Source organism: Brevibacillus schisleri, from assembly GCF_055685845.1.
The window spans coordinates 3,862,790-3,919,855 of sequence record NZ_JBVNDM010000001.1 but is presented as its reverse complement, the minus strand read 5'-3'; the positions used below and the strand labels follow the sequence as shown (position 1 = coordinate 3,919,855).

The following is a 57,066-nucleotide window of genomic DNA, read 5'->3' as shown; positions in this document are numbered from 1 at the left end:
GGTTGACGACTTTGAAGATAACAGTGACGAGTTTGATGACTTTGATTCCGCTACGCTACTCGACGAGCTCGACTAAAGAGGAGAAATTATCTCCTCTTTTTTCTTTTTTTCGGAACAGGTCATTCACACTTTTTTCTGGACGCATTCATAAGATAACGGAAGAACAGCGAGGGAGTGTGGAAGGCATGATTCTACGCACAAAAACGAGTCAGCGAGCTAACGGGCAGGAAACGCCAGCAACACAACCGATGACGGCCAACGCGAAAGAAGTCGTAGCCTATTTACATCGTCCTGAAATCGGTCGCTGGTTGCTCCGGCAGGGGCGAATACCTGTAACAGCAGGAAATGCAGCGCGACCAGGCTGGCGAACATATAGATTATGCCTTTACCAAGATTATGTACTGGATATCGCCAGAAGCGAGGAGCAATCACAATGGTTGCTGCACCGTCTACAGGAACCCGAGTGGCATTCCGTCTCCTTGCCTTCCACTGAAACAGAGATTCAGGTAGTCCAAGGGCTGGCTTCACGCAGTTTGTATGCCGCGGGAGCCGATGCGGGTCAGGTGACGATCATGGCGGCTTCTCCCCATCGACTTAAGGTTGTCGAGGTGGAACCAAATTGGCCAGCCCAGCATGCTGACGAATATATGCAGCGTGCCCGAGATTGGTGGGAAGCTCGGATGCGTAAACAGCCGCAAACGCTGCAAAGCTTGGGGGCTGATCCGGAATTTGCTCTGCGCAGGCCCACAGGAGAAATGGCACTTGCTTCTGACTTCCTGAGCATCAATGGGGCGGTTGGATGCGATACGACACGCTACCGGGAGGAATTAGGTCTCCATCAGCACCCGGTTGCAGAGTTGAGGCCTGCGCCATCGGAGGACCCTGATCAATTATTTATGCATATCTACGATAATCTGGCACTCGCATACAAAAAAATAGGGAATTCGTCTATCGAATGGCTCGCTGGCGGAATGCCGTTTCCAGGTTATCCAATCGGCGGGCATATTCATTTTGGCGGGCTCACACCTACTTTTTCTCTTCGGCGAAAGCTGGATGCGTACTTGGCTCTTCCTCTTGTTCTGATTGAGGATGCAGGCTGTATGAGACGCAGAGAGCGCTATGGATTTTTGGGGGATGTAAGGGAGAAGGAATATGGATTCGAATACCGTACACTCCCGAGTTGGCTCGTTGATCCCCTTGTCACTCGAGGGATTCTTCATTTGGCCCATTTGGTTGCAACCAATCACGAGAAGCTACAAGCGATGCCTCATCTCAAGCTACCGCTAATCAAAGCCTACTACCAGGGCGAAAAAGAAAAGCTCCTGCCGTACGTAGTTCAAGTCTGGCAAGAAGTAAAGGATTTGCCAGGCTATACGCTGTCACGCATTCATTTGGATCGATACTTTTCGTTTTTAATCGAGAGTCAATCGTGGAGAACGGATGAAGACCTGCGGAAGATATGGAAGCTACCATAAACGGATACTACCATCGGATGCAGGGTCAACATTACCGTTCAATCATGGTATAATAGCGACGAGAATTAGTAGGCTAGGAGAAGAAAATCATGGCTCAATATACCCCGATGATTCAACAGTATCTGGCTATCAAAAAAGATTATCCGGATACTTTCTTATTTTTTCGCTTAGGCGATTTTTACGAACTGTTTTTTGATGATGCCATTCTTGCGTCCCGTGAGTTGGAAATTACACTGACGGGACGTGATGGTGGTGGTTCTGAGCGCATACCAATGTGTGGAGTTCCACATCATGCGGCAGACGGCTATATCGCAGAGCTACTGAAAAAAGGACATAAAGTAGCCGTTTGCGAGCAAGTCGAAGATCCAAAAGAAGCCAAAGGGGTCGTTCGCCGGGAAGTGACACGCGTCATTACTCCGGGTACGATGATGGAAGGCAAATGGCTGACGGATAAGGAAAACAATTACATGGCAGCGTTGGCCCAAGTAGAAGGGCGAACAGGTGTTTCTGCGTGTGATATGAGTACAGGCGAGATGTATGTTACCTCTTTGGCGGGACAGGCAGAGGGTGCTCTAGATGAAGCCTTGCAATATCGTCCTAAGGAGCTCGTCTTTTTTGGCCTCGCTGATTTGCCGAAGACTGCACTGCCATCTACTGTCGTGGATGCGGACCAACTGGACGCATTTGCAGTGGATAGTCAATACGCGGAGCAGGCAAAAGGGCTGGATATGTCCATGCGGGCGGCGGTCAATGCTCTCTTGTTCTACATAGGGACGACGCAAAAACGTAGCCTTGCCCATATGCGCCTGTTAAAGCAGTACGATGCAAAGCAGTATCTGCAAATGGACGGCTTTTCCAGACGCAATTTAGAATTGACTGAGACCATTCGCGATAAGACGAAAAAAGGCTCCCTGTTGTGGCTGTTGGATCGGACTCAAACGGCAATGGGTGGTCGTCTTTTGCGAAGATGGATTGAGCGTCCATTGCTCAGTCGCGATCAGTTGGAGGCACGCCTGAGCGCTGTGGAAGCCTTGAAGGGGGACATGCTGCTTCGCTCGGATTTGCGGACTTGCTTGGATCGTGTCTATGATTTGGAACGTCTGGCGGGCCGTATTTCCTACGGGAATGCGAACGCACGAGATCTCATTCAGCTACGGATGTCTTTGGAAGCTGTTCCAGAGCTGAAGCAGTATATGATCCAAACGAATACCCCGGTATTGATGGAACTGGCTAACGGGATGGATGAATGTACAGATATGGTCAACTATTTGGCTCATGCCCTTGTGGATGATCCCCCGATATCGGTTCGTGAAGGCGGAATGATTCGGACGGGATATGATGAGTACCTGGACAAGCTCCATACGGCAAGCCGTGAAGGGAAGACGTGGATCGCCCAACTGGAGCAGGGAGAACGGGAAGCGACAGGGATTCGTTCGCTTAAAGTTGGCTTCAATAAGGTGTTCGGCTATTACATCGAAATATCGAAATCCAACATTGCCAACGTTCCAGCTGGTCGGTATGAGCGCAAGCAAACTTTGGCCAATGCAGAGCGGTACATCACGCCAGAGTTGAAGGAACGTGAAGCCCTCATTCTGGAAGCAGAAGAAAAGATGATTGAGCTGGAATACCAGTTGTTCGTGGCTGTAAGAAGTGAAGTCGCGAAGCATATACCAAGACTACAGAACCTCGCGGAGCGTATTGCATCTGTGGATGTTCTCCAGGCGTTTGCTACGGTAAGTGACGAGCGGGGATTTGTACGCCCTGAGCTTGTGGAGAGCGGCGATTACGTCATTACAGAAGGGCGCCATCCAGTAGTAGAAGCCGTTCTGGAGCGCGAAAAATACGTAGCTAATGACGTGGAGATGGATCAGACCAATCGTCAAGTTTTGCTCATTACGGGTCCGAATATGGCGGGTAAGAGTACGTACATGAGACAGATTGCCTTGATCACGGTGATGGCACAGATCGGTTGCTTTGTTCCTGCTAAACAGGCCAAGCTGTCCATTGTCGATCAGATTTTTACTCGAATTGGGGCAGCCGACGATTTGGTAGGCGGGCACAGTACGTTTATGGTGGAAATGCTGGAGACGAGACACGCCCTGCAAAAAGCGACAGCGAAGAGCTTGATCCTGCTCGATGAAATTGGTCGCGGGACTTCGACGTACGATGGAATGGCGCTTGCACAAGCAGTTATTGAGTACATTTGCCAAAAAATAGGTGCCAAAACACTCTTTTCGACGCACTACCACGAATTGACCGGGTTAGCAGAGACGTTGAGTGGTGTCGTGAATGTCAACGCTCGATGCGAAGAACGGGAAGGGAAGCTCTTGTTCCTTCACAAAATTGAAGAAGGACGAGCAGATAAGAGTTATGGAATTCATGTGGCAGAGCTTGCAGAAATGCCGACTTGGGTCATTGAGCGGGCGCGTAGCATCTTAACCGGACTTGAAGCAAATGGGAGTGCAGGGAATGGAAATGCAGCGAGTGACGTCCAAATGTCGCTCGAATCGCTATGGACGGCACCAGTTGCTGCGGTGCGTGAAGAGCCGATGCAGTTTGCGTCAGCGGAGGAAGAAGCGATTATGGCTGAGCTGCGCGAGCTGGATTTGAATTCAACGACGCCAATGGACGCCATGATGAAACTATATGCATGGAAACAGCAATTGAAAAAGCGATAGGGTTCGTCCGGAGGGGAGGCACTCATGGGAACCATTCAAGTTTTAGATGAGCAACTCGCCAATATGATTGCTGCAGGGGAAGTAGTGGAAAGGCCGGCTTCGGTTGTCAAAGAGCTGGTCGAAAATGCAATTGATGCTCGTGCAACGACAATCGAGATCCACGTTGAGGAAGGCGGTCTGGAGATGATTCGGATCGTTGACAATGGGAGAGGGATGGATCGGGAAGATTGTCAGCTGGCTTTTGAGCGCCATGCTACGAGTAAAATTAGCAACGCTCGTGATTTATTCCGTATTCGTACGCTGGGCTTTCGCGGAGAGGCACTGCCGAGTATCGCGGCAGTCTCGCGTATGGAACTGACGAGCAGCACGTCCAGTAGTGAGGTAGGTACTCATCTCTTGATTGAAGGTGGGCAGCTCGGAACGATTTCCGATAAAGCCGCTGTAAAAGGGACAGAAGTATGTGTACGCAGCTTGTTTTTCAACACACCTGCTCGCTTGAAATATATGAAGTCGATCGCCACGGAAGTCGGACATATTTCTGATTATGTGAATCGGCTTGCACTCACGCATCCGTCGATTTCCTTCTTGCTAACTCATAACGGCAAGACACTCTTGCAAACGTCTGGGGACGGAAAGCTACTGCACGTCATGGCGGCGATCTACGGTGTGCAGGTCGCAAAGCTGTTGCTTCCAATTGCAGGGGAGACCCTCGATTATAAGTGGTCTGGTTTTCTTTCGAAGACGGAAGTGACAAGGGCGAATCGCTCTTACCTTTCGACACTGGTAAACGGTCGGTACGTGCGCAGCTATTCGATCAACAATGCGATTATGCGCGGTTATCATACATTGTTACCGATCGGCCGTTATCCGATTGTAGCTTTGCAGATCGAAATGGATCCGTCACTAGTAGATGTGAACGTGCATCCTGCCAAACTAGAGGCGAGATTCAGTAAAGAAGATGAATTGTGCAGTGCAATCGAACAATCGGTAAAAGAGACATTGCGACAAGGCTTGGGGATTGTCAGACCCATGGTTACTCAACCAAAAGCTAAGGTCGTTACCCAGGTTGTTCAACCGCAGTTTGACCTGCAAATTACCAAGCCTGATACTCCGCAATCGCCGTTACTAGCCGCGAGTCCCCGACTCCAGGAATGGATGGCCAAGCAGGAGGTGCCAAGTAAGCAACTGGATCTAGTGACGCCTATCGCTCCATCCTTTGAGAACGGCACGGTGAAGGAGACTTCAGCCAACTATGAAAAGCTAGAGGCTGCAAAAGTAGAGGCTATCCAGAATGAAATCGTGCAGGCGACTTTATTGGATCAAACAGACACGAGGGAAGCTTTCCAGCCTAATGAGACGAAGATTCCGGTACAATTGGACATTGCCCAGGCACCATCTCCTGCGTACCCAATCCATGAAATCAGCAGCGAGGACCATTCAGCCGTAGCGGGTACCGAACAAACACCGCCACTCGTGGAAGGCACCAATGAAAATGAAACGGATTCGCCTGTCCCCGTTATGTATCCAGTTGGTCAAGTCCATGGCACTTACATCGTTGCGCAAAATGACGAAGGCATGTATTTAATTGATCAACATGCCGCGCAGGAGCGGATTTTTTACGAGTATTTCATGGACAAGCTTGCAGAAGAGGACATTTCCAGCCAGATCATGCTGTTTCCTCATACGGTGGAATATACGGCTGCAGAGGCAAGCAAACTGGAGAAGCGACTGTCGCTTTTGCAATCGTTTGGTTTGGAGATCGAGGCATTCGGTGGACGGACCTTTATCGTTCGCGCTCATCCACATTGGTTCCCAGAAGGGGCTGAGCTGGAGGTTATTGAGGAGCTCATTCAGTTTGTACTGGAAACGGGAGAAAACACCCAAGCCAATGTCGTGCTGATGCGCGAAAAAGCTGCCATCATGATGTCCTGCAAAGCATCGATTAAAGCGAACCGCTTCCTGACGCATGCAGAGATGGAAAGCTTGCTGAACCAGCTACGCAAGACGAGCAGTCCGTATACGTGCCCGCACGGCAGGCCGATTGTAATTCATTTTACTGGTTATGACTTAGAAAAAATGTTTAAGCGTGTGATGTAAACGATGCCCTTTGCGGAGAAATCCGGGAAGGGTATTCTACTGTAAAAGAAAGCGGGAAAAAGCAAAAGTCAATAAGAAGCAAATCTCATGCTGGAACAGAGCTTCCTCCATCGAGGCACCTATTAACAGGTCTTGATTGGGGACTACGTTTGGACGGCGGTCCTGGCTGGCACCCGATGGCATTTGCTCCACTAAAAAGTGGGGCTTTTCTTTTTTCGTCACCCCTAAAAAACAAGAACAAACGCTCTTGTTTTTTCAGCAGGGCGGGGTTGAACACCAACAATAGAGGAACTATGTATCAAGACAGGTCGATCTCGCGGCGGCAATTGACAGTGTTGGAGGTCCTGGCACGTGAGGAATGCAGTGAGTGGAAATGTTCTGAACCAGATAACATGACGTTCCTTAAAGCGTGGAAAAGGAAGGAGCTACATAATAGAACACGGCCAAAGAAATAAGCTCCTTTGGCCGTTGAGAAGTAGTTAGTGTTTATTCTGAAGACGACGAGAAATTTCATCTAGTTTATGGATGATAGAAAATAATTGCTCGGAAGTAGTATCCAATTCCTCAGCGGAAACCGTTGATAATGAGACCTGTTGATCAATTTTAAGTAATTGATTGTTAATGTTCTGTAGAGATTGATAAATGTCTTTAGATGAGGCATTCGATTTATCGGCTAATTTACGTACCTCATTAGCAACAACGGTAAAGCCACGTCCGTGCTCTCCAGCTCTAGCAGCTTCAATCGCAGCATTAAGGCCTAGAAGATTGGTTTGTGTAGAAACATCTGCTACGAAGCCGCTGAGTTTCTCAATCTCCTCATTCTGTTCCTTTAACACATTCATGGAATGAGCAATCTCACCATTGTATTCATATAGTTTGGTTGCGGAGTCGGTGAAGACGGAAGAGATTCTAAGCGCTTCCTGGGTTGTAGCTGTCAATTCGGCTGCCATTTGCTCCATATTGTGGCGGTAGCTTACATTTTCACGCATCGTGTCACCGATATACTGTTCAAGAATAATTGCAGAATCAAAAAAAACTCTTTTGAATAGAGCCTGAAAAAATGCAGCTGGGTTTTCTAGCGATTGAATTCTTTCTGAAAAAAGACGTAAATACAGTGAGTACCCACCCAAAAACCAAGAAGCAGACAATCCAATTCTCGCGTGGGTTGTTCCGATTCGTTTTCGGCTGTTTACATATTCTTCATCAATAACAGGAGAAGAAAGTGTTTCGATATACCAAATCTGCATGTTCTTTAATTGGTCCATAGTTACATTTGTACGAATCAATTGATCTAAGTTGGGATATTTTTCCAATTCTTCATAAAAACAATCTACGATTTCTTTTGAGTGAGTGCTGAAGAATTCCTTGTGTGAATACAAAAGGTCTAAGTCTTCTTTTGTTAGGCCGTAGAACAGCCTAAGTGAATTCCATTTGTTATCAAGTGCAATCATGATGCCAACCCCTATTTTCCTTATATGTAATGTAAAACTCTTTCAGATTCTAACAAAAATAAAATGCTAAATAATAATAAAATGTTAAATAAAAATGAAATGTTTATGAACTATATACTGATTCGATAAATATGAGATGTTGAAGAAGGGAGTATCCTTGCAACTAAGAACATGGAAGAAGGTACTAGATGTATGGGAGAGAAAGTAACAAACAAGTCGAATATGATGGCGTGAACGCTCATTTTATAATAGTAATCGATTCGATCTTCTATATAGAGATGCTCGACATAGAGAAGCATTGGGAATCTGGGGACGCAATCAAAAAAGCCTTAATGGAAGAGCCGATCCGATTTACTAAAGGAGTTCCCTGAACTGTGACCTAGGCTTTAATGATTAATTTGCGTATTCATATTCTGTTACAACTGGAATGGGCGTGGTTCAGTATAGTTGCTGGGGGGAGTAAAGTCACGAATCATTGAGTAGATAGGATAGTAACTGCGACAATGGTGATAACAAAATTGACAACGTGCATAAGTAAGACATATAAAAATACGCACTCTACATTCATGAAACACCTCGGAAAGATTCACAAAGTGCAGGTTTTTCATTCCCCGTACCTTGCAATAATGGAGAGTGTGATGTAACAGACACCCCCTGCCTGGGACAATTCTTTCTTTGGAGTTACTATTCAGAAAATTAAAAAATCAAGATTGATTTTAGGCAAACACTGACTTATGATTACTTGCAAAAACGAGGTGAAACAAAATGAGTTCATCACTCCAAACCGGGATGTTTATCTATCCGTGGGATATAGCAGAGAGTGGTATCGAGGCTGTGATGCAAACATTGCAAGAAGCCAGATGCAATACAGCGGTGGTCAATAGCAGCTACCATCAGGGGAGATTTTTTCACCCGCGAAGCAAAACGTTTCGCAGGCTGCCGTTTTCAGGGGTATCGTTTACGCCTGAATGGTCAAAGTACAACCGTTTACGCCCGACTGTACACGAGCCAATCGCACAAGCAGGCATTCTTGGTAAAATGAAAGAAGCTTGTGAGCAGGCAGGGATGAGGTTTCATACTTGGTGGGTTGGCCTTCACAATTCTACACTTGGTTTGGCTCACCCAGATCTTTGTGTGCAAAACATTTGGGGGGATACATACACATACGCGCTATGTCCATCGCAACCTGAGGTACAGCATTACGCCAAGGCCCTTTTTACCGATACGCTAGAGCAGGTCAAGCCAGAGCGGATTTTGATCGAAGCGACAGCCTTTTTGCCGATGAAGCATGGCGAGCATCATGAAGTATGTCTCTTACCGTTAGGAGAATCGCTGCAATGGTTACTCTCGCTCTGTTTTTGCGGGGCATGTACGGAGCGTGCCGAATCGCAGCGAATCGATGTCGGAGCAGTTAAACAGCTTGTAGCAAGGCTAGTCAGTCAGATGGTGGATGCCGATTCTCACTCGCAAGTATCCGCTGAAGCGAGAGAAGTTGCCTTTTTGCTGCTGGAATACCCGGAATTGTATCACTATCAGCAATCTCGTCTGGAAGCGGTAGATCAGTTATGGAGGAGCCTGAGGGAGATCGCACAGAGTCTGGGGACTGCGTTGGATGGCTTTCCGTCCTCGACACCATTTTTTGTGAATCAGTCATATTGGGAAGGGGTTTCTTTGCGAAAAGCAGCGGCTACTCTCGATCGTGTCGTGCCGCTCGCCTATGGAGACAGTGTCTGCGATGTGGCCTATACATTCCATGCAATCAAGCTTGTAGCGCCAGAAGCGACGTTGGGAGCCGCATTTTCCCTGCATCATAACCAAATCCAGTCAGCAGTCGAGTTGGCAGCGAGGGTGAAAACAGCAGTGGATGCAGGCGCTCAATCGATTGTTTATTACAATCTCGGTCTGTTAAATAACCGCAGGCTGAACTGGATCAAACAGGCAAACCTTGCCGTTGAGGAGTGGAGATAACTTTTTCATTTATGCTTGGCGTATACCCCTATGCAACAAGGCCCCCGAAGCTTCGCGGGTCTTTTTTACGTGGGTGAAGCTGTCGGACTGAAAATCATACTACAGTCCGACGCGCTTTCATAAAAAATGGTATGATTGTCATAGCGAACAGGAAAAAAGTTTGGTTCAGATTCTATTTGACCGGCAAATTAATCCTGCTTACAATAATATGATCGTTACCGTTTATGTAAAAACCGTCGAGTCGTTTTTCTGGAACAGCAGTTCTGATCAAAAGGGCGAAGACGTAAGGAAGGGAACAAAGGCGTGATTGTTACGACAGGACTTGAGCCTGGTGAAGAAACCTTGCGTCACGCAGCTGAATTGGCTAGTACATTGGGGCTACAAGTTGTGAATCGACGCGATTTTTCATTGGGTCAAATGCGCAAGCGATATGGGGTAGAAGAAGTGTTGGTGGTTTCCGCTCTCGGAGCACGTCTGGAAGTGCCGGGGAAAAAACCATTCTTTTTTCATCCGAACACATCTGCTTTTCGTATAAAGCGGCTCATGCGCGGCGATACTGATACTATGCTTGTTGCTTGCCAAATTCATCCAGGGGATAAAGTGCTGGACGCCACCTTGGGTTTGGGTGCTGATGCGATTGTATTTTCTCATGCGACTGGGGCAAATGGGAAAGTTGTTGGCATCGAATCTGAGCGATTGCTAGCCATCTTGGTAGAAGATGGACTGCGGCACTGGTCATCCGATGCGGAAGAATTGGAGCAAGCCATGCGTCGTATTGAGGTACGATGTGGCAACCATCTAGAAGTACTGAGAGGACTGCCCGCCCGTTCCTTTGACGTCGTTTATTTCGATCCTATGTTCGAGATAACTGTACAAAGCTCGTCGGGGATCGCTGGAGTCCGTGAGCTCGCCAATCCAGAGGCTCTTTCCGAGGAGGCTGTTTTGGAAGCGCAGCGAGTTGCGAGAAAACGTGTGGTAATGAAAGAAGGAAAAGAAGGTAGGATGTACGAGCGCTTTGGCTTTACGCCGTTTCGCTCCCGCGGCCAGCAGGTCGTGTACAGCTACAAAGAGATAGGTGGAGGGGAGTGACCTTGCAACAGAGAGAAAGGCTAGTCGTGATTATTGGCCCAACAGCGGTCGGCAAAACCCAGCTTAGTCTGGAGTTGGCCGAACAGTTCGACGGTGAGATTATTTCCGGAGATTCCATGCAAGTATACCGTGGGATGGATATTGGCACCGCAAAAGCAGAACCTGAGGAGCTTGCGAGCATACCGCATCACCTCATTGATATTAAAAATCCAGACGAGGAATACTCTGTTGCGATGTTTCAGGAAAGTGCCGCAGGGTTGATTTCAGACATCAACCAACGTGGCAGACTTCCGTTTATCGTCGGCGGGACAGGTCTGTACATAGAATCGGTTACTCATCGATTTCAGTTTTCCACCACTTCTCAAGACCCTGAGCTGCGTGATCGACTGCAAAGATTAGCTGACAGTGAAGGCGTGGAAGCACTACACGCCCGATTGGCCGATGTCGATCCGATTACAGCCGAACGCTTGCATCCCAATGATGTAAAGCGGGTGATTCGCGCATTGGAGATTTATGAAAGCAGCGGGTACAAAATGTCCGACTTTCAGCTCCGGGCGAAGCATTCACCCTATGATTTGGTGATGATTGGTCTCACGATGGACCGCGCAAAGCTGTATGAACGAATCAATCACCGGGTCGAACTCATGATCGAAGCGGGACTGGTTGAGGAAGTGAGGGGGCTCTTGGATGCTGGTTACGACGCGTCACTGGTCTCTATGCAAGGCTTGGGGTACAAGGAGCTCATCCCTTACCTGTATGGAGAAATCACGCTAGAAAAAGCGGTGAACGACATACAGCAGCGAACGCGACATTTTGCCAAACGCCAGCTTTCCTGGTTCAGGCGCATGGAAGAAATCCAATGGTTTGACATGACCGATCCAGCCGAACAGAGGAACAACGTGGAAACTATCAAGCGAATATTGGCAGGAAAGTTTCAACAATTGCCGAATATATAACATACAAGTCCTTTTAGGGGGTAGTGTACATGAAACAGACGATCAACATTCAAGATACGTTCTTGAATCATTTGCGGAAAGAAAACATCGCGGTTACCATTTACCTTGTGAACGGATTTCAATTGCGCGGGTATATTAAAGCATTCGATAATTTCACGATTGTGATTGATAGCGAAGGCAAGCAACAATTAGTATACAAGCATGCGATCTCCACTTTCACTCCGCAACGCCCTGTATCGCTCATGTCTCAGGAGAACAACCAACAGTAAGCGAAGCAACACCAACAGCCAGGATACATGTGATCCTGGTTCTTTTTTATGATCTGGCCCGAGTGTTGGAAATACCATCAACGTCCAAATCCAAAGTATCAATAAAAAAGCCCTGTCGCCGTTGAAGCGAACAGGGCTTTCACATGTGCGCCCAGCATGGGCGTTATCTCTAGGGTTAAAGTCCCGAATGGTGAAGGCAGTAGTAGCCATTAGCTTAAGACAAGGGTGTCCACCGTGAGGTGGAATCTGAAGGAAGTCGGCGGCAAACCTCCGGTCTGAGGAACACGAACCTCATACGAGGCTAGCATTCGTTGGATGAGCCTGCATGTCAAGGCAAAGTCCTTACTGCCAAAGGCGAATGAGAGTAAATGAGGCAGATAGATGGAGGGGAAGATAACGCTCTTACCTGGGGAGACCTGACCGAAACGCCATGCTCACATGGTAACCTTCTTTGAAAGGAGAAGCTGAACGATCAGGAGTCAGCAGAGGTCATAGTACCCTAGTAAGGGACGCCTGAACAGGGAAGGACCGAACATCTAGGAAGAACGAGAAGCTAGGCGTTCATTCTTGCTAATGAGGCAGACAATCCGTAAGGACTTGCTCAGAGGAGGAAGTGGTGAATTCCACGGGGGAATCTGAGAGGGCTGAAGTAAGAATGGCACAAGTAGAAAGAACGTTCACGCGAAAGGAATACCTCAACATGATGAAGCAACTTCTGTCACGGGAAAACCTTCTGACAGCATTAAAGAGAGTGGAAAAGAATAAAGGAAGCCACGGTGTGGATGGTATGTCAGTAAAATCCCTACGTGAACATATCATGACCAACTGGGACTCCATCCGCCAGCAGTTAGAGGATGGTACCTATCAACCGCAACCAGTCCGAAGGGTCGAAATCCCGAAACCTAGAGGTGGGGTACGGTTGCTAGGAATTCCTACTGTGACAGACCGCTTTATCCAGCAGGCAATCGCTCAAATTCTGACCCCAGTTTTCGATCCGATGTTCTCCGAACACAGTTATGGCTTTCGTCCAAATAGGCGAGGACATGATGCAGTTCGGAAGGCTAAAGGATTTATGAAAGAGGGGAAACGGTGGGTTGTTGATTTAGACTTAGAGAAATTCTTTGACAAAGTAAACCATGACAAGTTAATGGGGCTTATCGCCAAACATGTCAAGGAAAAGACACTTCTCAGGCTTATCAGAAGCTATTTAGAATCGGGCATCATGATTAACGGGTTGGAGACAGCAAATGAGGAAGGAGTGCCGCAAGGTGGACCTCTTAGTCCGCTGCTCTCCAACATCATGTTGCATGAATTGGACATGGAGCTAGAAAAACGAGGGCTCAGATTTGTCCGCTACGCGGACGACTGTAATGTCTACGTTTCTTCAAAGAAGGCTGGCGAACGGGTAATGGCATCTATTTCCTGGTTCATCGAGAATAAACTAAAACTTAAGGTGAACATTGAGAAAAGTGCAGTAGACCGGCCATGGAAACGAAAATTTCTAGGGTTTAGCTTTACCCACCAGTCTGATCCAAAGATTCGAATCGCGAAAGAAAGCATGAAGAAGGTAAAACAACGAATTCGGGAATTTACCTCAAGGTCAAACGCGCTTCCCATGGAGTATCGAATTGAACAGCTAAATAGATACCTTATTGGCTGGGCGGGATATTTCTCACTTGCAGACACACCTTCGGTCTTCTCCAGTCTAGACGAATGGATAAGAAGAAGGCTCCGTATGTGCCTATGGAAACAGTGGAAGAACCCTCGAACAAAAGTAAAAAGGCTTATTACTTTGGGAGTGCCCAAAGCAAAAGCCTTCGAATGGGGCAATTCTCGTAAGAGATACTGGCGTATTGCGTGCAGTCCTATACTTCACAGAACTTTGGATAATGCCTATTGGCAGACCGAAGGTCTTAAGAGTCTTAAGGATAGGTATTTTCTTTTACGTCAAACTTAGATGAACCGCCGTATACCGAACGGTACGTACGGTGGTGTGAGAGGACGGGGGCTAGTCACCCCCTCCTACTCGATTACTCCATGCAATGATTATTCGTGTAAATTTGGAACGTGATGCCGAACTTGTCCTTCACATTGCCGTATGCTGGGCTGAAGAACGTTTCTTGCAAAGGCATAATCACTTGACCGCCTTCTTGCAGGGCATTAAAAATCTTATGAGATTGTTCTTTATCATCGGTCGAGATGCAGATGGTCACTTGATCACCAGGCTGATGCGGTTGACCTGGAAAGGTATCGGAAAACATCATTTCAGTTTCACCGACGCGAATAGTAGCATGCCCGATACGATTCTTGGCTTCTGCAGGTAATGGGAACTCCGGATTTTCCGGCATTTCACCGAAGGTTTGCTTGAACAGCACTTCAGCACCTAGCGCACCCTCGTAAAAGCTGATCGCTTCACTTGCAGTACCGTCCAAAACGATGTAAGGAATCAAACGCAATGCCATGTGTCAACATCTCCCTTGGTTTTCATATGACCAACTTGTCAAATCCACTTACTATTATTGCCCATAATTTAATTGTAATGCACAGAACGTATGTTTGCAATAGGGGGTTGATCAGGATGCTGAAGAACTCCGGCGAACCATAACTACGTAACAGACAATGGCGCCGATGGTAGAAAGCGCAATGATGATCCCCATCGGTACTGCTGTATGTTCGCCACTGATTCCCACAAGTGGCGCGACAATTCCACCGCTAATGAAGGCAAGTAGCCCCTGGAGAGCAGATGCACTTCCTGCCGCCTTGCTTTGATTTTGCATGGCAAGGGAAAAGCCTGTTGCGCCCACAATCCCTACACTGGATACGACAAAGAATAGAGGAACGAGCACGGCAATAAGCCCAGCTTGTAGGAGAATCATTGCCAGAAGGAGGATTCCGCCGACTCCAGCAATGGTAATCCCGGCAATGAACAAGGAAGTTTCTTTCACTTTACCTGCCAGCTTCCCAGTGATTTGACTCGCAATAATAATGCCGACACCATTAATCGCGAAAATCAGACTAAACGTTTGTGGAGACACTTCAAATATTTTTTGAAACACAAAGGGCGAACCAGCGATGTAGGCAAACATAGCAGCAGTCACCAGCCCCTGCGCCATGGCGTAACCCATGAAAACGCGATCCTTCAGCAAGGTACCAAAGGTCGCCAGTGTATTGCCGATTCCTGCCTTGGAGCGGCGATCTTGTGGCAATGTTTCTGGAAGAGCGAGCAGCACGACGAGAAACATGATAGCGCCAATCAGACCCAGTACGACAAACACGCCGTGCCAGGTAGTAAATTCCAGGATTTGTCCCCCTACGATAGGTGCCGCAATCGGAGCGATCCCGTTAATGAGCATCAAGAGAGCGAAAAACTTCGTCAGTTCTGTCCCTGCGTACAAATCGCGAACCGTAGCGCGGGCGATAACAATTCCAGCAGAACCAGCAAGACCTTGTACGAAGCGAAGTAAGACGAACGTATAAATAGAGGGAGCTACCGCACACAAAAAGGAAGAGACCGCATACAAAATGAGTCCTATAATCAAAGGGATTCTTCGACCACGTACGTCGCTGATCGGCCCCGCAAATAATTGACCGATGGATAGGCCGAGCATGCATGCTGTCAAACTAAGCTGGGTCATGGAGGTGCTCGTCTGCAAATCATCGGCAAGCATAGGAAGTGCAGGTAAATACATGTCTAAGGACAGTGGACCAAAGGCAGAAAGCGATCCTAGAATCGCAGCCATCCACAGCCGTCGTGATTTGTTGCCAGTCAGAGAAGAGGGATCAAGTTCTTTTGCCATATGATTCACGATAAGTTGTCAAACCTTTCTCATTATTTTTCCAGGGAAACGAGCTCTTTACAGCTCAGAAGGGGGTTGCGTATTTTGCAAGTAATAAGCCTGAAGGTTGCTGTGCATGCGATCAAGCAAGCCACGCAACACATCCTTTTCTTCCTCTGAGAATCCGATGAAGCAGTTTTCCTCAATAACGCGTAATACTTCTTTGACATGCTTGGTAGCCATCCGACCTTTGTCGGTAAGATAAACGCGGGAGATACGTTGGTCCCGTTCGTCTTCCCTGCGCTCGACAAGTCCCGATTTGGCCATCCGATTAATCATGACGGTAAGCGTAGCGGGCTTTACCCCGATTTTTCTGGCCAATTCGCTTTGTATCATTCCATCTTTTTCAATCAAGCGCATCAAGAGAATGGGCTGGCCGGGATAGACGTCGTATTTTTGAATCAGAAATTCTACATTTTGCCGATGCATTTTCATTACATGCGATGCAGAATGGGTTAATGCGGTTGCATAACTGAACTCCACCAAAGTACCCCCAATGAATTAGTGTGCTAATGAATATTGTGTGAAAGACGCCCGTAAGTTCATGCCTTGTCCTATTATACAAAAAACGATTGGCCTTCGTCATGAAAATGATTTGCATGTACGAGCTTTGGGAGGATACGCAGCATTCTTTGGAGAAGTAATCATGTCCTTGAAAATCGAAAGAACAGGTTAGGTGAGATCAAGATGATCCTGAACGAAAAAATAAAAGCGGCTGTCGTGCATGTAACAGGAGTAAACGGGGAAGATCTCGGAATCATCTCCACAAAAGAAGCGCTACAAATGGCAAAAGACCAGGGAGTGGACCTCGTCTGTCTTTCTTTGGCTTCAAGTCCGCCGCCTTGTCAGTTAGTGAATCGAACGAACTATAAGGAACAGGTTATCCAGGAAAACGCCAAAAACCGGAAAGCTGAAAAAGGCGTAAAAATAAAAGAAATTCGACTAAGTGCCTACATCGAAGACCATGATTACGATACGAAAAAAAGACAGGCAGAACGCATTCTTTCATCCGGAGATGCCGTACAGCTGACTGTAAAATTGGAAAAAAAGGAAAGTCAGGAAGCCAAGCGATTAATTGAGCAGCTCATCAAAGATCTGGCTCATTGCGGAAAACAGGATAAAGGGATTCAGGTAAGCGGCAAGCAGGTAGTTGCCAATCTATTGCCGCTTTAATCAAGAAAAGGAGTAAGCATATGCCTTTTACTTTTGCTCATCCTGCTATTGTTCTACCGCTACGCAAATGCAAGTGGTTTTCGTTCTCTGCCCTTGTTTTTGGCAGTATGGCACCCGATTTTGAGTATTTTTTTCGGATGCAGCCATTCAGCGTGTACAGTCACACCATGCTCGGATTGTGGTTGGTTGATTTGCCGATCACGATTCTATTAGCGCTTTTGTACGGGTACGTGGTCAAAAAGCCGATGCTTGCACGGTTGCCAGAGTGGATGGGGCGAGGGCTGGACTACACAAACAAGGGAAGCAGAATGCCAGCGTGGAATATGGCAATTGTATTTGTATACTCCGCGATAATCGGCAGTCTGAGTCATATCGCATGGGACGCCTTCACGCATGACGGTGGTCGTATGGTTGACCACTTCTTGTTTTTGCAACAATCCATCTCGTTCGCTCATTATCACGTGCCCGTTTACAAGCTGCTACAGCACAGTAGTACCCTTTTCGGCGGCTTTGCCATTTTGTATGTGATTGGGCGAAGAGCGCGGAAAAACAGACAGATCGTCATGAGACAGGTACCTGTCTTGGAAAAATGGTTGTTCTGGTTCGGAGTGGGGTTATTTGGGATGGTGACGGTCTTTTTACACGCATTTGTGGTAAAAGGAATTTCACCCCTCATCCATCCTTTGCAGCAAGTTGTCCCGTTTCTCTCGGGATCACTGCTTGGAATCGTGGTGCTTTGCTTCGCTTTGGACAGGCTCAGATTGAAAAAGTAGAATCCCTCAATATGAGGGATTTTATTGTCTTTAAATGGAAAAATCCTCAGACTTCAAATTCATTAAATCATCACGGGTTGGGTCAGGGATTTTGAGCAATCTAACCGCTTGCACACGTATTGCCTTTTCAATATTATTTCGTACATATCTTGCATTACTGAAATTTACTTGAAACGGATCACTCGTTACTGTTAGCAATCTTCTTCTCAGTTTTTCACTTGCTTCAGCAGAGATTCTATACTCCTTGTTCTTTGCCATTACGTTCGCAATTTCCATCAACTCATCCACCTCATAATCAGCAAAGTTGATGTGGACGGGAAAACGTGAAGGCAGTCCCGGATTTAACTCAAGAAATGTATCGATTTCATCGTTGTACCCAGCAATGATACAGACGAAATCATTGCCGAAGTCCTCAAGGCATTTTGTAAGGCAATCTACAGCCTCTTTCCCAAAGTCTTTTTCGCCGCCACGAGCTAAAGAGTAGGCCTCATCGATAAACAGTATTCCTCCCATGGCTTTCTTAACAAGATCACGGGTCTTTTGTGCCGTGTGCCCAATAAATTCACCAACGAGGTCTGCACGTTCAACTTCTGTTAGATGGCCCTTCGTTAAAACACCCATTTCCTTGAAAATCTTTCCGAAAAGGCGTGCAATTGTTGTTTTCCCAGTACCGGGATTTCCTTTAAAAACCATATGAAAAACTTGCTTCTCAATTTTAAGCCCGTGTCGTTCCCTTGCTTTATTCATTTTGATGAGCGCATAAATTTCATAAATCGTTTTCTTGGCTTCATGTAAACCAATCAGGCTTTCTAATTCTTCAAAAACAGTAGTTAAATTTGAACTCGACGTGGTACGAACTATTTCAGGTAAAGTATTTAGCTGTTTAACACTTACTGGACGATTGAATACAACTTGAATTCGATTATTACTACTTGAAGATTCGAGCACCTCAGTTTGAGGAATGGCACCTGCTTGCTTCACATGTTTCACCTGCCTTGACCATCATACAGATAGTATACTCAGGAACATCGGAAAACCTGCCAATTTTTATGCGAGAGATCGAATTGGAAAAGTCACTGGGCGAAATTGGATGTGCCCATTAAAATAAGAAAGGCACCTGATAACCAACTGCCTTGGGAAACTACTTGATTGCATCAAGAAGATCGTCTTCATTAATGGAAGGAAGTGCTTCAGATTCAGAAATGCTTTCAAATTTTTTCCGAAAGTAATGGTGATGAAACAGGATATCAAGTTATTGGAGTGGTTTGTAGGCGTGTGTTAGCAAGGAGGTAAATCCTATGAAGAAAATAATAGAATACTTGATGATATACTCGCTCTCTGGGACTTTCTTGTTTTTCGGAAAAGTATTTGTTTATATGCTAGGTGATGAACATGCATTTGGAGATTCTGTGCCTGTTTATTTTAGTTGTTTTCTATATTACATTGTGGCGCTTTATATCATTTATCTTGGTGTCAAAAGGTTGGGGTTAAAAAATCGAAGTAAGACACTCGATATCACAATATTTATTATCTATGTTTCGCTAGTATATTTGATTGCAAATTCGTTTATCTCAAAATACGTTGTCTACTTTGTGTAGACATCTTGAGATGTAGATATTATTCTGCAAATGAATGCACAAACGGGAGAAGTGAGTCATTTAACCAAAGAGGAAAGGTAAACGGCTATTACTCCGTGATGAAGAGTGATGGCCGTTTTGTTTTCTTCAAGGGATCCCATTCAAAATTCCATAAAAGGAATCCCATTCAAAATTCCATAATATGATACAATCTTTCAAAATAAAGGGCTTTACCAAACATGCGGAGGCTTAAGATGGAACAAAAGAAATATACGGACGTCATACGTCTCGGACATCAAACGACAGAAGGTGTATTCAACGAAGGGGATTTCATTATTATTCAAGAAAAGCTTGACGGAGCAAATGCTAGTTTTCGATATGATGAAGAAACGAAGAACATCCGGGCATTCTCTCGAAATATGGCATTGCATGAGGAAGAGAATCTGCACGGTTTTTTTCAATGGACACAACAGCTCCCAAAAGAGGAAATCCTGGCGGGCATGGTTTATTTCGGAGAGTGGTTGAATCCGCATAAAATTAAATATCCTCAGTATGAAAAGCAGTTCTTTTTATTTGATATGTACGATACCGTAGCCTGCGAATATGTGGATTTCGCTATCGTGGAAAGGGAGACGCAGCGACTTGGCTTGCATCTTGTACCGGTCTTTTATCAGGGGGAATACCAAGGGGAAGAGCATCTCAAATCGTTTGTCGGCAAAACAGCGCTTGGTGGCAAGCTCCGGGACGAAGACATCGGTGAGGGGATTGTCGTGAAAAATGCCGATTACCGGGATCGCTTTGGGCGACAGTTATTTGTTAAGATCGTCACAGATGTATTTAGTGAAGTCAAACGTCTAAAGCCACCAAAAGACCTGAATCAACCGAAGCCAGGAGAAGTGTTGTTCGTAGAGCAGTATGTAACGCGCGCGCGTGTGGAAAAGTTTCTTTACAAATTAATTGACGAAGGTGTACTGGAAGAGACCTTTGGTGTAAAAGACATGGGAGTTATCCTGAAAAATCTGAATCTCCGCATTCAAGAAGATCTCTTCAAGGAAGAGGCGGATTCCCTTCCTGATGGATACGATGAGAAGGAGCTCCGCAAAGCGATTAGCAAAGTGATTCCGCTTTTCGTCAAGGAGCTTTTCTCAGAGAAAGCGCCAGGTAACCCATGATACAAGTTGATTTCAGTTGGCATGCCCCGCTGTCGTAACGTTTTGGGCAAAATGTGGTATGATAATGAGGAAGGGGCGTGAATCGGTGAACGATCTGATCAAAACGCAAGAAACAGCCATACTGGTTGGTTGCTATTTAGATAACCGGGATGAAGAAAGAACTCGTCTTTCCATGGAAGAATTGCATGAGCTGGCCGATACTGCTGGTGTAGAAGTACTGGACGTCATCACGCAAAATCGGGACCGGGTTGATTCTGCCTGGTATTTGGGGACAGGAAAAATTGATGAAATCGCGCAGAGGGCTGAAGAGCTGGATGTAGACGTCATCATTTTCAACGATGAGTTGTCTCCGAGTCAGACTCGTAATTTGGATAAAGTATTTGATTGCAAAGTGATTGATCGCACACAGCTCATTTTGGATATTTTTGCAGGACGTGCACAGTCTCGTGAAGGGAAAATCCAGGTAGAGCTGGCGCAGTACAACTACTTGTTGCCGCGGCTTGCCGGGCAAGGGAAGCAGCTTTCCCGTCTCGGAGGCGGTATCGGTACGCGTGGTCCAGGTGAAACCAAGCTGGAAAGCGATCGTCGCCATATTCGGAAGAGGATTAGTGAACTCAAGCAGCAATTAGAGGATACCGTTCGGACGAGACAATTGCATCGGGAGCGCCGGAAGAAAAACAATGTGTTCCAGATTGCGTTAGTCGGCTATACGAACGCTGGGAAGTCGACGATCCTCAACAAGCTTACGAATGCAAACACGTTGCAGGAAGACAAACTGTTTGCCACTTTGGACCCGACGACCAGGCAATTGGAGCTGCCGAGCGGACTGGAAGTGCTATTGACGGATACGGTTGGTTTTATTCAAGACTTGCCAACGAGTCTAGTCGCTGCATTCCGTTCGACGCTGGAAGGTGTAAAGGAAGCAGACCTCATCCTGCATGTGGTGGATAGTCATCACCCTGATTTCCAAGTACACATGGAAGTTGTAGACAAGATTTTGCGCGAGCTAAAAGCAGAAGAAATTCCGCAGCTAGTTGTTTTCAACAAGGCAGATATGCTTTCCGAGGGTTCTTACTTGCCGCGTGCAGACGAATCGATTTTGATTTCTGCCATGCGGGAAGATGACCTGAAGCAACTGCTCTCCCGGATTGAGTCATTTGCACTTCAATCTTTCAATGCGATGAAACTGCGCGTTCCCGTCGAACGTGGAGACATTCTCTCCCTTTTACATCGGGATGGGGTAGAGATGGAACAAGAATTTAATGAAGAGGAAGCGGCCTACTTGATCACCGTCCGCGTGAACAAGGATAATCCAATATACGGCAGGATTGCTCCATTCCTCCTGGATAAACCAGAGACTGTTGAAGAGAGTTGGTAAGTAACAGATGTTTTCATATTTTTCCCATGGAGAAAAGCTTCGTCCCCTCGTACTTGAGGTGGAAGCGACAATCTCAGAGAGACACCGTCAAATTTCCGCTTTGGTGGATACGAATCAACTGAAAGTATTGCGTTCCTTCCAAAAGCATGAAGTCAACGAATTTCATTTTTCAACATCCACGGGCTATGGCTACGATGATTCTGGACGTGCAACGTTAGAATCGATTTACGCCGAAGTGTTTGGTGGAGAAGCCGCTTTGGTGCGCAATCATATCATCTCGGGTACGCATGCGATCGCGATTTCTTTGTTTGGCATTCTTCGTCCAGGCGACGATCTCCTCTATATTACGGGCAAACCGTACGATACGCTGGAAGAAGTAGTAGGTGTGCGCGGCGAAGGGCAAGGCTCACTCAAGGATTACGGCATCGGTTATAGCTACGTGCCTTTGACGCCAGAAGGAGAAATTGATTTTGTTGCAGTCGCACAAGCGATTACACCAAAGACGAAGGTCATCGGGATTCAACGTTCGCGAGGCTATGCAGATCGACCTTCTTTCACCATTGCGAAAATCCAAGAAATGATTCGGGTTGTAAAAGAAATCAAGCCTGATCTGATCGTTTTTGTAGACAACTGCTACGGAGAGTTCACGGAGGAGCAAGAGCCATTGCACGTAGGTGCAGATATCATGGCAGGCTCTCTCATCAAAAACCCGGGTGGCGGCTTGGTCAAAACAGGCGGTTATATCGTAGGACGCGAGGATTTGGTTCAGCTTGCTTCGTATCGGATGGCAGCACCGGGAATTGGCGCAGAGGGCGGTGCATCGCTCTACTCGTTACTGGAAATGTACCAAGGCTTCTTCTTGGCTCCACACGTTGTGGGCGAAGCTTTAAAGGGAGCGGTATTCTCTTCGGCAATGCTGGAGCGTTTGGGCTTCAAAACAAATCCGCTGTGGCATGAGCCGCGAACCGACCTGATTCAATCCGTGGAATTCGGCAGTGCTGAACGATTGATCACGTTTTGCCAAGGGATACAGAAAGCAGCACCAGTCGATTCCCACGTCACCCCGTATCCAAGCGAAATGCCTGGATACGCTGATCCTGTGATTATGGCAGCCGGTACGTTTATTCAAGGGGCGAGTATCGAATTCTCGGCAGATGGTCCGATTCGTCCACCGTACTTGGGCTTTGTTCAAGGCGGTTTGACGTACTCGCACGTAAAAGTGGGGATTTTGACGGCGCTGAATGGGATGTTGGAAAAAGGCTTACTCGAAATACCAGGTGAATAGGATAAAAACGCAAGGAATGGCGGCATTCTCTGGATGATGGAGGATGTCGTTTTTTTATGTAAGAAAACTGTACATAACTTTTTGTGTAATATTATCTAACATCTATTGACAGGGATTTTGTTATAAAATAAAATAAGGCTAAGAAATACGAAACAGGAGGGACAAGTCATGAGTGATGACCTTCGCCGGAATATGGCCCTCTTTCCCATTGGGATCGTCATGAAGCTGACGGATCTCACTGCGAGGCAAATCCGTTATTACGAACAAAACGACCTGATTCAGCCCGCCCGCACAGAAGGGAAGCAGAGGCTCTTTTCTTTCAACGACGTAGATCGCTTGTTGGAGATCAAGACTCTGATTGAAAAAGGACTGAATATTGCCGGGATCAAGCAAGTCCTGCAAATGCAAGAGCCTGCTATGGAACAAACAGAGATTACCACGACGTCCGAAGAGAAACGCAAGGACATGTCCGACAAAGAGCTGCATCAGCTCCTAAGGCAACAGATTATGTATCGCGATGCCACTCGCCATGGCGAGGGTGCATTGATACGTGGAGAGCTTTCCCGCTTCTTCCACTAGATAGAAAGCCGAAATAGAGACAGGAGGAGAGAAATGTGAGCAAGTTTACAAGAGAAGACATCATGCGCATGGCCAAAGAAGAGGACGTAAGGTATATTCGACTGCAGTTTACCGATCTGATGGGGATCATTAAAAACGTAGAAATCCCGCTTTCCCAATTGCCAAAAGCACTCGATGGCAAAATGATGTTTGACGGTTCTTCCATCGAAGGCTTCGTTCGCATCGAGGAATCCGACATGTACCTAGTACCAGATCTGGATACATGGGTAGTATTCCCGTGGGGCAATGAGTTTGGCAAAATTGCACGTCTGATCTGTGATATCCACATGCCAGATGGCTCTCCATTCGAAGGAGACCCTCGCTACATCCTGAAGCGTGCCTTGAAAGAAGCAGAAGAAATGGGCTTCACAGCCTTCAACGTAGGTCCAGAGCCTGAGTTTTTCCTGTTCAAGCTGGATGCAAAAGGTGAGCCTACGCTGGATCTGAATGACCAAGGCGGATACTTCGACTTTGCTCCACTCGACTCCGGTGAAAACTGCCGCCGTGATATCGTTTTGACGCTGGAAAAAATGGGTTTTGAAGTGGAAGCATCTCACCACGAGGTAGCTCCAGGTCAACACGAAATCGACTTCAAGTATGCGAACGCACTCCAAGCAGCTGACCAAATCTTGACGTTCAAACTGGTTGTTAAAACCATCGCGCAAAAACATGGTCTGCATGCGACATTTATGCCAAAACCGCTGTACGGTGTAGCAGGTTCCGGTATGCACGCGAACCAATCGCTGTTCCGTGGGAAAGAAAATGCTTTCTATGATGAGTCCGATGTAATGGGACTGAGCCAAACAGCGAAGCATTATCTGGCAGGTATTTTGCAGCATGCTCGCAGCTTTACAGCGATCACGAACCCGCTCGTAAACTCTTACAAGCGTTTGGTTCCTGGTTACGAGGCTCCTTGCTACGTAGCGTGGTCTGCGAAAAACCGCTCTCCATTGATCCGTATCCCTGCTTCCAGAGGCTTGAGCACGCGTATTGAAGTACGCAGCCCAGACCCTGCAACAAACCCTTACTTGGCATTGGCAGTTATGCTGAAAGCTGGTTTGGACGGAATCAAAAACAAGCTTACACCACCAGCTGCTATTGATCGCAATATCTACGTGATGACCGAGCAAGACCGCGAAGCGAACGGAATCGAGAACTTGCCTGCTACTTTGAAGGAAGCAATCGAGTGCCTGAAAGCAGATCCGGTAATTTGCGAAGCATTGGGCGAGCATGCATTGGTACACTTTATTGAAGCGAAAGAAATTGAGTGGGATATGTTCCGTACACGCGTTCACGATTGGGAGCGCGAGCAATACATGACTGCTTACTAATAAGCGAAACCCCTTGTGCCTGTAGGTGCGAGGGGTTTTTCTATTTGGTGGGCAAATTTGATTTTTTAAGGGGTTTTACATTTTTGCCCACGATTTGCCCACTATTTTTTTCTGAGTACACACTTTCCATGTAGCTTTCAAACTTGTCCATGTTGTCTAATTCAATTTTCTTTGAGATGTGTGCATATACATCCGAGGTGATCTGGATGCTACCGTGGCCTAAACGTTCTTGGATGTATTTCATATCAGTTCCAGTTTCTAATAACAGCACTGCGTGAGTGTGTCTCAGAGAGTGAATAGGGATAGAGGGAATGTTCAATCGTTTAAGTGTACGTGAGAAAGCGTTAAAGAGAGACGATTTAGGGACGATATTACCATCGTCTCTGGTTAAAACGAGATTCAAATCGTGGTGATAAAGTTCGTTTAAAGCCAGCTTTTTTTGGTTCTGGTATTTCATGTGTTGCTTTAGATCATCAACTAATGTTTTGCTCATACGAATAATTCTAGTTGAGTTGTATGTTTTTGTATCGCCAAATAGCTCACTTTTGTCTTTTGCTTGAAAGTCCAGTGTCTTGTTAATACTTATCGTCATATTCTTAAAATCTATGTCCGACCACTGTAAAGCTCCTGCTTCCCCTTTACGCATACCAGTTTCAATTAGCACTTTAAAAAATAGCCAATAAATGTAGCCGTAAAGGTGTACCGCTTGTAAAAATCGGGGAATGTCACTTGTCTCCATAAATTTTAAACCGGTCTTATTTTTTTCGCGACCCTTGATGGTAACACCGCTGCAGGGGTTTTTCTCGATCTTATTCAAAGTCAAGGCTTTTTCCATTGCGTTGTTTAGAGTTGTGTGGATCAATTCGATAGTTCGCTTACTGTAGTCTTTATCTTCTGCAAGGTGATTTATAAATTTTTGGTACATAAACGGTTTTAATTCTTGTAACATGATTTTTTTGAAATATGGAACAATATGGTTTGAAATGTTTCGGCTGTGTAATGTAAAGGTATTTTTACGCACTGTGTCTTTTTTGTACTCATCTAACCAAATCATAAGAAAATCTTGGAGCGGTAGATCCTTTTGCTCGTATCCCTCCAACAAGCCGTTTTCAAATTCAGTGGCTGCGATTTGTGCTTCTTTCTTAGTTGCAAAACCCCCTTTTGTTTTTTCTTTGTACTCCTGAGTGAAAGGATCAGTGTACTTTAATCGATACTCCCATTTTTTTCCTCGCTTTCTGAAACTCGCCATAACGTTTTCTCCTTACATTTAGAATGTAAAAAAAGCGCATCCGATTGGGTGCGACTTTTTATTGATGCCTTTTTTGAAGCAAAGTAACAATGTAATTGCTCAAGCTTCTGTTTTCATTTTTCGCTTCTTCTTCCAGTTTCTTTTTTAATTCTACAGGCATGGTTATAAGTGCTTTAGTAGTTTCTGATGACATGATATTCACCTCCTATCCAAAGTATAAACAATCTAATATAGTATTGCAATACTGTGAATCTATGTATATACTTTGGATATCTAATAGATATAAAGGAGATATCCATATGGATAAGAGCATGCTTTTAGAAATGCAACCTTTTAGTTATTTTGCTTCAAAAAGGGACCTAAGACAGTCTATCAACGAACGGGTAAGGAAATTAAGAAACAAGCTTACTCCATCAACTTTGTGTGTTCTAGATGTATTAAGGTTACGATCGATGAAAGTTTTAGGAGTCGCATACCTAAAAATCGAAACAATCATTGCTTTAACAAAAGTAAGCCGGGCAAGTGTGGAAAGGGCGATTAGGAAGTTGGAGCAGGAAGGGATTATAAAACGTATCTTTACTTCCAGAAAAACAGGGCTCCAAGGGGCGAACATTTACTATTTTTTACCCTTGAATGACGGGGTTGAAGTGACGGGGTTGGACAAGCCTAAAACGCCTGAAATATCAAAGGTTGAGGCTTCCAATCAGGAATCTAATACAGGGATTTTTAATACTCCAAAAAGACCAAAAGAAACTAAGAAAAATAACGTAAACGGAACGCATCTCGCAAAAGACAGCTCTGTAATTCCTTCTTACATCCCGAAAGAATTCGCTAAGTTGATCCAGCAAGGATTTTCATGCGGAAGAGTAATCAAACAGTTCTGGGGCAAGGTGGTGATGTTTAAACGCGCTACAGGGTGGACTCGTAACGAGAACGTGTTGCCAATTGCTGCCAATGCCTGGGAATACACCAAGATCGAGTACAAGAGGGATAAAAAAGAGTGGGAGCTTGATCGTTTCCTGAAATGCTTCTATGGCACGATGAAGCGGATCGAAGAGAAAAGAGTCGAGGAATATGCTGCTTTGTGGGTGTGATTTCTTAAAAAAATTTTCTGATACAATAAAATTTTGTTAAGGAAAATGTTATACTTGTTAGGTGAAATTTACTTTTATTAACGATCGATCTAAAAACTGGTAAAAGCAAAAAGCCAACGGGGTACGATTGGCCACGAACCTTTCGTACTCTTTACCACCAAGACCAGACCTTGGTGGCGGGCCGAAACCGCTTTCCGTCGACATAAACAATATTTTACAGCTTTGAACAGGATACAACAAGTGGTACAAATTCGGTTTATTACTTAAATCCTGCCATCATAAAATTGGTGTAAGGCTTTTGCTTCTCAAAGGAGAGAAGTAATAAATGCTATATCATAAACGTAAACAAATCGGGCTGTTATTGAAGAATCTGAGAAATGATCGAGGATGGAACCAGGACAAACTAGCCGAAGAGTTGGACGTCTCAAGACAAACGATTGCAAACACAGAGCGAGGCCAAAATGTCCCGAAAGCAAAATTTGTAGAACACGCTTTTCAATTGTTTGGTTCGGAAGAGTTAATCAGGCATTACATCAGTATACAAGAGGACAGGAAAGAACTTATGGCATTGGCCGATGCTGTTGTATCAGATCAATACCATCCTGTTATTAATTCAGTCATGAAACAGGTAATCAAGGAGTCTTTAAAGACTAACGATCTTCACGCTATTTTCTCGACGTTATTCCAGATGATCATGTGGGAATTGAAATTCAAAGGGAAAGTGAATCGCCGTAAAAACGATTGGCTGATTAAGGTAACGCAATATCTTGATCCAGACCCAGAGGCTTTCTTTGAAATGATTGAAAAGCTTTACCATCATTCACGTGAGTCCAGTAACTTCTCTGCTTTTATTACGATTACCGAGGGCATAAAATGCAAGGTAACACTAGGGAATAGTCGCCTGTCACAGATTCTTTGTTACCAAGCCAATGCGTATTTCTACTCTGGTAATATTCGAAAAGCTTACAAAGTATCATCAAAGGCACTGGACACTATGAACGGTGAAGTATATAAGCATACAGCCTTTGCATACCATCGGCACGCCCTGATTTGCATGCAACAAATTGAATTCGAAGAAGCTCTTGAGGCCGAACTGGTCAGTCTTAGTCTCCTGAAGCCAACTGAATATCACCATTCGATTGTTAAAGCAGGGCTTGCTCGTTTGTACTACATGAACGGGGATTATGGTAAAGCGAACGAGTATTGGGAAGATGTATTCACAAAGTATGATGTACTCGATCCGGCTAGGGCGCATTCGTTAAATGACATGATAATGATGGAAATCAAACTGGGTAATCTGGAACAAGCGCACGCTAAGATCGTCGAATGCGATAGGCTCTTAGATCGCGCAAAGAAAAACAAATGGCCACATTACGATGTAGAAAGTATGCTTTTGAGAAGAAACAAAATTATGCTTGAAGCAGTCGAGACTGGAAACTTTCTCTCCCCAGAAGTAGGGAATATTCTTCAAGAACTTAACAACAGCTATTTAAGAGACGAACGTGAGCTAACAAAAAATTTCGTCCTAGAGAGAATGTTTTTATCTAGTAGAATATAGGTATCTCGGAAAAGGAGGGGTTATTATGAAAAAGTTACTTGTTGTACCTGTTACGGCTTTGATGTTGGCACTTGGGGTGTTTAGTGGATCAGCTCTTGCTGGACCACCTGAATGGGCACCGGCACAAGGAGATCCGGTGCTGGTGCCATCTAGCAATGGGAATATTGTAGCTCTTAGCGGCCCACCAGAGTGGTAAGGGTTTCGGTGAATCTAAACATAAATGTAAAGTGATTTACAAATTTTGGAGAAAAAAGTTGTAGCACTTTACAGAAAAAAGAATTTGACTGGTATAAAATAACGTTAGGCATATGAGCCTGGCGTTATTTTTGTTATAGGACTGGAAACAGTTGCAAAATGTGCAAGATACTCACACAATCAAAAGAGAACAAGTGTTCGAAAATAGGGGGATTAGTGCATGGAGAATGTAGCGACACAGTCAGACAAGACTAAGCTCGAAAAACTCAATTACATAGCAACGACCTGTACACCGGAACAGATAAATGAATTATATAAAGCATTTCTGGAATATTCCCAGAAAACGAAATAAAAAAAAACCGCCCGATTAAGGGCGGTTTTGTGCTTTTGTTTGAAGCGTCCACATGGCAAATTCGAGAAACTTATCTTGTTCGCTTGGGGCCATCTTGGCTAAAACCTCATTAAGGGTTTTGCTGCTAGCAATCATGGCTTCTAAACCTTTGATTGGAGTCCTATTATCTGTCCTGCCTAACATATAGTCTGTACTTACGTGAAAAAATTCAGCAAATCCGATAAGCATATCAAATGTGGGTGTTCTGGTTCCACGCTCATATCCAGAAATAGTTACTTTCCCTACCCCAAACGTTTCGCCAAGTTCCTCTTGAGACATATCCTTTTCCATTCGTAACGAACGCAATCTTTCCCCGAAGAGATTATCCATTAGATTACTCACCCTTATATCATCATATCCCTATTTTAATCAATGTGTTAGCGGACTGCAAACAAAAAAATTGGCATTTTAATAAAATTATAGTTGACTGTAAGCGATTTGCTAACTTATATTAAAAGAACGAAAGCGAAATGCTAACAAAATTTAAATCAAGATAGCAAATTGATAACTGGATGTGATGTTATGCATAACAGAATTCGAGAGTTGCGAGAGAAAAGGGGGTTAAGGCTAGAAGCTCTCGCCAAATTGGTCAATATCTCAAAGGGTTATATGTCCCAAATTGAAACTGGGGCACGCGGGAAAAAGATTTGTTATCCACTTCTGACAAGAATCGCGACCGCTTTGGAAACTACAGCAGAATACTTAATGAATGGTGAAGCGAATGACCAAGAAGCTGAACAAATCGGTTCCAGAGCAGGGCATTGAATACGACAAGCGTGGACGTCTGATGTACCATCCAGACTTTCATCCTAATCAGGGAAAACGATTTACGGATGATGAGACAGCCTACCTTTGTAAATTCTATGAAACTGACTCTTTGAAATCCTTATCACTGGCCCTTGGTCGCCTAGAAAGGTCGCTAGAGTACAGAATCGCATACCTCAAGAAAGCAGGGCTTTTCGATTACTACAGGGTCAAATGGGATCGCCAATTAACGCTTAAAGAAGGGAGTGAATATTATGAAAAAGCTAGTAGCAGTAGATGTAAATGAACAAGAGATAAGAAATATGTGCCGAGAAAAGATTTCGGAATTGATCAAGGAAGTTGATGCAGAGTTGGTGTTTTGGGATAAGAAAGAGCTATTACGTAGAACCATGATGTGCTGGCCCACTATTCTTAATCAGTTCTTTTACGATCCTAGATTCCCCAAACATAAAATCGGCACTAAATGGTACTTCCCAGCTAGGGAGACTAGAGAGTTTTTAACTCAGTGGTTATCCGAACAACCAAAGCATTGATTTTTTTGGTGGACAAGTTTCAAACAGGGGAGGTAAACCGTGTGAGCAAGCTGATTCTCAATCCTGAATACGGTCTTTACGAACGTAATGGTCAGGCATTTTGCAGCAGTCGGCAAGTGGCTGTGGAGTTCGAAAAAGAGCATAAGAATGTCCTTCGCGATATCGAAAATCTGGATTGCAGTGAAGGATTTAGACGGCTCAATTTTGAGCAGTCCTCCTACAAGAACGAGCAGAACAAGAAACAACCCGAATATCTCATGACGAAAGACGGATTCACCTTTCTGGCTATGGGGTATCGCGGAGCAAAAGCAGCTCGTTTTAAAGAAGCTTACATTCGACGTTTTAACGAAATGGCGGCATTCATTCAATCACTGCAAGCAACCAAGATTGAATTTCCGGCGTTTACGGATGCGATCATGTCAGCACATGAAGAGCCGAAACATTACCACTTCTCCAACGAGATAAACATGATCTACCGGATTGTATTGGGGATGGATGCAAAATCATTCAGGGAGCAAAATGGACTCGCTAAAGGTGAGGTCATTAAGCCTTATCTATCCTTGGCGCAAATTCAAGCCATCGAGACATTACAGCGTGTGGATATCGGCCTGATCATCGCAATCCCTGAATACGATCAACGTAAACAGATGCTTGCACAGTATCTTGACCGGATGAAGTTGAAACGAATTGCGTAATGGACAAGCCTGGGAGGAGGAGAGTGGGAATGGATGAAAAACGTATTCGCAAGATTGTTCAGGAGGAAATTGAAAAAGGAAAAGTGGGCGCAAGTAGCACCACGCCCATTGGACAAGCAACAAACGAGTTCATGGATTTGATGAAACGCCACGATTTAACGTTTCGTGAAGCCACGATGATTTTCCGAGATGCAAGGAATCGGCTCTGGCCGTCACTGGAAGATCGGGATTAAACTCTAATCCACTCAGATAGATCCGTAGGGGCATCAAGGACTTGACCGTCGAGTCTGTCCCATGCAGAACAGCCAGTTACATGCATATAAACGTTATCCGCAGCAGATTGAGCACTATCGTGATGGTCATAAATAGTTTGACCAATTTGTAAAGCGTATTTTCCAACTCTCTTATCAAAGTAGATCAACATTACGCCGACACGGCTGTTGTAACGAAACATAAGAGTACTCCTTTCTGTAACGATTTGGTAAGTCTGGACAACTTCCAAATTCGACAAGAAGGGTTGAAATCCTACAAATTAATATCCTGATCGGAGGGACAAGAGCAATGGGCAAATTTACACCTGTTTTTAAAGAACTGGAAATGGAAGTCACCAAAATACTCAATAAGCTGACTGCAATGGGCATACGTGCCACGATCCTGAGCGATACGGTCAGAGCGGTGTCGGAAGAAGTTTACACTCGTACCGTGTTGATCGCTGATTCAATGGGCTTGCATACGGTGCATCAGTTTTGTCATCAATCACCAATAGGTAAGGTCGATGGGTTTGGTCTTAGCGTGAATTGTGTAGGTGTTTCAGATGTTAGAAAGTATACGCGGTATTTGGATGGTGAGGGGGTATGAGGTACGACTTTGATTCTGCGATTAACCGAATAGCAGAACTTTGGAGAATCTACCGTTCTCTGCGCGATCAGCCAGCTGACGGAACTTGGGACTGGTGGATTGTTAATGAAGTAAACGAGCTGGAAAAGGAAATGGCCACTGCTCGCAACAGTGACCAATTCAACACTCAAACAAATTTGAATAGTCCTATCCTACCACAGTTACTTGAGGGTGGACAAGCACTATGACACGAGCTGCTGCAGCCTTTGTCATTGAATCGGATGAGCTGGGATACACGCAATGATCTTGTATCTAACTGAAATTACAGGAGGAATAGGGATATGAAATCAATAGGCGTTGTAAGAAAAATCGATCCTTTGGGACGAGTTGTTTTGCCAATGGAGTTGCGTAACACCCTTGGTCTTCCGGAAGGGACTCCAATGGAGTTCTTCGTGAACAATGACCAAATCATTATTAAGAAGTATGTGCCTGGTTGCGCTTTGTGTGGGAGTGTTGAGAACGTTCAACCTCACAAGAGCGGAAAATTGGTTTGCAAGGCTTGCCTGTGAAACGCGGGCTTCGGCCCTGCGTGCAGCTGGTATGACATTGTCAGTTGCACGGAGGTTCGAACCTCCAAGTAACATAGTGGGGTCATCGGGATCAGTCAGAGGAGCTGTACGGCAGGCAGAGAGGTTGGGCTGTCGGCGGCCTCGTGACTAAAGGGAAAGGAGGGAGCTATTTGACAAAGCCACTGGAAGATCTTGAGCTAATGGGTAACGAAGACTTGTTGGATCATTTCGGTGCTACCTGCATGAGGTATCTGCACGATGAAGTACCAAGAAGTTACTTATACCAAGTAAAAGGGATAATTCTTCAAAGGATCGCATCGGCAAAAACATAAGACCCAGCGCGGCAACGCTGAGTCCGAGGGAAGACACAATCGATTGCCACCATTGTATATCGATGGAGGCCCAAAAACAAGGAGGTAAACATGAACGTAAACATCACCATCCAAGCCCCCGAGCTGGTTAGTGCCATACAAGCCCTGGCTCATTCGATCACAGGAAATCAATTGACTGGTGCAGCAACACCACAAGCAGCACCTGTATTCGTACCTCAACCTGCAGCCGTTTCGCAGGTTACGCCTGTGCCAGCACAAACTGTTCAAGATTATTACCAGCAACCACCGCAAATTGTACCTCCAGTACCTCCGACGTACCAACCGGAGCAATCCGTGACTATGACGCCGTCTTTTGTACCACCACCTGCAGCTCCACCAGTAGTACCCGGGGCAGTTCCTGGCGTCATTCCTGGAGCAGTGCCTACCGAAGCGCCGACCTACACTATCGATCAATTAGCAGTAGCAGCTACTCAGCTAGTAGATGCGGGGCGGCGCGAAGAACTTGTCCAACTGCTTTCTGCTTTCGGTGTACAAGCCCTGACAGCTCTCCCTAAGGAGCAATTCGGTGCGTTTGCGACTCACCTCCGAGCCATGGGGGCGAAAATATGAGCACTGTAAGGCATGAGGAGCGTTCACACGCGCTCCTCTCCGCCAGCAGTTCGCATAGGTGGCTCCACTGCACCCCGAGCGCGAGGATCGAGGAGACACTTCCTGATACGACATCAAGGTCTGCGGCAGAGGGAACGCTGGCGCATGAGATCGCAGAGCTAAAGCTACGGAAGTATTTCTTAGAACCTATGGGGCCAAGGACGTTCAATTCACGTTTAAAAAAGCTCAAAGAGAAAAAGTTCAACGGTGAGTTGCTATTCGAAGATGAAATGCTTCGGCATACGGATACTTACCTTGAGTACGTTCAGGGGATCGTCCATAGGTTCAGCAGTCCGCCGTACGTTGCGATTGAAAAGCGAATCGACTACAGCATGTATGCACCCGAAGGCTTTGGAACTGGCGACTGCAATATAATCGGCGGCAACACGCTACACATCGTAGATTTCAAGTACGGCAAGGGTGTTGAGGTGTCCGCAGTTGATAACCCGCAAATGAAGCTATACGCGCTGGGCGCATTCATCGAATATAGCATTCTGTATCCAATCGAGAATGTCAATCTGGCGATCGTGCAGCCTCGCTCGAACAACATTTCTGAATACCAAATGTCGATCACAGACTTACTGGCTTGGGGTGAGAGTATCAAGCCTGTGGCGCAAATGGCATTCAACGGAGAAGGATCGTTTGCAACTGGTGATCATTGCAAGTTCTGCCGTGCCAAGGCGGTTTGTCGGGCAAGGGTAGACGATCACATGGCGCTTGAGGAATTCAAGATGATGAAGCCGCCACTGATTTCTATTGAGGAAGTAGGGGTCATCCTTGAGAGAGCGCGGAATCTGGCATCTTGGGTGAAACAGTTGGACGAATACGCATTGACTGAATGTTTAAAAGGGAATGACGTTCCTGGTTGGAAAGCAGTTAATGGCCGTGGAGGAAGGGAATACACCGACATCGATGCGGCATTCGCTCACCTCGAAGCCAGCGGGATTGACGGGGCTATGTTGTTTGAACGTAAGCCGTTAACTGTGGCGCAGCTAGAGAAGGTTCTCAAAACCAAGCAGTACAAAGAGCTCTTACTGGAAGCAGGCCATGTCAAGACTATTCCAGGTAAACCGACACTCGTACCGTTAAGTGATAACCGTGAAGCGATTAAACGTATAAGCGCAAGCGACGACTTTAAACCCGAGGAGGAACCAAAAAATGAGTAACCAAGACCCAAAACGCGTTGTAACTGGAAAAGTGAGACTGAGCTATGTTCACCTGTTTACGCCACGAGCTGGCTTGAATGGTGGGGATCCGAAGTTCAGTGTTACCCTGTTGATTCCTAAATCTGATGTGGCGACGAGACAACGCATCGATGCTGCTATTGCTGCGGCGATTCAAGAAGCCACAGGGACTAGATGGAACGGAGTACGTCCTCCAATGGTTGCAACACCGATTCATGACGGCGATGGAGTAAAAGCCGATGGTACTCCATTTGGTGAAGAATGCCGAGGCCATTGGGTTATGACCGCATCTACTCAAGCAGATCGAAAGCCAGATGTCGTCGATATCAATTTAAATCCGATCATTAACCAATCAGAAGTCTATTCCGGAATTTATGCTCGCGTATCCATTCGCTTCTTTGGTTATCTCAGCCAGGGCAAGAAAGGAATTGGTTGCGGACTTGGCAACGTCCAGAAGCTTGAAGACGGACAGCCGCTTGGTGGAGGAGGAGCTTCCGCAGCATCGGATTTCGGCAGCTTTGCTGATCACGCGCCATCTGTGCCAGCGTATCAACCGCCAACCTATCCGCCACAAGGGTACGGAGCTCCACAGCAACCTCCGGTCTATGGTCAGCCTCCTGCTCCTGTATACGGCCAGCCGCAAGGATACCCACAACAAGGCTACGTGCCGCCTGCTGCGCCTGCACAACAACCGCCGGGCTATCCACCAATGCAACAGGGTTACGGACAGCAACCTCCAGCAGCTCCACCAACTCAGTTTGACCCGATCACCGGGAAACCGTTTAGCGGCGGGATCATGGGGCTGTAAGCCATGCGGCATTTATCAATCGACATTGAGACGTTTTCCAGCGTCAACATCAAAAAGGCGGGGCTGTACAAATATGTGCAGTCCCCCGATTTTCAAATCCTCCTGTTTGCCTACTCTTGGGACGGAGGTCCAGTGCGAATCATAGACCTGGCTCAAGGCGAACAGATACCTGTAGAGGTTGTCTTCGCTCTTGCTGATCCAAACGTAATTAAGCACGCCTACAATGCGCCGTTCGAGTGGTATTGCCTGAACAGAGTTTTTAACTCGCCGCTGGAACAATGGCGCTGCACGCAACTTCACGGACTGTATTGTGGGTACACTGCGGGACTTGCGGCAACGGCAGTAGCACTTGGACTTCCAGAGGATAAACGTAAAATGGGTATCGGTAATGCACTGATCAAGCTGTTTTGTACGCCAACAAAGCCGTCAAAAGCAAACGGTCAACGTACGCGGACGCTTCCGCATCATGAGCCTGACAAATGGCGATTATTCAAAGATTACTGCATTCAGGACGTTGTGACCGAAATGGAAGTAGATCGACGGCTATCGGCTTTTCCGGTCCCTGTTCAGGAACAAAAGTTGTGGGAACTCGACCAGCGTATCAATGCCCGTGGTGTGGCGGTTGACATGGGTGTTGTAGAAGGGGCATTAACAATTAACGAAAGCGTCTCTTCTGAGCTCATTTCGGAAGCAATTGAATTATCGGGTTTGGATAATCCGAAGAGCGTGCAGCAGCTACAAAAGTGGTTGTCTGATGAGATTGGCGAGGAAGTGGACAACTTGCAAAAGGGGACCGTTACCAAGCTTATCGACAAGATGACTGAGGGCAACGCGAAACGAGTGCTGGAGATTCGACAGGAGCTTTCTAAAACCAGTATCAAAAAATATAAGGCTATGTACGAAGCAGTGTGCTCAGATGGCAGGGTGAGAGGGCTTTTGCAGTTTTATGGTGCGAATCGGACCGGTCGGTGGGCAGGGAGACTCGTTCAAGTGCAGAACCTTCCGAAGAATTTTTTGCAGACGCTAACTCACGCAAGGGAATGTGTGAAGAGAAGAATGGTTGATGCCCTCAAGCTGATCTATGGTAACGTACCGGACACACTTTCCCAACTGATCCGCACCGCGTTCGTACCTTCCACAGGGAATGTCCTACTAGTATCCGACTTCAATGCTATCGAAGCACGCGTTATCGCTTGGTTGTCAGGTGAGCAATGGAGACTTGATGTATTTTCTACGCACGGCAAGATTTATGAAGCTTCTGCATCTCAAATGTTCGGGGTGCGGATAGAGCTGATCAGAAAGGGAAATCCAGAATATGCGCTGCGACAGACTGGTAAGGTTGCAGAATTGGCCCTTGGGTATCAAGGAGGGGCGGGTGCATTGATTTCGATGGGAGCACTGGATCAGGGACTTACAGAAGCAGAGTTACCGGATATCGTTCGACGCTGGAGATCGGCAAATAAGCGAATCGTTGACCTGTGGTATGGGTTAGAAAATGCCGCCTTGCAAGTCATGCGAACCGGGCAGCCGGTTGGGATTAGGGGATTGATAATTTCAAGGGAGTGCGACTTCAAGAACCAGCTGGACTTTCTGACAATATTGCTACCTAGTGGGCGGAAGCTCTTCTATGCAAAACCGTTCCTCAGTAAAAATGACTTTGGAAAAGAGGCAGTACACTATCATTCTGTAAACCAAAAAACTCGTAAATGGGAAGTAACAAATACTTATGGGGGCAAGCTTGTGGAGAATGTCACGCAGGCGATTGCAAGGGATTGTTTAGCAGAAAGTCTTATTCGATTGGATGCTTTCGGCTACCAAACCGTCATGCACATTCATGATGAGGCCGTTCTGGATGTTCCTGTGAAAGCTGCAGATATCGATACCATTACGACAATCATGGGTCAGCCAATAAGCTGGGCGCCAGGCTTACCTCTTCGAGCAGAAGGGTTTATGACGGAATTCTACATGAAGGATTGATTTTAGATGGGGGTTAGAGCAAGGGAAGCTTTGAACAAACTAGGTGCCCTGCCGGGTATGTTCGCTGTAAAGAATCAGGTTGAACAAATGATACAGTTTGCCAAAATTTCGAAACTGCGACAGCGGCAAGGCTTAAAGGTAGTTCCCCAATCCAATCATATGGTTTTCGCGGGTAACCCCGGGACAGGAAAAACGACAGCTGCTCGGCTAATAGGTGAAGCTTTTGCTGCACTTGGGATGCTGAAATCAAGCCATGATGAACCGCCTTTTGTGGAAATCCACCATGCAGATATAACACATCCTCACGTTGGGCAAGCAGAAAGAACAATAAAAGCAAAGTTCATGGAAGCACAAGGCGGTATCTTGTTCATTGACGAAGCCTATGCATTCGTGGCGGGTGAGTCATCGCACATGTCAGGTGATAAAGTGATAGCTGCTATCGTTCAACTTATGGAGGATATGCGCGACGAGATTATTGTTATTGCAGCTGGCTATCCGGAAAACATGGATGAATTCCTAAATGAAAATCCAGGGCTACGTTCCCGATTTCCGACAACGATTCACTTTCCAGACTATGAGGTCTCGGACCTTGTTCAGATTGCGGCTTTCCTTTGTGCCGAAAGAGAATACCAGATGTCAAAACCATACGCGGACATGCTGGCCATACGGCTCTTGAGTGAAAAACAGAAGCCCGGATTCGGTAACGCGAGAACAGTTCGAAACATCATCGAGCAGTCAATCCGGATGCAGTCTGTGCGCGTTTCCCAGATTAGGACACCGTGTCGTGAGGACTTGATTTTACTGACTGATTACGACCTATCCATGCCTGAATCGAGGCTATCGGAGAAAGAAGTACTGCTTCGGTCGTTAGAGGAAGTACAAAAGCGACTGAGGGAAATCGAGCGACATGAAATTCTATACGGACCGTTGTTATAAAGGACTGATGTAGATGGCAGCTTATCGGGTTAAAAGAGCCGGAACGCCAATCCCAAAAAGGGAAGTCGAATTAAAATCATCCGGCAGTGGACCGGTTATCTCGTATCAATTAACGCCAGAAGAAATCGAAAACTGGAAAAGAGAGGGGTTTCACTTCATGCTAACACGAGAAAAGTATTTGCAGCTCCGCTTGGAAGCGATGTCACGGACACACATCCAGCGCAACTATTTTCCGAGTAACCCAACGAAGTTTTATGCTCTGCTTTCGGAATGGGGCCTTAAAGAAAAAGATGCAGAGGAACGGGAACTGGATTTGATTCCACCTCAAAAACAAGAGGTAGCAAACAACGCGGACGGTTCAAATCTTCCAGCAACGCCGATCACCGAACTGCATGACAAAATAGCCACTATTAAAAAAGAGATCCAGGACTATATTTCAGAACTACGCGGGGTGCGTGCAGAGAATGAGCGGCTTCTGAAAGAATTGGATGAAAAACAAAAAGTGATTGAGGAATTGAGCGCGGATCGCTGGATGCTCCTGAACACAATTGATCAGGCCGTAGGACAAGGACAGAAGGATGATCCTGTAAACCACCCGGCGCACTATGCCACCGGAGGCATTGAGACAATCGATATCATTCGTGCCAAGCTGACCACAGATGAGTTCGTTGGCTTCTGCAAAGGCAACGTGCTCAAGTACATTACTCGAGCGAATCTCAAAGGTGGCGAAGAGGACCTACGTAAGGCCGCCAAATATCTGGAATTTGCGGTCGGAAATGGACAGTTTCATCCAGTAACTGAGGAAACCATTTGTTAGAGGCGGTTAGGTCAATGTGATGGAAGACGTGGTCCAGGAATGTCTGCTGCAACAGCATTCCTGGTCAGATGCCGGAAAAACTTAGGAGGCTTGTATCTATGCTATCAGATGCGATTTCGAAATTAAAGGCTGAAATAGAAAGAGAGAAGAAAAATCCGCATATCAAAGTGATCGGTGATTTTCTGATTCGGCACCTTGAAGCTAACCCGGAACAGGCAGAGAAAGTAATGGCTGGAGACAAAACGATTGCAAAAAGTTTGGAAGGTATGAAGGCCGAGGCGAAGAAAAATCAGCAAAACGGCATGGCTATGTTGACGGATGCCGAAGGATTCGCAATCGTGTTCAAGTATTTCGGCATTAAAGGAACGATTGCATCCACTCCTACTCCAGCTGCACCAGTTCGGGCTCCAAAACGAATCGATCAGCCAACAGCTGCATCAGACTTCGAAATCAACTTGGAAGATTTTCTGTAAGGAGGGGTTGCTGTCATGGGAAAAAAGCAAAGCCAGGAGTTTCTCGAGTTTAGTCAGCATTTCCCTTCCGATTACGGTCCTGAAATTGTTGATTACGTTACGAACAACGTTCTGCTCGATAGCAGGTACATCTTCACACGCAGGGCAGCAGGTGTGCAATTTGGACACTGCACTCACTGCAAAAAGAATTTTCCGTCGATCGCACTAAAGCATAACGACAAAGCTACCTGCCCTATATGTGAATCTTACTGCACAGTAAAAGCAAGCGGTAAGGGGCGTAAATATTTGATCGATCGTGCTTATGTCGTGTATTACGAAAAATCAGTCTTGGACCCTCAGGTCATAATAGCGCGCGGATTCAGCGTTCAAAGGGATTATTCGAAGGATTATCTTTCTGTAGAAACTAAGTACATCCCTCATGTTATGTACGTTTTCCAAATGGGAAACAGTCGGATGTTCTGGCAGTCATTCTACAATGGGGCATGGCGTAAAGAGGACAAAGTAAAATCCATATTCAGTAATTCACAACGTGCCAATGACTGGTGCTCCAATAAAAGTATTGAGCAGGCCGTTGTCGGTACTCCTTTTCAGTACAGCACGTGGGAACAATACCGTGACACGGATATGGTTAATTTCTTTGCTCTTTATTCATCGTATCCATGCATTGAATACCTCACCAAATTGAAGATGCGATATTTTGTAACGGCCAAGTTGTATGGGGGTAAAACTTATGGGGCGATTAACTGGAGAGGTAGACGAATAGATCAGGTCCTCAAATTGAATAAGCAAAGGGTTAAGGAGATCCTGGGTTACGTCAATGAGCCGAGCTTAAATCCTTTAACGCTTCGATTGTTTCAAATTGCATGCAAGGAAAAGTCTGATTTATCTATTCCGGAGTTGAGTGGAATTGCAGACGTATACGACGACAACTTTGAAGAGCTCAAGAAGATGTTGAAGCATACAACGATTCGACGAGCACACGGCTATGTTAATCGGCAAATCGAAAAGGAAACAAAAGCAAAGCGTCCTGCTAAAGTAAGGGACATTCTAATAATTTGGAAGGACTATGTGAGTGATTGCGTTCGTCTCGGGATGGACCTGAAAAACGACAGTGTTCTCTTCCCGCCTAATCTGCATCAGGCGCATCAAAATACAATTAAACAAGTGAAGATAAAAGAGGACGAGGAGCTCACAAAAAAGATACAGCTTAGACGAGAGGCTCTTGAAAAATACAGTTTCGAAGCAATGGGTTTTCTGATAAGAGCAGCTGCAGATTCAAAAGAGCTGATCGAAGAAGGGAAAAAGCTACATCATTGTGTAGGGACTTATGCCGATCGTTATGCGGATGGAAGGTGCGACATTCTAGTAATTCGTCAGTCCGATGCCCCTGATACGCCTTTTTACACGATGGAAATACAGAACGGGAAAGTTTGGCAGTGTCGCGGGTTGAAGAACTGCGGGATGACCAAAGACGTGGAGCGCTTTGTTGATGCGTTCCGTGAAGCACGGCTTGAAAAGAAAGCGAAGAAGCAAACGCGCATGGAAGTAACAGCGATCAATCAAAGGCAGGAGGTAGCAGTATGAGTGTACTTGTAAGAAGCGCGGAAGTTATCGCGGCGGAAATTCGAAGCATCGATGCACAGACTCGAGAAATCGTCCTACGCGGCGCCATTGAGATCGGTAATCGTTTGAATGAGGCAAAGGAGCTTGTGGCTCATGGAGAATGGGGCCCATGGCTGGAAGCGAATGTCCATTACAGCCAATCAACTGCTAACAACTTCATGCGGATCGCGGAGGAATACGGTTCAAATTTCCAAGCGATTGAGAATTTGACCTATACAAAGGCGCTGGCTTTGCTGGGAGTACCCGCTGGTGAACGTGAACAGTTCGCACAAGAGAATGACGTTGATAACATGTCTGCCCGCGAGCTGCAGCAAACCATCAAAGAGAAGAAGCAGCTTGAGAAGGAGATCAAGAAGATCCAGCAGGCGGCGGAGAAGGAACGCAAAGAGTTTGAGGCTCTTTCCGAGCAATTAGCTTCTCAAGGAGAACAGTTGGCAACGCAAGAGGGGCTTGTGTCGCAGCTTAGAACTGAACTGGCCGACGCCAAAATAGCTGGTAACGAGGATGCTGTGCGTGGCTTACAAAATGCACTTGATCAAGCACAAGAGGGTTTTTCCCACGCACTAGACCGGATTAAACAGCTTGAGTCGGAGCTGAAAGCGAAGCCGATCGATGTGCCTGCTGTCGTTGAGATGATACCGCCAGACATTGAAAAAGAACTGGCTGAGCTTCGGAAGTTGGCAGCTCAGCCAGGTAACGAGACGCTGACAAAGTTTAAGGTTCAGTTTGAAGGACTCGGGGCGCACTTCCGCGATTTACTGGCTACACTGGCAAAGATTAAGACAGCCGATCCTGAAACGCACGAAAAGTACAAAGGCGCAGTGCTTGGGCTAATCGGAAAGATGTCAGAGACACTTCAATAAAAAATGAAAAGCTATACGGCCTCCTATTGGAGACTGTATAGCCCAAGTCCTGTCAGAATCACTGAAATTCCTGCAAGCAAGACTTTCAATGTCTCTGACGTGATCTCAAATTTAAAAGAACCTCCTAATTTCATGAGATCACTCACCTCCTTCCCACTGCACAAACGACCGAGGTCGTCTGAATCGCCCCCTTGGGTTACCCACGGAGCGAATTGCAGAAACACGGTGCCGGAAAGGATGGGACATACTCCCATTATAAGAGCACTTGATATATCTGGAAATAGTGTTTTTCGAAGTGCTTCTCTATTCAAAAGGTTATCTCAACACACGATTTGTTAAATGGGAGGGAAAAGGATGGCAAAAAAGCAGTGGTTTCCCATCAGAATCTCAAAAAGTGACATCACATACTACGGGCGATGGTTCGTCCAGAATTACGAAAAGGACGGTACGTCTAAACCTCTGGGGCAAGTCTACGCGATCGGAAAACTCAGAATTGGCTTTGGTGAGTAAGTTATCAAAACAATCGATTTGTAAAGGAGGCGTGAAGCATGGATAGGAAGCAGCTTCTCATTGATGCTATCGCGGGGAATAAAGAGATTGTATCTGAACTGAGAGACTTTGCAGAAAATGAAGGACATCCCAATACGCAGGTGATGCTCGCTGTTTGTGGGGAGATCACTAGGCTTGAAAAACAAATAGTGGAAATGGAATCGAAACTGAATAGCAATGACGAGATTGACGGAGAAATGAATGAAGGTAAGTACCGTAAAGCACATGATTTAGTTTCGAAGTGGAGTGTTTGGTACGATGATAAATTGTTAGTTTTATCTGTAATTGAACGGGCTAGGCAACTGGAAAAAGAGGTTGAACGACTTGCATTAGAAGTCGAGAAACTGCAAGGGGCTTAACACATCATTACCTCTGAAAATAAAAAAGCCTCATAACTGAGACGTGTTTCACTTTTTATTTTTAGTTATTATCGGCCCACTTAACAACAGGCAAAGCTGCTGCTAAGTGCTGCACTATATGCAGTACGATTTCGCTTCGGCAATCGCTATCTAGTCATAGCTAAAGCAAAGCACAATGAAAAAATGGTGAGGCAAAAACCTAAGAAAACTAGATTTTGCTTTTCCAACTCGAAACACCTCCTTTGCACGAGGGTTCAAGAATGAAACTACCATTTTTTGGGTGGATTGTCAAATTGAAAGGATGGCCGCCATGTACTACGACCGACAACTTACCATATCCTCCGCTGGCAGCCGCAAGGCGACACACTGGCCGGCACAACAAATCTACTGGTCGGAGCTGGTGGAGCGACTGCGAGTTGCGGTTCGCGGCACCGAAACACTTGCCGAATACCTGCAGCTGTCAAAGGGTAAACAGGATGACCTCAAAGACGTCGGCGGCTTTGTAGCAGGAACGCTTGCAGGTAATCGCCGCAAAGCAAACGCAGTCACCAGCAGGGACATTATTACGCTTGACCTCGACAATATCCCTGCTGGTGGCACAGCAGAAACCTTACGCCGTCTGGAAGGCTTGGGATGTGCTTATGCGGTGTACTCCACACGAAAGCATGAGGAAGCCAGACCGCGACTCCGTGTGCTGGCACCATTCAACCGGACCGTATCAGCAGATGAGTATGAACCGCTTGCGCGTAGACTTGGCTCCATCATCGGAATAGAGCTGTGCGACCCGACGACGTTCCAAGCAGTCCGGCTCATGTACTGGCCGAGCTGTTCAGCAGATAGTCAGTTTATCTCTCACTATGCGGACAAGCCTTTCCTCGACGCTGATGGGCTACTTGGTACATACACAGACTGGCGTAACGTAAATGAATGGCCACAAGTTCCGGGAGCGCAGCAGGCTCACATTCGTATGGCGGCTAAGCAGGGCGACCCGACCGAAAAGCAGGGTGTCGTTGGTGCCTTCTGCCGACAATATGACGTCTACCGTGCAATGGAAACCTTTTTGCCGGGAGTGTACATAGAGACTGATGATGGATCGGGACGCCTTACCTTTTCAGGCGGTAGCACGACAGGCGGCGCGATCGTATACGATGACGGAGCTTTCTTGTACAGTCACCACGCCACAGACCCGATAGGTGGGCGGCTTGTTAACGCGTTTGACCTGGTTCGGCTTCACAAGTTTGGTGAAATGGACGATGCTGCAGCACCGGGCACTCCAACGAATCGGCTCCCGTCTTTCACGGCCATGTGCGGCTATGCTTTACAGGATGCAGGTGTAGCAACGCTGCTAAATCAAGAGCGTTATGAGAAGGCAGTGCAGGACTTTGGCAATCTCCCAGCAACAGAGGAGGAGACGGCCAACTGGATTAGCAAGCTGCAGGTGAGTGCGACAACAGGGATGCCAGCGAAGACGACTGACAATGTGCTGATCATCATGGAGCATGATCCACTGTTAAAGGGGAAGCTTGCTTTCGATGAATTCGCCAACAGGGGAGCCGTGCTGGGGCCGTTACCGTGGAACAGTAGCACAGAGCGGCGCGGCTGGTCCGATGTGGACGACGCGGGGCTGAGACATTACCTGGAGCGTACATATGGCATTTCCGGAAAAGAACGGATCTTTGATGCAGTCGCCTTGTACGCCCACAGGCACACATTTAATGAGGTGCGGGATTGGCTAGTGAGCCTAGAATGGGATGGCGTGAAGCGGTTGGATATGCTGTTGAGCGACTATCTTGGAGCAGCAGACTCGGTATACACCCGAGCAGTCTCCAGAAAATCGTTGGTGGCTGCTGTAGCGCGTGCGATGAATCCAGGATGTAAGTATGACCAAATGCCGATTCTAGCGGGACCACAGGGGTTAGGTAAGAGCACGTTTTTGCGCTTGCTGGGTAGGAAATGGTATTCCGATAGCCTACAGACGTTTGAGGGGAAAGAGGCGTCTGAAATGATACAAGGTATCTGGATCAACGAGATCGGTGAGCTGACGGGGATGTCAAAATCTGAATCGAATGCCGTTAAGCAGTTCCTGAGTCGGACAGAGGACATTTATAGGGAGCCGTTTGGCCGTCGTACAAAGGCGTTTCCCCGGCAGTGTGTGTTTTTCGGAACAACCAACGACAGCGAGTTTTTAAAGGATAAAACCGGGAACAGACGATTTTGGCCAGTGGATGTCGGCGTGCAGCCGGTGACAAAAAGCGTTTTCGTCCATCTGGAGGATGAAGTCCCACAGATTTACGCAGAAGCCTTTGCATATTGGCAAATGGGAGAAGCCCTGTATCTCACAGGACAGGCGGAAGCAGAGGCAAAACAGCAGCAAGAGGCCCATCAGGAGAGTAATGCAAAGGAAGGCATCATACGCGAATTCGTGGAACGGCGGGTGCCGATTGGCTGGGATAAACGGTCTTTGGGTGAACGGAGACTTTATTGGTCCGGGGAGTTTGGCCGGAGCGAGGAGGGCACTGTGGAACGGGATCGGGTATGTGCGGCTGAGATTTGGAGCGAATGCCTGGGGGGCGATATCAAGTTTATGAGGCGATCAGACACCATGGAAATCAACGGGATATTGGCTTCTATACCGGGGTGGAAACGTCACAACGCTACAGCGAGATTCGGCTGTTACGGACCACAAAAAGGCTTTATAAGGTTGTAACTTTCTGTTGTAACTTTCTACGTTTTTGTAACTTTATCTTGTAACTTTGTAACTTTGATTTCCTAGAAAGTTACAGAGAAAGTTACAGCCCGGGAGCCGCGCCGCTGTAGGCATTCCTATCTATTTGTAACTTTGTAACTTTAAATATCTATTTAAATGATAAATAGAGAGAATAGAGGATTCGCGTAACGCCTAATACGCCTAAATCGCCTGTATACGCATATATAAGAGATTTCGGGTGACAAAGTTACAACCTCTATTTTATCGAGGAGGATTGAAAATGAGGGAGAGTGCCATTGAGAAGTATTTACGTGAACAGGTGAAGGTGGCAGGGGGCCGGGCTTATAAATTCGTTTCGCCGGGAAACGCGGGCGTGCCAGACCGACTGGTTCTGTTTCCTGAAGAGCGTGCCTATTTCGTAGAGTTGAAAGCACCAGGTAAAAAACCGACCCCTTTACAGACCGTGCAGGGCGATAAGCTGAGAAAACTAGGATTCACCGTCGAAGTAATTGACAGCAAAAAAGGAGTCGATGAGTTTATCCGAAAGCACGGAGTGAGTGCCCCGTGAAATACGTCCCACACTCCTATCAGAGATACTGCATAAATCGTCTTTTGACGGATGAGGCACTCGGGCTGCTACTTGATATGGGACTTGGTAAGACCGTTATCACACTTACGGCTGTAAACGATCTTAAATACAACCGATTTGCTGTAGGAAAAGTATTGGTGATCGCACCGAAAAAAGTAGCAGAAGGAACATGGAGCAGGGAAGCCGATAAGTGGGACCACCTGAAACTTTTGAGAGTTGTCCCTGTATTGGGCGCTTTGCAGAAAAGGGTCAGAGCACTGAATACGCCTGCCGATATTTACGTGATCAATCGTGAAAACGTGCAATGGCTGGTGGAGTATTACCGGAACGCCTGGCCGTTCGATATGGTCGTGGTGGACGAGTTCAGCAGCTTCAAGAACCCTAAAGCCAAGCGCTTCAAGTCGCTGACATGGGTACGGAAACACATCCGTCGCATAGTCGGATTGACAGGAACGCCAGCCCCCAACGGATTGCTTGATTTATGGTCGCAAATTTTTCTTCTGGACGAAGGAAAGAGACTCGGACCAGAATACAACGGCTACCGCGAGCGGTACTTCGAACCTGATCAGCGCGACAGAGATGAATACACAGTTATGCACCGAAACCCGGTGCAGATGAAATCATTAGGCAGCAAATCAGCGACATTTGCGTGAGTATGAAAGCAGAGGATTACCTGGAGCTGCCTGACTGCATTACTAACATCGTACCCGTTATTTTGGACCCGAAAGCACATGCGGCCTATAAAGAGCTTGAGAAGAAAAAAATTCTCGAACTGCTTGAAAGCATCGAGGGGGAAAAGAAGGTTATTGACGCGGGATCTGCCGCAGTCCTGACAAATAAGCTGTTGCAATTGTGTAATGGAGCCATCTATGACGAAGACCGGAACGTCTTCGAAGTCCACAAGTGTAAAATCGAGGCTTTCATGGAATTGGTCGAAGGGTTAAACGGGAAACCAGCTTTAGTGTTTTACAACTTCCAACACGACTTGGCGCGAATCAAGAAGGCGCTGACGGGATCAGGTTTGAGGGTACGAGAATTGAAGGGGCCAAATGATGAAAATGACTGGAACAATCGACAGATAGACATTCTTCTCGCACACCCAGCAAGCGCTGCCTATGGACTGAACTTGCAACAAGGCGGAAACCACGTTATCTGGTTCGGATTGAATTGGTCACTGGAGCTTTACCAGCAGGCAAACAAACGGCTTCATCGTCAAGGGCAGACGGAGAAAGTAATCATTCATCACCTGACTGTCGAGGGCGGAGTTGACGAGGATGTCATAGCAGCTTTGCAGGACAAAGGAAGTACACAGGATCGGTTGATGGATGCATTAAAAGCGAGGATTGATCGGATAGGCGCATAGCAAATTCCCAAGCGCTTGGGAAAATTCAACAGAGAGGGTGAACACGAATGGCACAGAAACAGGCACTAAGCTCTGAAATGATCGAGGAGATCACTCGCACCACTCTACAAGTGATGAAGGATTTTCAGGAAAAAGAGAAGCAAAAGCAACAGAAGGAAAAACGAGACTGGCGGCTTCGGAATACTAAGCTGCTATTGAAACACTATCGGTCATTTGTGAGCCATGTCGAAGGTGCGAGGGAAAAAGTGACGGCGATGGATTATGCAGATGCCATGGAGAATCTGTATACCGGTGATTTAGCCTTGGAGTCAATCAAGCGTAGCAGACAACGTACAATCGTTATGGTGAAATTCGTACGGAAAATGATTGGTGTTTATCAGGCAATGTGCGAAACATCAGGACAGCAAGAGGATTTGAGACGATATCACATCGTACATGAACTGTACATTTCCGAGAAAAAACAAACGGTCGAAGAGCTTGCAGAATTTCATAATATCGAGCCAAGAACTGTCTATAACGATATGAAAAACGCTGTAAATACATTGTCAGTCCTAGTGTTTGGCGTGGATGGGATAGAGTTCAACTGATTTCATTTTCGTTTCAAAAAGACTTCATTTTTTATTCAGTAAGACCATGTTACTATGATAACATCGAAAAATTATGAACAGCGAACACGGAAGCCATCCAGTATAACGGGTGGCTTTTGTGCAGTCAGTATGGACATACCTTCTCATTTGGATCAAAATGGTAATGGGGAGGTGATCAAGTGTTCGAAACATTTACAAGCTGGATCGAGACGTTAAACGCCATAATCGCCATAATGGGGGTGTTTACGGAAACTCAGATCGGTGCATTTGTTCTAGCAGCATTGGCTATACCAGCAATCATTAAGCATCACGAACAGATTGTTGACTATTTTAATTAGCACCCGAGTGGTGCTTTTTTCTTTTTACTTGGCTTATCAAATTACCAAGTGCTTGAGAATTTGTGGGTCCTTCTGGAGTCCGGTTAGAGTGCGGGTGAAGCGAGCCCCGAAATCGCTCTAGTTTTATTTTCGAAAAATTACTTTCGCTTTTGCTTAACCCAATCTCCAGAGGCGACATTTTCAAATTTTGTCTTCATCTGATGATCTGAAAAATGGCAGCCATTCAATACGAGTTTAAAACGAAAGTGAGGTGAAAAAATTGGCGAACCCAAAGGCGAAACCAGAGACGCTACAAGATAAAGAAATACTGACGTCTGAATTGGCGGCAATTGTAGGGAAGACTCCCCAATGGATACGCCAATTGACGAGAGATAAAGTGCTGAAACAGGTAAGCAGAGGCAAGTACAATCTTGGAGAAGCTGTTCAAGCGTACTGTGAGCATGTGTCTGGTGGAAAAGAAGAAGAACAGAAGCCTCGACTAATCGATTTCAAAACTCGGTATGAGAAGACCAAGGCTGAGAAAGCGGAGCTGGAGCTAGATCAAATAAAAGGGAACCTCCATGCGGCGGCAGATGTTGAATGGCTACTGTCGGATATGATCTTGACAATCAAAACGCGCCTGCTGGGGGTACCTAGCAGGGTTTCAACGGAGTGTGAGAACGAATCCGCTGATGTTGTAGAGTCTGTGGTGCGCAGAGAAATTGAAACGGCCCTGTCTGCCATGGCAAAATACACCCCGGATCAGATTGGGGGCGACGCTTATCATGGTGGCCCAGAAGACAGTTGACCTATTTGTACAGGCAAGCAAGCAATGGGAGCCGCGACGAAGACTCACTATATCAGAATGGGCAGATCAGCACCGTGTATTGACCACTGAAAGCAGTGCAGAAACTGGCCCATGGCGGACATCGAGAGCAGAGTACCAGCGTGAAATTATGGATTCTATTGAGAAATGGGAAGAAGTCGCGATCATGGCGTCCGCCCAGGTAGGGAAAACGGAATTCCTCCTGAATGTGACAGGATCGTACATTGATCAAGAGCCTTGTCCGATTTTGCACGTTCTGCCTAATGAGGATTTAATCCAGTCGTACTCCAAAAAAAGGCTGACACCCATGATCATCCATAGTGAAGTGCTGCGTAACAAGATTGGGGTTGCAAAGTCCCGGGACAGCAGTAACACGATTGAAGAAAAATCGTTTCCAGGCGGGTATGTAGCGATTGTGGGGGCAAATGCTCCTGCCGGACTGTCATCCAGACCTGTACAAATTATCCTATGTGACGAAGTAGACAGGTTCCCCATATCATCAGGTAAAGACGGCGACCCCATCTCTCTAGCCATTGCCCGTACCAAAACATTCCGGCACAAGCGCAGACATATTTTTGTTTCAACTCCGGTTGAAAAAGAAACCTCACGGATCAATCAGCTTTATGAGGACAGCACAATGGAGCAGTGGTGTTTGCCTTGTCCTCACTGTGAGGAGCTGCAACCACTCCGGTTTAAGGACGGGATCGTCTACGAGCACTATATTTCAGAGAGTGGCGAGATTGTCGTCACAAAAGCCGAGCACCGTTGCGCGTACTGTGGCATGCTTGGCTCGGAGAAGGATTGGAAACGCGGCGAAGGAAAGTGGATCGCTCGGAAACAGCATTCAACCCGTCGCGGTTTTCATATCAATCAGCTTTCCAGCCCGTGGTCAGATTGGCGCGAGGTTGCGAAGGCTTTTTTGGTTGCAAAAAGAGAAGGCGTCGACAAGCTGAAAGTTTTTGTGAACACAGTATTGGGAGAGCCATGGGAAACCAAAGAAAAAGGCGTGAATGAAAAGACGCTGGCGGCTCGCCGGGAAACATATGCCTACGATGTACCAGCCGAAGTGAAGGTAATCACAGCGGCAGTTGATACCCAAGACGACCGTTTTGAGATCGAAGTCAAGGGCTGGGGGGCTGGAAAAGAGTCATGGGGGATCGAATATCACCGCATTTACGGCAATTTGGACAAGCCAGAAATCTGGAAGCAACTTGACGAGTTCCTGTGTCGTTCATGGCTTGGCGAAAACGGTAGAGAATACCGAATTATCGGCGCTTGTATTGACTCTGGCGGTCATTTCACGAAAGAAGTGTATGAATTCACCCGAGCGCGTAACTACAGGCACATATACGCCATAAAAGGGCAAGGTATTAGCCCGAAATCAGCCAAACAAGTCCCGTTCGTCTACAAAAAAAGCAAAACACAACTCGAAGGAGCTGTGCTCTGGCTGCTTGGTGTGGATGATGGCAAGGTGAAAGTGTTTGATAGCCTAAACGTTCAGGAACCCGGGCCACTTTACTGTCATTTCCCCGGCGAGGATAAGGGATATACAGAAGAGTATTTCCTAGGGCTAACTGCAGAAGCTCCCGTATATCAGACCATTGGCGGACGGAAGTACAAGACTTGGAAGAAAATCCGTGATAGAAACGAACCTTTTGACCTTGCCGTTTACAACCGAGCAGTCATTGAAATTTTGCGCCCGAATCTCTCGCTGCCAATTGAGCGCCAGCCGAACGGTCCAAAGGTGCTGCCTGGTGGAGTTACGGCAGGGAAGAAACGTCGAAAGCAAGGAGTTTCGAGTAGCATCTAACTCATTTGAAGGGAGGTGAAAGGATAATGCCGAGAATGACACTTGAAGAGGCAAAAGAAATGTACAAGCTGTGGTCAAATGCGGAAAAAGCACTGGCATCTGCGCAGTCCTATACGATTGCTGGTCGATCATTAACCAGAACGGATATGGGAACTGTGCTGGAGCGAAAAAAATACTATGGGCGAATCATCGACGAATTAGCAACAGGTCGACGACGTTCAAAAGTGAGAAGCATTACTCCATTTGATCTATGAACAAGCTGGATCGTGCTATAGGGATTGTCTTTCCATCATGGGCCGAGCGGAGAGCAGCTGCACGAGCAGAAGCAGCTCGGCATGAGGCAGTTCAAAACGTACTCTCTGGTTATGGAAAAGGTTATGGTAGGCACGGTGCTAGTCAAACAAAGAAATCCATGGTCATGTGGCAAACGGATGCAGGTGACGCGGATGTGGATATCCATGATAATCTACAGCGCTTGCGTGCTCGTGCGCGAGACTTGCACATGGGATCAGACATCGTGGCTGCTGCCCATAAAGGACTGCGCACGAACATAGTCGGAACTGGACTGAGGCTTAAACCTGCATTTGACTCAAAGTTTCTGAAGCTGAGCAAAAAGGAAGAAGAAAGGCTTCGAGACAGTATTTACAGAGAGTGGTCCATGTGGGCCGAAACAACCAAATGTGATGCTGCGGGGCTCAATGATTTTTACGAGTTGCAGTCGCTGGCTTTTCTCTCAACGCTCATGAGTGGTGATGTTTTTGCTTTAATGCCCATGTTGCCACGTAAGCATTCGGTATACGACCTGCGAATCAACCTCATCGAGGCTGATCGATGCGACACGCCAGAGACTAAGGCACTTCTTAACCCCGAGCGGATTCAGTCCGGGGTAGAGATTGACGATGACGGGATGGTGGTAGCATATCATTTTTCCAACCGTCACCCGGGAAGCAACCGAGTCGCTGTATCTCCGCAAGAATGGGTGAGGGTTGAGAAGTATGGGGAACTCACCGGACGGCTTAATGTCATCCATTTGTTTGAGGCTGAGAGGCCAGGACAGCGTCGAGGTATTCCGATTATTTCACCAATCATTGAGGCTCTCAAGCAACTTGATCAGTATACCGAAGCGGAGTTGATGGCAGCCGTTATTTCAGCCATGTACACCGTTTTTGTAAAGTCCCCTGCCGAGGATGACGACTACATGCACGGCATGGAGGAGCCTGAAACTGACAACCAGTACCAAGAACCAATACCGGGAACGGGCGGAAACAACATCAAGATGGGACGTGGGGCAATCGTCTACCTTGATCCGGGAGAGGACGTTCAGTTTGCAAATCCTACACGACCGAATCCCGACTATGTTGGCTTTGTAAACGCGTTGCTACGGCAAATTGCAGCAGCGCTGGAACTCCCATTCGAGATTCTAACCAAGCAATTCACATCTTCGTATTCCGCAAGTCGCGGTGCGCTGCTGGAGGCTTGGAAAATGTACAAAATGCGCAGGTCTTGGCTCGCGAAGTCATTTTGTCAGCCGATCTATGAGGAATGGTTTGTTGAAGCAGTCACAAAAGGACGCATTGACGCGCCGGGTATCTTTGACGATCCGGCTATTTTTCATGCCTACACGCGTGCAGAGTGGCATGGGCCAAGCCAAGGTTTGCTTGACCCGACGAAAGAGGTTGGTGCTGCGGTTACACGCATCGAAAACAATTTCTCAACGGCTGAGCGCGAGACGGCTGAGCTGACAGGCGGATCATGGGAACAAAACATCGAGCAGAGAGCGTATGAAAAAACGCGCTTGGCGGATTTAGGTCTTTCCAGTGATGCCAGTGTGACGCCACAACAACAGGACGACAAAAATTCGGACGATGACTCAGAAGATGATTCGGAAGGGGGTGAACAAGAAAATGCCAAAAAAACTCAAGCTTAACGGGGCAGTCATCAATGACAATTCGGCGTGGATTTATGACTATTTCGGGATTGCAAACATTAGCCCCGGAAGGGTATCGAACTTCTTGGACGAGGCGAACGGGGAGGATGTAGAGATCGTCGTTAATTCAGGCGGAGGCGAAGTGCCGTCGGGTGCGGATATTTTCACGATGCTCAAAGAGTATGCTGGCAACGTGACGGTCAAGATTGTGTACGCCGCAAGCGCTGCGTCCGTTATTGCAATGGGTGGAAGCAAAGTCCTGATGTCTCCAGCGGGCCAGTTGATGATTCATAATTCATCTACCGTGGCTTGGGGCGACAAAAACGAGATGGGCGGAGCGTCTGACATGCTTAAAGCCGTCGACGAATCCATTGCTAATGCTTATGTGGCTAAGACAGGCATGAGCAGAGACACACTGCTTGCTCTGATGGACAAAGAAACTTGGATGGACGCTCATAAGGCCAAGGAGTTAGGTTTTGTGGACGAAATCATGTTCAGCGAAGGCGAGTTGGTTGTAACAAACAGCGCATCTACCAACGTTGTTTTGCCGCCTGAAGTCATCGATAAAATCCGTAATGAGTTGATGAGAAATAACGGTTCTCTGGTTCAGGATGTTGGAAAGGTGCCAAATGCTGGGACGAACAATCAAAATAAAAACGAGGAGGATGATAAACCTATGGAATTCACTGAACTGAAAGAAAAACACCCCGGCCTGGTCAATGAAATTATGACGCAGGCTATTTCTGCTGAGCGTAGTCGAATTTCTGCACTCAATGAATTGGCAGATGCTCCAGGAGCTGCTCCTTTTATCAAAGATGCTATTGCTAACGGAGAAACTGCTGGTGATGTGGCCATGAAAATTATTAAGGCCTCGGCTGAACGTGTAAAGCAAGAAGGTGAAGACCGCCAAAAGGACGCTGAGAATAGCAAAGTGACTGATGTTGTCACGCAGCCACCAGTGAATCAGGAAGCGAATGAAGCTGCAGAAGAAGCTGCTGCAATTAAGAACATGGTCCAATACGCAACAGAATTGATCAATAAAAAAGGAGGTCATCTTTAATGCCAGCATACGAAAGTGTTAAATTTGATGATTTGTTCGCTGGTGGGGTTAAACCACCAACTGCTATTGCTGTCGTTGTTAAAGCTGGTTCTGGGGTAGTTAGGCGTGGTACGGTCCTTGGCAAGCTCTCCCAACTAGCTGAGTCTGACCTTTACGCAGGCACACCTGTCATGACTCCCGTTAACTCTACCAAGACTGACGGATCGGAAGCGCCTTATGCCGTATTGGCTGACGTGGAAGTTGATGCAACTTCTAAAGATGTTCGAACCGTGGCATACACCGATGGTGAATTCAATCGCGCAGCCCTAAAATTTGGTGGCACTGATACCATTGCGACGCATGAAACAGCGCTACGTAAGATCGGAATTATTACAAAACGAGTTGTCAAATAAGGAGGACCTACACAATGGCAAGAGATATTTACTCGTTCCCCTACTTGTTCCGCGTGGTTGAGGCATTCCCAAAGCCGAGCACATACATCCTGGATCAATTCTTTGCTGAAGGGGAAATTTTCGAAAAAGAAGAGATCGAAATCCAGACTAAAAAAGGACACAAACCTATTGCTCCATATGTAAACGAGTTGTTGCCGGGGAAAGTCATTTTGCGCACAGGATTTACTGCTAAGCAATACAAGCCAGCACTGGTAAAACCGATGCGCGTTATTACGACAAATGACCTGAAAGTACGGCAGGCTGGTGAAAGCTTGTACAACCCTGACACTCCTGAAGCCCGTGGACAGAAGCTACTGACGAAAGACTTGGTTGAACTGAACGACTCAATCGTACAACGTATGGTGGAGATGGGTTCCAGCCTGATGTTTACAGGTAAGGTCACACAAGTCGGGGAAGGTATTAGTCAAGAACTGGACTACGATTTGGAAAACATATACACCTTGTCCGGCACTGACCTTTTTTCGAATGATGCTGCAGATATTTTGGACATTCTTGCTGGAATCAAACGGGATGTCATGCAAAAAAGCGGACGAACTCCGCGTAAAATTCTCACGACCTTTGCAGTGGGTCAAAGAATCATGACCCATCCTAAAGTTTTGGAACTTGCAAAGATCAATAACAATTCCGTTATTACGGTCGGAAATCTCAACCAAGAAATGTTGCCCGATGGCGTTACTTATCACGGATACCTTCAGCAAATCGATCTACATGTATACAGTTTGATTGCCAGCTATACAAACGACAATGGAATCGAAACCGATGTCGTTCCGGCGGGAACTTTGGCAATGTTACCCGATGGCAAACCATTCGAGTTTGCGTACGGCGCAAATCTAATCATGGGTGACAATGGAGCTTTCCAGTATGTTAGGGCCCGTATCACACCACAGTCGTGGACCACAAAAGAACCAGCTGCACGATTTCTGCAAATGCTCTCTCGACCGTTCCCGATTCCTACGGACGTAAATGGTTGGGCTGTCGCTAAGGTACTTTAAAAAGGAGGAATACAGACATGTCAGTTATCGTAACGAAAGGTACAGTACGCCATAACGGGAAGGACTACAGAGTGGGCGAAGAGTTGCCGACTCTTAAAAAAGAAGAGGCAGAACGGCTGCTTGACCTTAACGTGGTAGAAGAAAAGGGCAAGTCAAAAGGTAAGCCGGCCCCGAATGAGGAAACAGAATGAGTCTCAAAGATGTCATCGCAGCGGATCTTGACGTCTTTCTCAACACGGACGAATTCGCAGATGAACATATTCTCGAAGGAAAGAAAATACGGCTGATTGTATCAGCTGATACGTTGAATGGCACCCCCTTACCGCACGCGGAGGGGGTTTCTCTTTGGAGAAAGGTCATTCATGTATCTTGCACCGACCTAGGATATCGACCGAATGAAGGCGGACTGATGGATCTGGACGACCAGATGTATGCGGTTGTCAATGTGGATGAGCAGGATGGCTTGTATGCTATTACGCTGGAGGCGAACACGATGTGAGGATTCCAGAGCTGAGAAATGCTATTCGCCAAATGCGTAGAGTGCAGGACGACGCATCAAAAGCGATGTCATCTGCACTGAACAGAACAATCCACGGTGTTGGCACTGAGGCAACCAGGAAGACGAAAGAGCGTTTTTTCGTGAAGACTGCGGATGTCAAAGGCACGATACGAATTCGCAACGCCGCCCCGGAGAACCTGGAAGCCACGATGACAGCTAAATCTACAAACCTGCCACTCATGAGGTTTAAGACGAATCCTGGAAAGGTCCCGATTCGTCGACCAGCGGCAACCAAGTCAGCAGTAAGGCGTGCTGGCTTAGTACCAGTACATGGGGCATTTATTGCGCGAATGCGC

At 46.5% G+C, this 57,066-nt stretch carries 58 protein-coding genes and 1 pseudogene (2 of these 59 only partly in view); 50 read left to right on the top strand and 9 right to left on the bottom strand.

Annotated features, from left to right (window positions below):
- From cotE to mutL, 4 genes are all read left to right on the top strand, one after another.
- On the top strand, nt 1-76 hold the 3' end of the coding sequence (gene cotE / locus ACUUHJ_RS18320; RefSeq protein WP_015891662.1) for an outer spore coat protein CotE. Its footprint begins 485 nt before the window's first position; only the last 76 of its 561 coding nucleotides appear in the window; its start codon lies beyond the left edge, outside the window; the stop codon is at nt 74-76.
- 109 nt (nt 77-185) lie between these two features.
- Nucleotides 186-1,475, top strand: coding sequence for a putative amidoligase domain-containing protein (locus tag ACUUHJ_RS18315; protein WP_472299584.1), 1,290 nt, complete (start codon nt 186-188; stop codon nt 1,473-1,475).
- 89 nt (nt 1,476-1,564) lie between these two features.
- Nucleotides 1,565-4,153 carry a DNA mismatch repair protein MutS gene (gene mutS, locus ACUUHJ_RS18310; RefSeq protein WP_472299583.1) on the top strand — a complete coding sequence of 863 codons (2,589 nt, stop codon included), beginning with the start codon at nt 1,565-1,567 and terminating at the stop codon, nt 4,151-4,153.
- A 24-nt stretch (nt 4,154-4,177) separates the two neighbouring features.
- Nucleotides 4,178-6,250, top strand: a complete 2,073-nt coding sequence (gene mutL / locus ACUUHJ_RS18305; RefSeq protein WP_472299582.1) for a DNA mismatch repair endonuclease MutL — start codon at nt 4,178-4,180, stop codon at nt 6,248-6,250.
- A 479-nt stretch (nt 6,251-6,729) separates the two neighbouring features.
- On the opposite strand, the gene ACUUHJ_RS18300 is transcribed toward mutL, so the two are convergent.
- A complete protein-coding gene (locus ACUUHJ_RS18300) occupies nt 6,730-7,701 on the bottom strand; it encodes a globin-coupled sensor protein (protein WP_289673395.1) in 972 nt (323 codons plus the stop codon).
- A 765-nt stretch (nt 7,702-8,466) separates the two neighbouring features.
- Here ACUUHJ_RS18300 and ACUUHJ_RS18295 point away from each other — a divergent pair.
- From ACUUHJ_RS18295 to ltrA, 5 genes are all read left to right on the top strand, one after another.
- Nucleotides 8,467-9,669, top strand: coding sequence for a hypothetical protein (locus ACUUHJ_RS18295; protein WP_472299581.1), 1,203 nt, complete (start codon nt 8,467-8,469; stop codon nt 9,667-9,669).
- A gap of 303 nt (nt 9,670-9,972) precedes the next feature.
- Nucleotides 9,973-10,758 (top strand): class I SAM-dependent methyltransferase, encoded by a 786-nt coding sequence (locus ACUUHJ_RS18290; RefSeq protein WP_016743401.1) that lies wholly within the window; start codon nt 9,973-9,975, stop codon nt 10,756-10,758.
- Nucleotides 10,755-11,714, top strand: a complete 960-nt coding sequence (gene miaA / locus ACUUHJ_RS18285; RefSeq protein WP_172140612.1) for a tRNA (adenosine(37)-N6)-dimethylallyltransferase MiaA — start codon at nt 10,755-10,757, stop codon at nt 11,712-11,714. The genes ACUUHJ_RS18290 and miaA overlap by 4 nt, the downstream gene beginning before the upstream one ends.
- Nucleotides 11,715-11,743: 29 nt before the next feature.
- On the top strand, nt 11,744-11,983 hold the full coding sequence (gene hfq / locus ACUUHJ_RS18280; protein WP_007719110.1) for an RNA chaperone Hfq: 240 nt from the start codon (nt 11,744-11,746) through the stop codon (nt 11,981-11,983).
- Between the two features lie 655 nt (nt 11,984-12,638).
- A complete protein-coding gene (gene ltrA, locus ACUUHJ_RS18275; RefSeq protein WP_406798395.1) occupies nt 12,639-13,940 on the top strand; it encodes a group II intron reverse transcriptase/maturase in 1,302 nt (433 codons plus the stop codon).
- Nucleotides 13,941-14,013: 73 nt separating this feature from the next.
- Here the strand turns inward: ltrA and ACUUHJ_RS18270 are convergent, their stop codons facing one another.
- From ACUUHJ_RS18270 to ACUUHJ_RS18260, 3 genes are all read right to left on the bottom strand, one after another.
- Nucleotides 14,014-14,445 carry a VOC family protein gene (locus ACUUHJ_RS18270; RefSeq protein WP_064202666.1) on the bottom strand — a complete coding sequence of 144 codons (432 nt, stop codon included), beginning with the start codon at nt 14,443-14,445 and terminating at the stop codon, nt 14,014-14,016.
- A 111-nt stretch (nt 14,446-14,556) separates the two neighbouring features.
- Nucleotides 14,557-15,789, bottom strand: coding sequence for a multidrug effflux MFS transporter (locus tag ACUUHJ_RS18265; protein WP_472299580.1), 1,233 nt, complete (start codon nt 15,787-15,789; stop codon nt 14,557-14,559).
- Nucleotides 15,790-15,837: 48 nt separating this feature from the next.
- Nucleotides 15,838-16,305, bottom strand: coding sequence for a MarR family winged helix-turn-helix transcriptional regulator (locus ACUUHJ_RS18260; protein ID WP_472299579.1), 468 nt, complete (start codon nt 16,303-16,305; stop codon nt 15,838-15,840).
- A 201-nt stretch (nt 16,306-16,506) separates the two neighbouring features.
- Between ACUUHJ_RS18260 and infC the strand changes: the two genes are divergently transcribed.
- Together infC and ACUUHJ_RS18250 are read left to right on the top strand one after the other, a co-directional pair.
- Complete coding sequence (infC, locus tag ACUUHJ_RS18255; RefSeq protein ID WP_016743406.1) at nt 16,507-16,992, top strand: translation initiation factor IF-3; 486 nt, start codon at nt 16,507-16,509, stop codon at nt 16,990-16,992.
- Between the two features lie 20 nt (nt 16,993-17,012).
- Entirely contained in the window at nt 17,013-17,765 is a 753-nt protein-coding gene (locus ACUUHJ_RS18250) for a DUF4184 family protein (protein ID WP_472299578.1), read from the top strand.
- Nucleotides 17,766-17,795: 30 nt separating this feature from the next.
- On the opposite strand, the gene ACUUHJ_RS18245 is transcribed toward ACUUHJ_RS18250, so the two are convergent.
- Nucleotides 17,796-18,746, bottom strand: a complete 951-nt coding sequence (locus ACUUHJ_RS18245) for an AAA family ATPase (protein WP_041749481.1) — start codon at nt 18,744-18,746, stop codon at nt 17,796-17,798.
- Between the two features lie 850 nt (nt 18,747-19,596).
- Between ACUUHJ_RS18245 and ACUUHJ_RS18240 the strand changes: the two genes are divergently transcribed.
- The 5 genes from ACUUHJ_RS18240 (at nt 19,597) to glnA (ending at nt 25,126) form a co-directional block, all read left to right on the top strand.
- Nucleotides 19,597-20,514: an RNA ligase family protein gene (locus ACUUHJ_RS18240; RefSeq protein WP_289673391.1), complete on the top strand. Its 918-nt coding sequence runs from the start codon at nt 19,597-19,599 to the stop codon at nt 20,512-20,514.
- Between the two features lie 85 nt (nt 20,515-20,599).
- Nucleotides 20,600-21,892 carry a GTPase HflX gene (gene hflX / locus ACUUHJ_RS18235; protein WP_289673390.1) on the top strand — a complete coding sequence of 431 codons (1,293 nt, stop codon included), beginning with the start codon at nt 20,600-20,602 and terminating at the stop codon, nt 21,890-21,892.
- A 7-nt stretch (nt 21,893-21,899) separates the two neighbouring features.
- Nucleotides 21,900-23,177, top strand: coding sequence for a methionine gamma-lyase family protein (locus ACUUHJ_RS18230; RefSeq protein WP_015891642.1), 1,278 nt, complete (start codon nt 21,900-21,902; stop codon nt 23,175-23,177).
- 168 nt (nt 23,178-23,345) lie between these two features.
- Nucleotides 23,346-23,756 carry a MerR family transcriptional regulator gene (locus ACUUHJ_RS18225; RefSeq protein WP_289673389.1) on the top strand — a complete coding sequence of 137 codons (411 nt, stop codon included), beginning with the start codon at nt 23,346-23,348 and terminating at the stop codon, nt 23,754-23,756.
- A 35-nt stretch (nt 23,757-23,791) separates the two neighbouring features.
- On the top strand, nt 23,792-25,126 hold the full coding sequence (gene glnA, locus ACUUHJ_RS18220) for a type I glutamate--ammonia ligase (RefSeq protein WP_015891640.1): 1,335 nt from the start codon (nt 23,792-23,794) through the stop codon (nt 25,124-25,126).
- Between the two features lie 40 nt (nt 25,127-25,166).
- Here the strand turns inward: glnA and ACUUHJ_RS18215 are convergent, their stop codons facing one another.
- A complete protein-coding gene (locus ACUUHJ_RS18215; RefSeq protein ID WP_472299577.1) occupies nt 25,167-26,375 on the bottom strand; it encodes a tyrosine-type recombinase/integrase in 1,209 nt (402 codons plus the stop codon).
- A gap of 58 nt (nt 26,376-26,433) precedes the next feature.
- Nucleotides 26,434-26,568: a ribbon-helix-helix domain-containing protein gene (locus ACUUHJ_RS18210; protein ID WP_173606777.1), complete on the bottom strand. Its 135-nt coding sequence runs from the start codon at nt 26,566-26,568 to the stop codon at nt 26,434-26,436.
- Between the two features lie 106 nt (nt 26,569-26,674).
- Between ACUUHJ_RS18210 and ACUUHJ_RS18205 the strand changes: the two genes are divergently transcribed.
- From ACUUHJ_RS18205 to ACUUHJ_RS18195, 3 genes are all read left to right on the top strand, one after another.
- Nucleotides 26,675-27,469: a Fic family protein gene (locus tag ACUUHJ_RS18205; protein WP_173606776.1), complete on the top strand. Its 795-nt coding sequence runs from the start codon at nt 26,675-26,677 to the stop codon at nt 27,467-27,469.
- 325 nt (nt 27,470-27,794) lie between these two features.
- Nucleotides 27,795-29,027 carry a helix-turn-helix domain-containing protein gene (locus tag ACUUHJ_RS18200; protein WP_472299576.1) on the top strand — a complete coding sequence of 411 codons (1,233 nt, stop codon included), beginning with the start codon at nt 27,795-27,797 and terminating at the stop codon, nt 29,025-29,027.
- Nucleotides 29,028-29,052: 25 nt separating this feature from the next.
- Nucleotides 29,053-29,223 (top strand): hypothetical protein, encoded by a 171-nt coding sequence (locus ACUUHJ_RS18195; protein ID WP_173606774.1) that lies wholly within the window; start codon nt 29,053-29,055, stop codon nt 29,221-29,223.
- 366 nt (nt 29,224-29,589) lie between these two features.
- Here ACUUHJ_RS18195 and ACUUHJ_RS18190 read toward each other — a convergent pair whose 3' ends face one another.
- On the bottom strand, nt 29,590-29,943 hold the full coding sequence (locus ACUUHJ_RS18190; RefSeq protein WP_173606773.1) for a helix-turn-helix domain-containing protein: 354 nt from the start codon (nt 29,941-29,943) through the stop codon (nt 29,590-29,592).
- 192 nt (nt 29,944-30,135) lie between these two features.
- Between ACUUHJ_RS18190 and ACUUHJ_RS18185 the strand changes: the two genes are divergently transcribed.
- The 4 genes from ACUUHJ_RS18185 (at nt 30,136) to ACUUHJ_RS18170 (ending at nt 31,839) form a co-directional block, all read left to right on the top strand.
- Nucleotides 30,136-30,378 carry a helix-turn-helix domain-containing protein gene (locus tag ACUUHJ_RS18185; RefSeq protein ID WP_173606772.1) on the top strand — a complete coding sequence of 81 codons (243 nt, stop codon included), beginning with the start codon at nt 30,136-30,138 and terminating at the stop codon, nt 30,376-30,378.
- Nucleotides 30,379-30,632: 254 nt separating this feature from the next.
- A complete protein-coding gene (locus ACUUHJ_RS18180; RefSeq protein WP_173606771.1) occupies nt 30,633-30,911 on the top strand; it encodes a group-specific protein in 279 nt (92 codons plus the stop codon).
- A 41-nt stretch (nt 30,912-30,952) separates the two neighbouring features.
- The gene (locus ACUUHJ_RS18175; protein ID WP_173606770.1) at nt 30,953-31,606 is read left to right on the top strand and encodes a Rha family transcriptional regulator; all 654 of its coding nucleotides are present in this window, start codon (nt 30,953-30,955) and stop codon (nt 31,604-31,606) included.
- Between the two features lie 29 nt (nt 31,607-31,635).
- Nucleotides 31,636-31,839 (top strand): hypothetical protein, encoded by a 204-nt coding sequence (locus ACUUHJ_RS18170; protein WP_173606769.1) that lies wholly within the window; start codon nt 31,636-31,638, stop codon nt 31,837-31,839.
- Here the strand turns inward: ACUUHJ_RS18170 and ACUUHJ_RS18165 are convergent.
- Nucleotides 31,836-32,060, bottom strand: coding sequence for a hypothetical protein (locus ACUUHJ_RS18165; protein ID WP_173606768.1), 225 nt, complete (start codon nt 32,058-32,060; stop codon nt 31,836-31,838). The genes ACUUHJ_RS18170 and ACUUHJ_RS18165 overlap by 4 nt on opposite strands.
- A gap of 107 nt (nt 32,061-32,167) precedes the next feature.
- Here ACUUHJ_RS18165 and ACUUHJ_RS18160 point away from each other — a divergent pair, with 107 nt between their 5' ends.
- From ACUUHJ_RS18160 to ACUUHJ_RS18030, 27 genes and pseudogenes are all read left to right on the top strand, one after another.
- Nucleotides 32,168-32,464 carry a hypothetical protein gene (locus ACUUHJ_RS18160; protein WP_173606767.1) on the top strand — a complete coding sequence of 99 codons (297 nt, stop codon included), beginning with the start codon at nt 32,168-32,170 and terminating at the stop codon, nt 32,462-32,464.
- Nucleotides 32,461-32,691: a hypothetical protein gene (locus tag ACUUHJ_RS18155; RefSeq protein ID WP_173606766.1), complete on the top strand. Its 231-nt coding sequence runs from the start codon at nt 32,461-32,463 to the stop codon at nt 32,689-32,691. The genes ACUUHJ_RS18160 and ACUUHJ_RS18155 overlap by 4 nt, the downstream gene beginning before the upstream one ends.
- 93 nt (nt 32,692-32,784) lie before the next feature.
- Entirely contained in the window at nt 32,785-33,012 is a 228-nt protein-coding gene (locus ACUUHJ_RS18150) for an AbrB/MazE/SpoVT family DNA-binding domain-containing protein (protein WP_173606765.1), read from the top strand.
- A 422-nt stretch (nt 33,013-33,434) separates the two neighbouring features.
- A complete protein-coding gene (locus tag ACUUHJ_RS18145) occupies nt 33,435-33,953 on the top strand; it encodes a hypothetical protein (RefSeq protein WP_472299575.1) in 519 nt (172 codons plus the stop codon).
- Entirely contained in the window at nt 33,950-35,158 is a 1,209-nt protein-coding gene (locus tag ACUUHJ_RS18140; protein WP_472299574.1) for a DUF2800 domain-containing protein, read from the top strand. Before ACUUHJ_RS18145 ends, ACUUHJ_RS18140 begins: the two co-directional genes overlap by 4 nt.
- The gene (locus ACUUHJ_RS18135; RefSeq protein ID WP_472299573.1) at nt 35,151-35,984 is read left to right on the top strand and encodes a DUF2815 family protein; all 834 of its coding nucleotides are present in this window, start codon (nt 35,151-35,153) and stop codon (nt 35,982-35,984) included. The genes ACUUHJ_RS18140 and ACUUHJ_RS18135 overlap by 8 nt, the downstream gene beginning before the upstream one ends.
- A 3-nt stretch (nt 35,985-35,987) precedes the next feature.
- Nucleotides 35,988-37,961 (top strand): DNA polymerase, encoded by a 1,974-nt coding sequence (locus tag ACUUHJ_RS18130; protein ID WP_472299572.1) that lies wholly within the window; start codon nt 35,988-35,990, stop codon nt 37,959-37,961.
- A 6-nt stretch (nt 37,962-37,967) separates the two neighbouring features.
- Complete coding sequence (locus tag ACUUHJ_RS18125; RefSeq protein ID WP_472299571.1) at nt 37,968-38,897, top strand: AAA family ATPase; 930 nt, start codon at nt 37,968-37,970, stop codon at nt 38,895-38,897.
- 13 nt (nt 38,898-38,910) lie between these two features.
- Nucleotides 38,911-39,714 (top strand): DUF3310 domain-containing protein, encoded by an 804-nt coding sequence (locus ACUUHJ_RS18120; protein WP_472299570.1) that lies wholly within the window; start codon nt 38,911-38,913, stop codon nt 39,712-39,714.
- 98 nt (nt 39,715-39,812) lie between these two features.
- The gene (locus ACUUHJ_RS18115; protein ID WP_472299569.1) at nt 39,813-40,187 is read left to right on the top strand and encodes a hypothetical protein; all 375 of its coding nucleotides are present in this window, start codon (nt 39,813-39,815) and stop codon (nt 40,185-40,187) included.
- Between the two features lie 15 nt (nt 40,188-40,202).
- Nucleotides 40,203-41,771: a PcfJ domain-containing protein gene (locus ACUUHJ_RS18110; RefSeq protein ID WP_472299568.1), complete on the top strand. Its 1,569-nt coding sequence runs from the start codon at nt 40,203-40,205 to the stop codon at nt 41,769-41,771.
- Nucleotides 41,768-42,673, top strand: a complete 906-nt coding sequence (locus tag ACUUHJ_RS18105; protein WP_472299567.1) for a DUF3102 domain-containing protein — start codon at nt 41,768-41,770, stop codon at nt 42,671-42,673. Before ACUUHJ_RS18110 ends, ACUUHJ_RS18105 begins: the two co-directional genes overlap by 4 nt.
- 548 nt (nt 42,674-43,221) lie before the next feature.
- Nucleotides 43,222-43,581: a hypothetical protein gene (locus ACUUHJ_RS18100; RefSeq protein WP_472299566.1), complete on the top strand. Its 360-nt coding sequence runs from the start codon at nt 43,222-43,224 to the stop codon at nt 43,579-43,581.
- Nucleotides 43,582-43,891: 310 nt separating this feature from the next.
- On the top strand, nt 43,892-46,288 hold the full coding sequence (locus ACUUHJ_RS18095; RefSeq protein WP_472299565.1) for a virulence-associated E family protein: 2,397 nt from the start codon (nt 43,892-43,894) through the stop codon (nt 46,286-46,288).
- 280 nt (nt 46,289-46,568) lie between these two features.
- On the top strand, nt 46,569-46,856 hold the full coding sequence (locus ACUUHJ_RS18090; RefSeq protein WP_472299564.1) for a PDDEXK family nuclease: 288 nt from the start codon (nt 46,569-46,571) through the stop codon (nt 46,854-46,856).
- Nucleotides 46,853-48,240: pseudogene (locus tag ACUUHJ_RS18085) on the top strand (SNF2-related protein). The gene ACUUHJ_RS18090 and the pseudogene ACUUHJ_RS18085 overlap by 4 nt, the downstream one beginning before the upstream one ends.
- 47 nt (nt 48,241-48,287) lie before the next feature.
- Nucleotides 48,288-48,827: a hypothetical protein gene (locus tag ACUUHJ_RS18080; RefSeq protein WP_472299563.1), complete on the top strand. Its 540-nt coding sequence runs from the start codon at nt 48,288-48,290 to the stop codon at nt 48,825-48,827.
- A gap of 597 nt (nt 48,828-49,424) precedes the next feature.
- Complete coding sequence (locus ACUUHJ_RS18075) at nt 49,425-49,952, top strand: hypothetical protein (RefSeq protein WP_472299562.1); 528 nt, start codon at nt 49,425-49,427, stop codon at nt 49,950-49,952.
- Nucleotides 49,930-51,780, top strand: a complete 1,851-nt coding sequence (locus tag ACUUHJ_RS18070; RefSeq protein ID WP_472299561.1) for a phage terminase large subunit family protein — start codon at nt 49,930-49,932, stop codon at nt 51,778-51,780. The genes ACUUHJ_RS18075 and ACUUHJ_RS18070 overlap by 23 nt, the downstream gene beginning before the upstream one ends.
- Before the next feature lie 26 nt (nt 51,781-51,806).
- Entirely contained in the window at nt 51,807-52,034 is a 228-nt protein-coding gene (locus tag ACUUHJ_RS18065) for a DUF6148 family protein (protein ID WP_174224242.1), read from the top strand.
- Nucleotides 52,031-53,707 carry a phage portal protein gene (locus ACUUHJ_RS18060; RefSeq protein WP_472299560.1) on the top strand — a complete coding sequence of 559 codons (1,677 nt, stop codon included), beginning with the start codon at nt 52,031-52,033 and terminating at the stop codon, nt 53,705-53,707. The genes ACUUHJ_RS18065 and ACUUHJ_RS18060 overlap by 4 nt, the downstream gene beginning before the upstream one ends.
- Complete coding sequence (locus ACUUHJ_RS18055; protein ID WP_472299559.1) at nt 53,685-54,767, top strand: head maturation protease, ClpP-related; 1,083 nt, start codon at nt 53,685-53,687, stop codon at nt 54,765-54,767. The genes ACUUHJ_RS18060 and ACUUHJ_RS18055 overlap by 23 nt, the downstream gene beginning before the upstream one ends.
- Nucleotides 54,767-55,159 (top strand): head decoration protein, encoded by a 393-nt coding sequence (locus ACUUHJ_RS18050; protein WP_472299558.1) that lies wholly within the window; start codon nt 54,767-54,769, stop codon nt 55,157-55,159. Before ACUUHJ_RS18055 ends, ACUUHJ_RS18050 begins: the two co-directional genes overlap by 1 nt.
- Before the next feature lie 14 nt (nt 55,160-55,173).
- Nucleotides 55,174-56,211 (top strand): major capsid protein, encoded by a 1,038-nt coding sequence (locus tag ACUUHJ_RS18045; protein ID WP_472299557.1) that lies wholly within the window; start codon nt 55,174-55,176, stop codon nt 56,209-56,211.
- 17 nt (nt 56,212-56,228) lie between these two features.
- Nucleotides 56,229-56,402, top strand: coding sequence for a DUF7210 family protein (locus ACUUHJ_RS18040; RefSeq protein WP_472299556.1), 174 nt, complete (start codon nt 56,229-56,231; stop codon nt 56,400-56,402).
- Entirely contained in the window at nt 56,399-56,710 is a 312-nt protein-coding gene (locus tag ACUUHJ_RS18035) for a hypothetical protein (RefSeq protein WP_472299555.1), read from the top strand. The genes ACUUHJ_RS18040 and ACUUHJ_RS18035 overlap by 4 nt, the downstream gene beginning before the upstream one ends.
- Nucleotides 56,707-57,066: the 5' portion of a phage tail protein gene (locus ACUUHJ_RS18030; RefSeq protein ID WP_472299554.1), read on the top strand. Its footprint extends 222 nt past the window's final position; the window shows 360 of its 582 coding nt (coding positions 1-360); its start codon is at nt 56,707-56,709; its stop codon lies off the right edge, out of view. The genes ACUUHJ_RS18035 and ACUUHJ_RS18030 overlap by 4 nt, the downstream gene beginning before the upstream one ends.

What these genes read in the sequence shown, in the direction of transcription:
- ACUUHJ_RS18070 (WP_472299561.1), top strand. Translation starts at nt 49,930, where the DNA reads ATGGTGGCCCAGAAGACAGTTGACCTATTTGTACAGGCAAGCAAGCAA.
- ltrA (WP_406798395.1), top strand. Translation starts at nt 12,639, where the DNA reads ATGGCACAAGTAGAAAGAACGTTCACGCGAAAGGAATACCTCAACATG.
- ACUUHJ_RS18180 (WP_173606771.1), top strand. Translation starts at nt 30,633, where the DNA reads ATGAAAAAGCTAGTAGCAGTAGATGTAAATGAACAAGAGATAAGAAAT.
- ACUUHJ_RS18215 (WP_472299577.1), bottom strand. Translation starts at nt 26,375, where the DNA reads ATGGCGAGTTTCAGAAAGCGAGGAAAAAAATGGGAGTATCGATTAAAG.
- ACUUHJ_RS18190 (WP_173606773.1), bottom strand. Translation starts at nt 29,943, where the DNA reads ATGGATAATCTCTTCGGGGAAAGATTGCGTTCGTTACGAATGGAAAAG.
- ACUUHJ_RS18065 (WP_174224242.1), top strand. Translation starts at nt 51,807, where the DNA reads ATGCCGAGAATGACACTTGAAGAGGCAAAAGAAATGTACAAGCTGTGG.
- ACUUHJ_RS18130 (WP_472299572.1), top strand. Translation starts at nt 35,988, where the DNA reads ATGCGGCATTTATCAATCGACATTGAGACGTTTTCCAGCGTCAACATC.
- ACUUHJ_RS18250 (WP_472299578.1), top strand. Translation starts at nt 17,013, where the DNA reads ATGCCTTTTACTTTTGCTCATCCTGCTATTGTTCTACCGCTACGCAAA.
- ACUUHJ_RS18045 (WP_472299557.1), top strand. Translation starts at nt 55,174, where the DNA reads ATGGCAAGAGATATTTACTCGTTCCCCTACTTGTTCCGCGTGGTTGAG.
- ACUUHJ_RS18035 (WP_472299555.1), top strand. Translation starts at nt 56,399, where the DNA reads ATGAGTCTCAAAGATGTCATCGCAGCGGATCTTGACGTCTTTCTCAAC.
- ACUUHJ_RS18100 (WP_472299566.1), top strand. Translation starts at nt 43,222, where the DNA reads ATGGATAGGAAGCAGCTTCTCATTGATGCTATCGCGGGGAATAAAGAG.
- ACUUHJ_RS18145 (WP_472299575.1), top strand. Translation starts at nt 33,435, where the DNA reads ATGAACGTAAACATCACCATCCAAGCCCCCGAGCTGGTTAGTGCCATA.
- ACUUHJ_RS18225 (WP_289673389.1), top strand. Translation starts at nt 23,346, where the DNA reads ATGAGTGATGACCTTCGCCGGAATATGGCCCTCTTTCCCATTGGGATC.
- ACUUHJ_RS18195 (WP_173606774.1), top strand. Translation starts at nt 29,053, where the DNA reads ATGAAAAAGTTACTTGTTGTACCTGTTACGGCTTTGATGTTGGCACTT.
- ACUUHJ_RS18150 (WP_173606765.1), top strand. Translation starts at nt 32,785, where the DNA reads ATGAAATCAATAGGCGTTGTAAGAAAAATCGATCCTTTGGGACGAGTT.
- ACUUHJ_RS18315 (WP_472299584.1), top strand. Translation starts at nt 186, where the DNA reads ATGATTCTACGCACAAAAACGAGTCAGCGAGCTAACGGGCAGGAAACG.
- ACUUHJ_RS18110 (WP_472299568.1), top strand. Translation starts at nt 40,203, where the DNA reads ATGGGAAAAAAGCAAAGCCAGGAGTTTCTCGAGTTTAGTCAGCATTTC.
- ACUUHJ_RS18040 (WP_472299556.1), top strand. Translation starts at nt 56,229, where the DNA reads ATGTCAGTTATCGTAACGAAAGGTACAGTACGCCATAACGGGAAGGAC.
- ACUUHJ_RS18210 (WP_173606777.1), bottom strand. Translation starts at nt 26,568, where the DNA reads ATGTCATCAGAAACTACTAAAGCACTTATAACCATGCCTGTAGAATTA.
- ACUUHJ_RS18295 (WP_472299581.1), top strand. Translation starts at nt 8,467, where the DNA reads ATGAGTTCATCACTCCAAACCGGGATGTTTATCTATCCGTGGGATATA.
- mutS (WP_472299583.1), top strand. Translation starts at nt 1,565, where the DNA reads ATGGCTCAATATACCCCGATGATTCAACAGTATCTGGCTATCAAAAAA.
- ACUUHJ_RS18115 (WP_472299569.1), top strand. Translation starts at nt 39,813, where the DNA reads ATGCTATCAGATGCGATTTCGAAATTAAAGGCTGAAATAGAAAGAGAG.
- ACUUHJ_RS18135 (WP_472299573.1), top strand. Translation starts at nt 35,151, where the DNA reads ATGAGTAACCAAGACCCAAAACGCGTTGTAACTGGAAAAGTGAGACTG.
- infC (WP_016743406.1), top strand. Translation starts at nt 16,507, where the DNA reads ATGATCCTGAACGAAAAAATAAAAGCGGCTGTCGTGCATGTAACAGGA.
- mutL (WP_472299582.1), top strand. Translation starts at nt 4,178, where the DNA reads ATGGGAACCATTCAAGTTTTAGATGAGCAACTCGCCAATATGATTGCT.
- ACUUHJ_RS18060 (WP_472299560.1), top strand. Translation starts at nt 52,031, where the DNA reads ATGAACAAGCTGGATCGTGCTATAGGGATTGTCTTTCCATCATGGGCC.
- ACUUHJ_RS18165 (WP_173606768.1), bottom strand. Translation starts at nt 32,060, where the DNA reads ATGTTTCGTTACAACAGCCGTGTCGGCGTAATGTTGATCTACTTTGAT.
- ACUUHJ_RS18160 (WP_173606767.1), top strand. Translation starts at nt 32,168, where the DNA reads ATGGGCAAATTTACACCTGTTTTTAAAGAACTGGAAATGGAAGTCACC.
- ACUUHJ_RS18230 (WP_015891642.1), top strand. Translation starts at nt 21,900, where the DNA reads ATGTTTTCATATTTTTCCCATGGAGAAAAGCTTCGTCCCCTCGTACTT.
- hfq (WP_007719110.1), top strand. Translation starts at nt 11,744, where the DNA reads ATGAAACAGACGATCAACATTCAAGATACGTTCTTGAATCATTTGCGG.
- ACUUHJ_RS18300 (WP_289673395.1), bottom strand. Translation starts at nt 7,701, where the DNA reads ATGATTGCACTTGATAACAAATGGAATTCACTTAGGCTGTTCTACGGC.
- ACUUHJ_RS18170 (WP_173606769.1), top strand. Translation starts at nt 31,636, where the DNA reads ATGGATGAAAAACGTATTCGCAAGATTGTTCAGGAGGAAATTGAAAAA.
- ACUUHJ_RS18155 (WP_173606766.1), top strand. Translation starts at nt 32,461, where the DNA reads ATGAGGTACGACTTTGATTCTGCGATTAACCGAATAGCAGAACTTTGG.
- ACUUHJ_RS18055 (WP_472299559.1), top strand. Translation starts at nt 53,685, where the DNA reads ATGCCAAAAAAACTCAAGCTTAACGGGGCAGTCATCAATGACAATTCG.
- ACUUHJ_RS18050 (WP_472299558.1), top strand. Translation starts at nt 54,767, where the DNA reads ATGCCAGCATACGAAAGTGTTAAATTTGATGATTTGTTCGCTGGTGGG.
- ACUUHJ_RS18200 (WP_472299576.1), top strand. Translation starts at nt 27,795, where the DNA reads ATGCTATATCATAAACGTAAACAAATCGGGCTGTTATTGAAGAATCTG.
- ACUUHJ_RS18125 (WP_472299571.1), top strand. Translation starts at nt 37,968, where the DNA reads ATGGGGGTTAGAGCAAGGGAAGCTTTGAACAAACTAGGTGCCCTGCCG.
- ACUUHJ_RS18080 (WP_472299563.1), top strand. Translation starts at nt 48,288, where the DNA reads ATGGCACAGAAACAGGCACTAAGCTCTGAAATGATCGAGGAGATCACT.
- ACUUHJ_RS18120 (WP_472299570.1), top strand. Translation starts at nt 38,911, where the DNA reads ATGGCAGCTTATCGGGTTAAAAGAGCCGGAACGCCAATCCCAAAAAGG.
- ACUUHJ_RS18205 (WP_173606776.1), top strand. Translation starts at nt 26,675, where the DNA reads ATGGATAAGAGCATGCTTTTAGAAATGCAACCTTTTAGTTATTTTGCT.
- ACUUHJ_RS18185 (WP_173606772.1), top strand. Translation starts at nt 30,136, where the DNA reads ATGCATAACAGAATTCGAGAGTTGCGAGAGAAAAGGGGGTTAAGGCTA.
- ACUUHJ_RS18090 (WP_472299564.1), top strand. Translation starts at nt 46,569, where the DNA reads ATGAGGGAGAGTGCCATTGAGAAGTATTTACGTGAACAGGTGAAGGTG.
- ACUUHJ_RS18095 (WP_472299565.1), top strand. Translation starts at nt 43,892, where the DNA reads ATGTACTACGACCGACAACTTACCATATCCTCCGCTGGCAGCCGCAAG.
- ACUUHJ_RS18105 (WP_472299567.1), top strand. Translation starts at nt 41,768, where the DNA reads ATGAGTGTACTTGTAAGAAGCGCGGAAGTTATCGCGGCGGAAATTCGA.
- ACUUHJ_RS18140 (WP_472299574.1), top strand. Translation starts at nt 33,950, where the DNA reads ATGAGCACTGTAAGGCATGAGGAGCGTTCACACGCGCTCCTCTCCGCC.
- ACUUHJ_RS18270 (WP_064202666.1), bottom strand. Translation starts at nt 14,445, where the DNA reads ATGGCATTGCGTTTGATTCCTTACATCGTTTTGGACGGTACTGCAAGT.
- ACUUHJ_RS18240 (WP_289673391.1), top strand. Translation starts at nt 19,597, where the DNA reads ATGGAACAAAAGAAATATACGGACGTCATACGTCTCGGACATCAAACG.